General features: G+C 68.6%; 53 protein-coding genes and 1 pseudogene (1 of these 54 only partly in view). 20 read left to right on the forward strand and 34 right to left on the reverse strand.

Translation table 11 applies throughout. The features are described from left to right. Positions 1-32: 32 nt before the first annotated feature. The 5 genes from DIE21_RS08305 to DIE21_RS08325 all read right to left on the reverse strand — a co-directional run bounded on the left by DIE21_RS08305 (position 33) and on the right by DIE21_RS08325 (position 4,081). The gene (locus DIE21_RS08305; protein WP_124497243.1) at positions 33-869 is read right to left on the reverse strand and encodes a bifunctional allantoicase/(S)-ureidoglycine aminohydrolase; all 837 of its coding nucleotides are present in this window, start codon (positions 867-869) and stop codon (positions 33-35) included. 730 nt (positions 870-1,599) lie between these two features. Next, positions 1,600-2,040, reverse strand: coding sequence for a hypothetical protein (locus tag DIE21_RS08315; protein ID WP_124497245.1), 441 nt, complete (start codon positions 2,038-2,040; stop codon positions 1,600-1,602). A gap of 378 nt (positions 2,041-2,418) precedes the next feature. After that, positions 2,419-3,078 (reverse strand): isoprenylcysteine carboxylmethyltransferase family protein, encoded by a 660-nt coding sequence (locus DIE21_RS08320; protein WP_124497246.1) that lies wholly within the window; start codon positions 3,076-3,078, stop codon positions 2,419-2,421. A 163-nt stretch (positions 3,079-3,241) separates the two neighbouring features. After that, the gene (locus DIE21_RS37130; RefSeq protein ID WP_014900893.1) at positions 3,242-3,406 is read right to left on the reverse strand and encodes a hypothetical protein; all 165 of its coding nucleotides are present in this window, start codon (positions 3,404-3,406) and stop codon (positions 3,242-3,244) included. Positions 3,407-3,661: 255 nt separating this feature from the next. Then, the gene (locus DIE21_RS08325; RefSeq protein WP_124497247.1) at positions 3,662-4,081 is read right to left on the reverse strand and encodes an HIT family protein; all 420 of its coding nucleotides are present in this window, start codon (positions 4,079-4,081) and stop codon (positions 3,662-3,664) included. A 288-nt stretch (positions 4,082-4,369) separates the two neighbouring features. Between DIE21_RS08325 and DIE21_RS08330 the strand changes: the two genes are divergently transcribed. Both DIE21_RS08330 and DIE21_RS08335 read left to right on the forward strand, forming a co-directional pair. Further along, positions 4,370-5,548 (forward strand): hypothetical protein, encoded by a 1,179-nt coding sequence (locus tag DIE21_RS08330; protein WP_185640661.1) that lies wholly within the window; start codon positions 4,370-4,372, stop codon positions 5,546-5,548. Positions 5,549-5,742: 194 nt separating this feature from the next. Then, entirely contained in the window at positions 5,743-7,146 is a 1,404-nt protein-coding gene (locus DIE21_RS08335; RefSeq protein WP_124497248.1) for a serine hydrolase, read from the forward strand. A 71-nt stretch (positions 7,147-7,217) separates the two neighbouring features. On the opposite strand, the gene DIE21_RS08340 is transcribed toward DIE21_RS08335, so the two are convergent. The 4 genes from DIE21_RS08340 to DIE21_RS08355 form a co-directional block, all read right to left on the reverse strand. After that, positions 7,218-7,841, reverse strand: coding sequence for a glutathione S-transferase family protein (locus DIE21_RS08340; protein WP_124497249.1), 624 nt, complete (start codon positions 7,839-7,841; stop codon positions 7,218-7,220). Between the two features lie 140 nt (positions 7,842-7,981). Continuing rightward, positions 7,982-8,452 carry a DUF2269 domain-containing protein gene (locus DIE21_RS08345; RefSeq protein WP_124497250.1) on the reverse strand — a complete coding sequence of 157 codons (471 nt, stop codon included), beginning with the start codon at positions 8,450-8,452 and terminating at the stop codon, positions 7,982-7,984. Next, positions 8,449-9,702, reverse strand: coding sequence for an SDR family oxidoreductase (locus DIE21_RS08350; protein WP_124497251.1), 1,254 nt, complete (start codon positions 9,700-9,702; stop codon positions 8,449-8,451). The genes DIE21_RS08345 and DIE21_RS08350 overlap by 4 nt, the downstream gene beginning before the upstream one ends. Before the next feature lie 141 nt (positions 9,703-9,843). Continuing rightward, a complete protein-coding gene (locus tag DIE21_RS08355; protein WP_124497252.1) occupies positions 9,844-10,377 on the reverse strand; it encodes a GbsR/MarR family transcriptional regulator in 534 nt (177 codons plus the stop codon). Positions 10,378-10,585: 208 nt separating this feature from the next. Between DIE21_RS08355 and fabV the strand changes: the two genes are divergently transcribed. Further along, a complete protein-coding gene (gene fabV, locus DIE21_RS08360) occupies positions 10,586-11,788 on the forward strand; it encodes an enoyl-ACP reductase FabV (protein ID WP_124497253.1) in 1,203 nt (400 codons plus the stop codon). Positions 11,789-11,843: 55 nt separating this feature from the next. On the opposite strand, the gene DIE21_RS08365 is transcribed toward fabV, so the two are convergent. Then, positions 11,844-12,548 carry an SDR family oxidoreductase gene (locus tag DIE21_RS08365; RefSeq protein ID WP_124497254.1) on the reverse strand — a complete coding sequence of 235 codons (705 nt, stop codon included), beginning with the start codon at positions 12,546-12,548 and terminating at the stop codon, positions 11,844-11,846. 344 nt (positions 12,549-12,892) lie between these two features. On the opposite strand from DIE21_RS08365, the gene DIE21_RS08370 reads away from it, so the two are divergent. Continuing rightward, positions 12,893-13,477: a TetR/AcrR family transcriptional regulator gene (locus tag DIE21_RS08370; protein ID WP_124497255.1), complete on the forward strand. Its 585-nt coding sequence runs from the start codon at positions 12,893-12,895 to the stop codon at positions 13,475-13,477. Between the two features lie 31 nt (positions 13,478-13,508). Here the strand turns inward: DIE21_RS08370 and DIE21_RS08375 are convergent, their stop codons facing one another. Both DIE21_RS08375 and DIE21_RS08380 read right to left on the reverse strand, forming a co-directional pair. Continuing rightward, positions 13,509-14,087, reverse strand: coding sequence for a hypothetical protein (locus DIE21_RS08375; RefSeq protein ID WP_124497311.1), 579 nt, complete (start codon positions 14,085-14,087; stop codon positions 13,509-13,511). A gap of 188 nt (positions 14,088-14,275) precedes the next feature. Further along, the gene (locus DIE21_RS08380; RefSeq protein ID WP_124497256.1) at positions 14,276-14,806 is read right to left on the reverse strand and encodes a GNAT family N-acetyltransferase; all 531 of its coding nucleotides are present in this window, start codon (positions 14,804-14,806) and stop codon (positions 14,276-14,278) included. Between the two features lie 198 nt (positions 14,807-15,004). Between DIE21_RS08380 and DIE21_RS08385 the strand changes: the two genes are divergently transcribed. From DIE21_RS08385 to DIE21_RS08395, 3 genes are all read left to right on the forward strand, one after another. Beyond that, the gene (locus DIE21_RS08385; protein ID WP_124497312.1) at positions 15,005-15,382 is read left to right on the forward strand and encodes a helix-turn-helix transcriptional regulator; all 378 of its coding nucleotides are present in this window, start codon (positions 15,005-15,007) and stop codon (positions 15,380-15,382) included. Beyond that, on the forward strand, positions 15,345-15,830 hold the full coding sequence (locus DIE21_RS08390) for an SRPBCC family protein (RefSeq protein WP_124497257.1): 486 nt from the start codon (positions 15,345-15,347) through the stop codon (positions 15,828-15,830). Before DIE21_RS08385 ends, DIE21_RS08390 begins: the two co-directional genes overlap by 38 nt. Before the next feature lie 121 nt (positions 15,831-15,951). After that, a complete protein-coding gene (locus DIE21_RS08395) occupies positions 15,952-16,428 on the forward strand; it encodes an SRPBCC family protein (protein WP_124497258.1) in 477 nt (158 codons plus the stop codon). Positions 16,429-16,453: 25 nt separating this feature from the next. Here the strand turns inward: DIE21_RS08395 and DIE21_RS08400 are convergent, their stop codons facing one another. From DIE21_RS08400 to DIE21_RS08415, 4 genes are all read right to left on the reverse strand, one after another. Then, on the reverse strand, positions 16,454-17,578 hold the full coding sequence (locus tag DIE21_RS08400; RefSeq protein WP_124497259.1) for an amidohydrolase: 1,125 nt from the start codon (positions 17,576-17,578) through the stop codon (positions 16,454-16,456). A gap of 1 nt (position 17,579) precedes the next feature. After that, positions 17,580-18,884, reverse strand: a complete 1,305-nt coding sequence (locus DIE21_RS08405) for an MFS transporter (protein ID WP_124497260.1) — start codon at positions 18,882-18,884, stop codon at positions 17,580-17,582. Between the two features lie 81 nt (positions 18,885-18,965). Further along, the gene (locus DIE21_RS08410) at positions 18,966-20,270 is read right to left on the reverse strand and encodes a CaiB/BaiF CoA-transferase family protein (protein WP_124497261.1); all 1,305 of its coding nucleotides are present in this window, start codon (positions 20,268-20,270) and stop codon (positions 18,966-18,968) included. Then, positions 20,267-21,253, reverse strand: a complete 987-nt coding sequence (locus tag DIE21_RS08415) for a hydroxymethylglutaryl-CoA lyase (protein WP_124497262.1) — start codon at positions 21,251-21,253, stop codon at positions 20,267-20,269. The genes DIE21_RS08410 and DIE21_RS08415 overlap by 4 nt, the downstream gene beginning before the upstream one ends. A 174-nt stretch (positions 21,254-21,427) precedes the next feature. Here DIE21_RS08415 and DIE21_RS08420 point away from each other — a divergent pair, with 174 nt between their 5' ends. Both DIE21_RS08420 and DIE21_RS08425 read left to right on the forward strand, forming a co-directional pair. Further along, the gene (locus tag DIE21_RS08420; protein ID WP_124497263.1) at positions 21,428-22,249 is read left to right on the forward strand and encodes an IclR family transcriptional regulator; all 822 of its coding nucleotides are present in this window, start codon (positions 21,428-21,430) and stop codon (positions 22,247-22,249) included. A gap of 131 nt (positions 22,250-22,380) precedes the next feature. Then, the gene (locus DIE21_RS08425) at positions 22,381-23,019 is read left to right on the forward strand and encodes a 2-hydroxychromene-2-carboxylate isomerase (RefSeq protein ID WP_124497264.1); all 639 of its coding nucleotides are present in this window, start codon (positions 22,381-22,383) and stop codon (positions 23,017-23,019) included. A gap of 18 nt (positions 23,020-23,037) precedes the next feature. Here the strand turns inward: DIE21_RS08425 and DIE21_RS08430 are convergent, their stop codons facing one another. Continuing rightward, positions 23,038-24,021, reverse strand: coding sequence for a LysR family transcriptional regulator (locus tag DIE21_RS08430; protein ID WP_124497265.1), 984 nt, complete (start codon positions 24,019-24,021; stop codon positions 23,038-23,040). 100 nt (positions 24,022-24,121) lie between these two features. On the opposite strand from DIE21_RS08430, the gene DIE21_RS08435 reads away from it, so the two are divergent. Beyond that, the gene (locus tag DIE21_RS08435; protein ID WP_124497266.1) at positions 24,122-25,354 is read left to right on the forward strand and encodes an MFS transporter; all 1,233 of its coding nucleotides are present in this window, start codon (positions 24,122-24,124) and stop codon (positions 25,352-25,354) included. Positions 25,355-25,781: 427 nt separating this feature from the next. Beyond that, positions 25,782-26,477 (forward strand): phosphatase PAP2 family protein, encoded by a 696-nt coding sequence (locus tag DIE21_RS08440; protein WP_124497267.1) that lies wholly within the window; start codon positions 25,782-25,784, stop codon positions 26,475-26,477. Between the two features lie 103 nt (positions 26,478-26,580). On the opposite strand, the gene DIE21_RS08445 is transcribed toward DIE21_RS08440, so the two are convergent. The 3 genes from DIE21_RS08445 to DIE21_RS08455 all read right to left on the reverse strand — a co-directional run bounded on the left by DIE21_RS08445 (position 26,581) and on the right by DIE21_RS08455 (position 29,223). Continuing rightward, positions 26,581-27,240: a glutathione S-transferase family protein gene (locus DIE21_RS08445; RefSeq protein WP_124497268.1), complete on the reverse strand. Its 660-nt coding sequence runs from the start codon at positions 27,238-27,240 to the stop codon at positions 26,581-26,583. A 126-nt stretch (positions 27,241-27,366) separates the two neighbouring features. Beyond that, positions 27,367-28,437: an MBL fold metallo-hydrolase gene (locus DIE21_RS08450; protein ID WP_124497313.1), complete on the reverse strand. Its 1,071-nt coding sequence runs from the start codon at positions 28,435-28,437 to the stop codon at positions 27,367-27,369. Positions 28,438-28,569: 132 nt separating this feature from the next. Continuing rightward, a complete protein-coding gene (locus DIE21_RS08455) occupies positions 28,570-29,223 on the reverse strand; it encodes a peroxiredoxin (protein WP_124497269.1) in 654 nt (217 codons plus the stop codon). A 239-nt stretch (positions 29,224-29,462) separates the two neighbouring features. Between DIE21_RS08455 and DIE21_RS08460 the strand changes: the two genes are divergently transcribed. Then, the gene (locus tag DIE21_RS08460) at positions 29,463-30,368 is read left to right on the forward strand and encodes an HTH-type transcriptional regulator ArgP (RefSeq protein WP_124497270.1); all 906 of its coding nucleotides are present in this window, start codon (positions 29,463-29,465) and stop codon (positions 30,366-30,368) included. A gap of 159 nt (positions 30,369-30,527) precedes the next feature. After that, a complete protein-coding gene (locus DIE21_RS08465; RefSeq protein WP_124497271.1) occupies positions 30,528-30,740 on the forward strand; it encodes a DUF1059 domain-containing protein in 213 nt (70 codons plus the stop codon). A 116-nt stretch (positions 30,741-30,856) separates the two neighbouring features. Here DIE21_RS08465 and ltaE read toward each other — a convergent pair whose 3' ends face one another. Next, entirely contained in the window at positions 30,857-31,870 is a 1,014-nt protein-coding gene (gene ltaE / locus DIE21_RS08470) for a low-specificity L-threonine aldolase (protein ID WP_124497272.1), read from the reverse strand. Positions 31,871-31,989: 119 nt separating this feature from the next. On the opposite strand from ltaE, the pseudogene DIE21_RS08475 reads away from it, so the two are divergent. The 4 genes and pseudogenes from DIE21_RS08475 to DIE21_RS08490 all read left to right on the forward strand — a co-directional run bounded on the left by DIE21_RS08475 (position 31,990) and on the right by DIE21_RS08490 (position 35,799). After that, positions 31,990-32,729, forward strand: a pseudogene (locus DIE21_RS08475) (zinc ribbon domain-containing protein). A gap of 460 nt (positions 32,730-33,189) precedes the next feature. Next, the gene (locus tag DIE21_RS08480) at positions 33,190-34,611 is read left to right on the forward strand and encodes a cytochrome ubiquinol oxidase subunit I (protein WP_124497273.1); all 1,422 of its coding nucleotides are present in this window, start codon (positions 33,190-33,192) and stop codon (positions 34,609-34,611) included. 29 nt (positions 34,612-34,640) lie between these two features. Continuing rightward, positions 34,641-35,648, forward strand: coding sequence for a cytochrome d ubiquinol oxidase subunit II (gene cydB, locus DIE21_RS08485; RefSeq protein ID WP_124497274.1), 1,008 nt, complete (start codon positions 34,641-34,643; stop codon positions 35,646-35,648). After that, positions 35,620-35,799, forward strand: a complete 180-nt coding sequence (locus DIE21_RS08490; protein WP_124497275.1) for a hypothetical protein — start codon at positions 35,620-35,622, stop codon at positions 35,797-35,799. Before cydB ends, DIE21_RS08490 begins: the two co-directional genes overlap by 29 nt. A 93-nt stretch (positions 35,800-35,892) precedes the next feature. Here the strand turns inward: DIE21_RS08490 and DIE21_RS08495 are convergent, their stop codons facing one another. The 8 genes from DIE21_RS08495 to DIE21_RS08530 all read right to left on the reverse strand — a co-directional run bounded on the left by DIE21_RS08495 (position 35,893) and on the right by DIE21_RS08530 (position 42,315). Further along, positions 35,893-36,180: a helix-turn-helix domain-containing protein gene (locus tag DIE21_RS08495; protein ID WP_124497276.1), complete on the reverse strand. Its 288-nt coding sequence runs from the start codon at positions 36,178-36,180 to the stop codon at positions 35,893-35,895. A 15-nt stretch (positions 36,181-36,195) separates the two neighbouring features. Further along, positions 36,196-37,503 (reverse strand): type II toxin-antitoxin system HipA family toxin, encoded by a 1,308-nt coding sequence (locus DIE21_RS08500; protein ID WP_124497277.1) that lies wholly within the window; start codon positions 37,501-37,503, stop codon positions 36,196-36,198. A gap of 103 nt (positions 37,504-37,606) precedes the next feature. Beyond that, positions 37,607-37,801, reverse strand: a complete 195-nt coding sequence (locus DIE21_RS08505) for a YqaE/Pmp3 family membrane protein (RefSeq protein ID WP_014900862.1) — start codon at positions 37,799-37,801, stop codon at positions 37,607-37,609. 129 nt (positions 37,802-37,930) lie between these two features. Further along, a complete protein-coding gene (locus DIE21_RS08510; RefSeq protein ID WP_124497314.1) occupies positions 37,931-38,386 on the reverse strand; it encodes a TIGR00725 family protein in 456 nt (151 codons plus the stop codon). Between the two features lie 70 nt (positions 38,387-38,456). Then, complete coding sequence (locus DIE21_RS08515) at positions 38,457-39,287, reverse strand: ABC transporter permease (RefSeq protein ID WP_124497278.1); 831 nt, start codon at positions 39,285-39,287, stop codon at positions 38,457-38,459. A 10-nt stretch (positions 39,288-39,297) separates the two neighbouring features. Further along, a complete protein-coding gene (locus DIE21_RS08520; RefSeq protein WP_124497279.1) occupies positions 39,298-40,386 on the reverse strand; it encodes an extracellular solute-binding protein in 1,089 nt (362 codons plus the stop codon). A gap of 26 nt (positions 40,387-40,412) precedes the next feature. Next, a complete protein-coding gene (locus DIE21_RS08525) occupies positions 40,413-41,456 on the reverse strand; it encodes an ABC transporter ATP-binding protein (protein WP_124497280.1) in 1,044 nt (347 codons plus the stop codon). Positions 41,457-41,463: 7 nt separating this feature from the next. Further along, on the reverse strand, positions 41,464-42,315 hold the full coding sequence (locus DIE21_RS08530) for an ABC transporter permease (protein WP_124497281.1): 852 nt from the start codon (positions 42,313-42,315) through the stop codon (positions 41,464-41,466). 161 nt (positions 42,316-42,476) lie between these two features. On the opposite strand from DIE21_RS08530, the gene DIE21_RS08535 reads away from it, so the two are divergent. Next, on the forward strand, positions 42,477-43,373 hold the full coding sequence (locus DIE21_RS08535) for a LysR substrate-binding domain-containing protein (protein ID WP_124497282.1): 897 nt from the start codon (positions 42,477-42,479) through the stop codon (positions 43,371-43,373). A gap of 91 nt (positions 43,374-43,464) precedes the next feature. On the opposite strand, the gene DIE21_RS08540 is transcribed toward DIE21_RS08535, so the two are convergent. After that, positions 43,465-45,141 (reverse strand): alkaline phosphatase family protein, encoded by a 1,677-nt coding sequence (locus tag DIE21_RS08540; protein ID WP_124497283.1) that lies wholly within the window; start codon positions 45,139-45,141, stop codon positions 43,465-43,467. A 302-nt stretch (positions 45,142-45,443) separates the two neighbouring features. Between DIE21_RS08540 and DIE21_RS08550 the strand changes: the two genes are divergently transcribed. Continuing rightward, positions 45,444-45,665, forward strand: a complete 222-nt coding sequence (locus tag DIE21_RS08550) for a hypothetical protein (RefSeq protein ID WP_124497284.1) — start codon at positions 45,444-45,446, stop codon at positions 45,663-45,665. 59 nt (positions 45,666-45,724) lie between these two features. On the opposite strand, the gene DIE21_RS08555 is transcribed toward DIE21_RS08550, so the two are convergent. Next, positions 45,725-49,543: a DUF748 domain-containing protein gene (locus DIE21_RS08555; protein WP_124497285.1), complete on the reverse strand. Its 3,819-nt coding sequence runs from the start codon at positions 49,541-49,543 to the stop codon at positions 45,725-45,727. 153 nt (positions 49,544-49,696) lie between these two features. Continuing rightward, on the reverse strand, positions 49,697-51,136 hold the full coding sequence (locus DIE21_RS08560; RefSeq protein WP_124497286.1) for a DUF1254 domain-containing protein: 1,440 nt from the start codon (positions 51,134-51,136) through the stop codon (positions 49,697-49,699). Positions 51,137-51,514: 378 nt separating this feature from the next. Between DIE21_RS08560 and DIE21_RS08565 the strand changes: the two genes are divergently transcribed. Continuing rightward, positions 51,515-54,343 (forward strand): heavy metal translocating P-type ATPase, encoded by a 2,829-nt coding sequence (locus tag DIE21_RS08565; RefSeq protein ID WP_124497287.1) that lies wholly within the window; start codon positions 51,515-51,517, stop codon positions 54,341-54,343. 199 nt (positions 54,344-54,542) lie between these two features. Here the strand turns inward: DIE21_RS08565 and DIE21_RS08570 are convergent, their stop codons facing one another. Together DIE21_RS08570 and DIE21_RS37135 are read right to left on the reverse strand one after the other, a co-directional pair. Next, on the reverse strand, positions 54,543-55,022 hold the full coding sequence (locus tag DIE21_RS08570) for an N-acetyltransferase (protein WP_124497288.1): 480 nt from the start codon (positions 55,020-55,022) through the stop codon (positions 54,543-54,545). Between the two features lie 167 nt (positions 55,023-55,189). Further along, positions 55,190-55,299, reverse strand: the 3' portion of a protein-coding gene (locus DIE21_RS37135) for a hypothetical protein (protein ID WP_011548928.1). It continues 46 nt past the right edge of the window; the window shows 110 of its 156 coding nt (coding positions 47-156); its start codon lies beyond the right edge, outside the window — the gene reads right to left on this strand; the stop codon is at positions 55,190-55,192.

A 55,299-nucleotide genomic window follows, 5' to 3' on the forward strand; every position in this document is an offset into this window, starting at 1 on the left:
CGGGCTTTCACATCCGACTGCTTCCTCGACGCTCAGCGCGCGGGATTCAGCGTCAGGTTCATGTGACGGTTCACATCCTTGTACAGCAGGTAGCGGAAGCGGCCAGGGCCGCCCGAATAGCATGCCTGCGGGCAGAACGCGCGCAGCCACATGAAGTCGCCCGCTTCCACCTCGACCCAGTCCTGGTTCAGGCGATAGACGGCCTTGCCTTCGAGCACGTACAGGCCGTGCTCCATCACGTGCGTCTCGGCGAACGGAATCACGCCGCCCGGCTCGAACGTCACGATGTTCACGTGCATGTCGTGACGCATGTCGCTCATGTCGACGAAGCGCGTCGTGACCCATGCGCCGTTGGTGCCCGGCATCGGGATCGGCTCGACGTCCTGCTCGTTGGTCACGAACGCTTCCGGCAGCGGAATGCCGTCGACGGCCTGATAGTGCTTGCGGATCCAGTGGAAACGCACGGCGGCATCGCTGACGTTGTGCAGCGTCCAGTCGGCGCCCGGCGGAATGAACGCGTAACCGCCCGGCTTCAGCGCATGCGTCTTGCCCTGCAGCGTCAGCTCGGCCTCGCCTTCGACGACGAACAGCACGGCTTCCGCGTTCTTGTCCTGCTCGGGCTTGTCGCTGCCGCCACCCGGGCTCACTTCGACGATGTATTGCGAGAAGGTTTCGGCGAAACCCGACAGCGGACGCGCGATCACCCACAGGCGCGTGCTGGTCCAGAACGGCAGCCAGCTCGTGACGATGTCGCGCATCACGCCCTTCGGAATGACCGCGTACGCCTCGGTGAACATCGCGCGATCGGTCAGCAGATCGGTCTGCGGCGGGTGGCCGCCATGCGGCGCGTAATACGTTGTCTTAGACATAAGGCATCCAGGCAATGGGTTGGTCCGGCCCCGGGTCGCAACGGCAGGCGCGGCACGCGCGTGGGGCACGCATGCGGCGGCGGGACATCGTTGCCGGGGTGGCTTGAAGGCGCGGGCGCCTTCATTCGGTCGGCCAGGCTTCGCGACGGGTCCGTCCGGTTCAGCGGGCGGGGCGACCCATGCTTGCGGGTCCGGCGGCCGGGCCGCGGACACTCGGGGTCATGCGGCGGGGCACGGGGGACCGCACGGTTCGATTCCGTACGCGGGCAGCGTTGACGATAGCGAAGTCGATCCTGATCGACCAATTAAATGTTGCGATGACATCCATTCGATTTCGCACTACCCGCCGGCGTCCGCGATGCCCGGTGCACGCGTGCCGCGGACGATCGGCGCATCAGGGAAATCCTGATGGCCGGACGGCATTCAGGGGCGCGGGAACGGTGGCGCGCCCGGTGCGCATCGATCAGCGATATCGAATGGTGTCGGCCAAACCTGCCCGGCTGCGTGTCGGTGCAACGGCGATGTGGTCTACCAGCGGGAAAGGTCAAGCGGGAGGGAGCGTGCCAACCCGTCGAGCGGGGCTGGGCATGAACTGCCGAAGGGGATGAAGGCCGCCGGTCCTGCCGGCGACGGCGGCCCGGCTGAGGCCGCCGGGCCGGCTGTCGGATCGGGTGCCGACGCGTCGGGCGCGCCGGTGCGCATACCGCGCACCGTGCCGCGCCCGCGGCGATCAGTCCCAGTCGCGGTGATGGCGATGCTTGCGGTGACGATAGCCGCGATCGCCACGATAGCCGCCGTCGTACGAGTTGCGCGACAGGTTGCCGCCGAGCGCCGCGCCGGCGCCACCGCCGACTGCCGCGCCCAGCAGGCCGCCCGTGCGGCCGCCCATCGCGTTGCCGGCCGCGGTACCCGCGCCGCCGCCGAGTGCGCCGCCGATGATCGCGCCGGTGCGCTCGTGACGGTTCGCCGTCACCGCGCCGCCCGCGCCGCCGCCGATCGCGCCGCCGATCACGGAGCCCGTGCTGCCGCCGACCGCGCCGCCGACCGCCGCGCCGGCGACCCCGCCGAGCGCGCCGCCAAGCGCGTTGTTCATGTCACCGGCCATCGCCGGCAATGCGGTCGCGCCGGTCAGCACGGCGACGACGAGAGTGGGGGCAATTTTCTTCCACATTCCCGTATTCTTCCTTGTTCGCAATCTGGTTATCGAAGGTCCGCTCGATACGTCGATCTGAACCGATCGGCGTCGATGCCGGCATTGTGCCGAATCCCGGACCAATTCATTTCAATGAGCTTGCGGCGAAGAATAGCACCGGTCGTGCCCCCTTGCCGTCGCCATTCTGGTAACAAGTTGTTTACCGGAAGCGGACTCGGAAAGGCTTGCCGAAACATCGTGCGAAGCCCGCCGGCAAAGGCGCCGGCGAGGATCGACCGACCGGGATGACCCGGCCGGAAGCGTCGGCATCGCGGGTTCGGACACAGGTGGCAACACATCCGCTCGCGTCGTGGGGCGGGAACCAGCCCGCCCCGCCCGTCCGAACGGGAACGAGGGTCAATACACGCCCGGAACCAGCCGCCAGGTGTGCGCGCAGTACGCGTCGTATTCGGCGCCGAATTGCGCGCGCAGCAGCGCTTCCTCGGAGCGGATGCGCGCGACGAGCGGGATCATCGTCAGCGCGACGAGCAGCAGCCCGACGCCCGAGCGGAACGCGAACGCCCAGCCGATCGCATTGACGAGCAGGCCGAGATAGCTCGGGTTGCGTATGCGGTGATAGATGCCGCTCGTCACCAACGTGTGGCCCGGCTGGATCGCGACGAGCCCGCTGAAGCGCTTGCCGAGCACGAACACGGGCCAGATGCGCAGCACGCCGCCGGCGGCATACAGCACGACGCCGATCCAGCGCACCGTGTCGCCGCCGAAGGTCCACACGTCGAGCCGGTCGGTCAGCGCGGGCAGATAGGCGAGCAGGAACCCGCTCACCGCGAAGGCCGCGAGCACCCAGCGGTTGTCGCGGTTCTCGCGTTCGCCGGCGCTCAGGTTGCCTTCGGTGAACAACGCGGCAACGGCCAGCGCGAGCGTCGCGACGGCAATGGCGGTCAGTTGCGGATGTGAGAAAAAGGCAGCGAACCCGCCGATGCCGAGCACGGCGAGCCCGAGATAGACGAGCGTGGAAACGCCCGACACGATTGCGACCTTGCGCGTCACGGCCATGGCTGCCTCGCCGGGGTGGGCTTTCCTGTGAAGTATAGGAGCCCGGGCGAGCGATGCGCAGGCGCGCCGTCATGCGGCGCGCGAATCGTCCTTGCGAGAAGCGGCGGCGCGTCGAACGACGTGGTCGATCGACGTGCGGGCGGCGCCCGCGCCCGCCGCGTGGTCAGCGGATGCGGAAGTTGCCGCCGATCCCGACACTGACGGGCGGTGCGTAATACGCGGGCGCATAGCCGTAGTAGGCCGGTGCGGGTGCGTAGCCGTAAGGCGGTGCGACGTAGCAGCCGGACAGGCCGGCGATCAGCGCAAACGTGATGAGAACTTTGTACATGGCTCGATTCCCGGCGAAGAGGACACATGACACCTTGCGAACGCCGGGCCGTCGCGACTTGCGACGGCCGGCACGAAAGGGGGACGCGCCCTTCCTGTCGCTCGATGAAGCAATGCGCGGAGTCTAGCGCCGGGGCAGCCGGGACGAGTTTCGCGCGCGGTTACACGTGTTACCGAGCGTGACCGCTGAAACAGATGCGAACGGCGTCGCGGTGCGCGCCCGCTGGCACCGACCGAACCACGCGCCGCGCACGCGTTACACGAAATGTGCGCGGATGCGCTGCGCGACCGATTCGAGCGTGCCCGCGTCGGCGATGTCGCGCGCATGCATCCGCAACTCGACGCCTTCCCAGCGCGGGATCACGTGGAAATGCACGTGCGGGACCGTCTGGCCCGCCGCCGCGCCGTTGAACTGGCCGATGAACACGCCGTCCGGCCCGAGCGCCGCGCGCACGGCCGCCGCGACGCGCTGCGTCATGCGGATGCCGGCCGCGGCCGCATCGCCGGACAGCTCGAAGATCTGCGCGGCCGGCTCCTTCGTGATCACGAGCACGTGACCGTCGGCCTGCGGCATGAGATCCATGATCGCGAGGGTCGCGTCGTCTTCGGCGACCTTCACGCACGGCAGTTCGCCGCGCAGGATCCTGGCGAACGGGTTGTTGTTGTCGTAGGACATGGCGTTTTCCGATTTTTCCGATTGCGGTTTGACTGGGAACGATGCCCGACGATTATCGGCCGACGGCGGTTCGGATTTCAACTTGTCAGGCCGTGTCGCCATGGCGGTGAACAATGCACGCCGGCTCGCGTGCGATGTCCGTCGACGAATGGAATATCCGGCCATCACGACGCGTTTACTCCGGGCGCAGGTTCGGGCCGCAAGACCGCGAACTCGCGCCGGACACCCGTCGGCTGCGCAGGCCGGCAGCCGGGATGACTGCTCGTGATCATCAACCGGAGTCATGCCATGGACCCTCTCCCTTCCTGTCGTTCACCCGCCCCGCCCGTCCTTGCCACTCACCTGCCGCTCTTTGCCCACGCCCGTCGCACGATGGCGCGCACGCTATGCCGCGCGGCTTGCGGTGCCGGGCTGGTTGCGTTGTCGTCGGCTTTCGCGTGGGCCGGCGGCAGCGACATCATCCTGCCGGTCGTCTCGTCGGTCACCGCGTCGACCGTGCCCGCCAACGGCGACCTCAACCCGTACGGCATCGCGTTCGTGCCGCGCGGCGTGCCGAACTGGAGCACGCTGAAACCAGGCGACGTCGTCGTGTCCAACTTCAACTCGGCGTCGAACGCGCAAGGCACCGGCACGACAATCGTGAAGCTGTCGCCCGGCAAAACGCCGGCAACGTTCTTCCAGGGCAGCAATCTCGGCCTGACGACCGCGCTCACGGTGCTGCGCAGCGGCTTCGTGCTGGTCGGCAACGTCCCCGCGCCTGACGGCAAGACCGTGGTCGCCCCGGGCTCGCTGCTCGTCATCGGGCCGCAAGGCAATCTGGTCACGCAACTGGTCAGCAACACGCTGCTCGACGGGCCCTGGGACATGACCGTGATCGATCACGGTCCGCGCGTGACCGCGTTCGTGTCGAACGTGCTGAACGGAACGGTCGCACGGATCGAACTGGCGATCGGCACCGACGGCGTCACGATGCTGCCAGGCTCGCGCATCATCGCGTCAGGCTACGTGAACCGGACCGATCCCAACGCCCTCGTCGTCGGCCCGACCGGCCTCGCGTACGACCCGAAAGTCGACGTCCTGTACGTCGCCTCCACCGGCGACAACGCGGTGTTCGCGATCCAGAACGCCGCGTCGACGAATCGCAACGGTGGCGTCGGACGGATGATCTACTTCGACGCGGCGCACCTGCACGGCCCGCTCGCCCTGGCGCTCGCGCCGAACGGCCATCTCGTGACCGCGAACGGCGACGCGGTCAACGCCGACCCGCTGCAACCGAGCGAGATCGTCGAATTCACGGTGGACGGGCGCTTCGTCGCGCAGATGCAGGTCGATACCGTGCCGGGCGCGGCATTCGGCCTCGCGTTCGGGCACGGCAGCAGAGGCCAGCCGCAGTTCGCGGCCGTCGACGACAACACGAATACCGCGACGGTCTGGACACTGCGCGTGGACGGCAACAACGCACCATGACGCACCACATGAACGGGCCGCATGCGGCCCGTTCGAACCTGCGCGAGCGACACATGCGATTCGCACACGCCGGGCACGATACCGCCTGACCGACGCCGCCCGGCGTCGCCCGCCCCCGCGATTGCCACCGCTTGCCCGAACCTGCGACACTGCCGGATCGTTGCCGGCCGGCACGCCTCCGAGGACGCTCGCGCATGACGATTCCCTTCAAATCGCTGATCCTGCGCGGTGCCGCGGTCGCGCTCGTCGCCGCGCTCGGCTACACCGGCTACATGCTGTCGCGGCTCGCGCCGATCGCGACGGGCTATGCCGCGAAGGCGCTGTGTTCCGGCGTGTTCGTATCGGGCCGTCCGGCCGCGTCGGTGATCGACGTCGACATCATGGCCGGCGTGCATCCGCTGCTGAAACTGGTGCGCCCGTCGATCGATCCCGAGCATCATCGCGCCGTCGCGACCTTCGCCGGCTTCGCGCGACGCGAGGCGGACTTCCGTCCCGGGCTCGGCTGCACGCTCGCGCTCGGGCCGTCGCCCGGCGTGCTGCCGGCCGCGCTGCCGCCCGTCGCCGACCCGCCGCCCGCGAAAGAAGCGGCGCCGGCCGTCGCGCCCGCCGGCATCGACTCCCGCAAGCTGCAGGCCGCGCTCGACCGCGCGTTCGACGAACCCGATCCGGCACGGCCGCGGCGCACCCGTGCGGTCGTCGTGATGTGGCGCGGGCAGGTGATCGCCGAACGCTACGCGCCCGGCTTCACGGCCGACACGCCACTGCCCGGCTGGTCGATGACGAAGACCGTGACGGCCGCGCTGGTCGGCGTGCTCGTCGCGCGGCACAAGCTGTCGCCGGAGGCGTCGGCGCTGCTGCCCGAATGGCGCGACCGCGGCGACCCGCGCGCGCCGATCACGCTCGACGAGCTGCTGCGGATGACGAGCGGCCTGCAATTCAACGAAGACTACGACGACCCGCTGTCCGACGTCGCCGTGATGCTGTTCACACAGCCCGACACCGCGCGCTTCGCGTCGGCCAAGCCGCTCGCCGCAAAGCCCGGCACGCAGTGGTACTACTCGAGCGGCACGAGCGCGATCGTCGCACGCGTGATGCGCGACGCGATGGGCGGCACCGAGGACGACTACCTTGCGTTTCCGCGCCGCGCGCTGTTCGCGCCGCTCGGAATGCGCGGCGCGGTGTTCGAGCCCGATGCGGCCGGCACGCTCGGCAGCGCGTCGTTCATGTATGCGAGCGCGCGCGACTGGGCGCGCTTCGGGCAGCTTCTGCTGCAGGACGGGGTGTGGGACGGACAGCGGCTGCTGCCGGAAGGCTGGGTGCGCTACCTGACGCGCGCGACGCCGCTGTCGACGCGCCAGGAATTCGGTGCGCATCTGTGGGTCAAGGTGCCGGAGCCGTTCAACGATCGCGATGCGCACGCGAGCGCGATGCCGGCCGACGCGTTTCACGCGGTCGGCCATGAAGGCCAGTTCGTGAGCGTGGTGCCTAGCCGCGAGCTGGTGGTCGTGCGGCTCGGGTTGTCGCGGCCGGAATCCGCGTGGAATCACGAGGCGTTTCTCGCGCGCGTGCTCGAGGCCGTACCGGCATCCGGCTCGTGACGGCCGCAGCGCGGCGGCGGCAATCAGGCCGCCACGCCGCCACGCCGCCGCACCGCGCGACCTGCGATGCGTTACGGGTTCGCGCTGCCCGCGTACTGCTTGAAGCCTTCGCGCGTCGCCAGACGCTCGATGTAGCGCTTCGCCGCCGGGAAGTCCGGATGCTCGAACGGCGTGCCGAACCAGCGGTTCACCGACAGGCCGATCGGAATGTCGGCGAGCGTGAAATGATCGCCGGCCACGAACGCGCCGGTCGCCTCGAGCTGCGCGTTCAGCACCTTCATATGCGTCGTCCAGCCCGCGATCGACTGCGCGATCGCCGCCGGATCCTGGTGATCGGGCGACTTGCGCACGAGGCCGAGGAACGCGCCGACCCACGAACGGTTCAGGTCCGACGCCTGCCAGTCGATCCACTGATCGACCCGCGCGCGTGCCTGCGGCTCGGCCGGATAGAGCGCGTCGCCGCCATAGCGGTTCGCGAGATAGCGGATGATCGTGTTCGACTCCCACAGCACGAAGTCGTCGTCCTTGATGACGGGCACGAGGCCGTTCGGATTCAGCGCGAGGTAGGTCGGGTCGTTGGTTGTGCGAAAGCCCGCGCCCCAGTCTTCCTGTTCGAACGGCAGGTTCAGCTCGGTGCACAGCCACAGCACCTTGCGGACGTTGATGGACGGGATCTTGCCGAGGATGTGCAGCATGCAGGCTCCTTGTGAGGTCGGATGCGAAGCGATCGGGACGCGCGACACGGCCCGAACGCGCTCCCGTCGAAGTTATACACGAGCGCGCGGGAATCGACAGGGCCGCACACGAAATCGGTGTTTCCGGCCCGCCGCCTCGCTCACATCGGCTTGAGCACCATCAGGAAATAGACGGTCAGCATCGCGAAAAACGCCGGATAGCCGAGCAGTTCCCAGCGCTTCGCATAGCGCCAGTAGCGCGCCGGCAGCGCGGCGTCGCCGTTCGCGTGCGCGAGCTTCGCCATCGCGGCCAGCTCGATCTGCAGCCACACGACCGGCAGCCAGCACGCGCCCGCGATCGCATACAGCACGATCGACGCGACGAGCCACGGTGTCTCCCACGGCCAGCCGGCCGTATGCGCGAGCCACAGTCCGGACGCGGGCTGGAACAGCACGGCCGGCGTCGTGAACCACCAGTCCGCGCGCACCACGAGGCGCGACACGGCGGCGATCGCCGGCACCGAGCGCGTGCGGTTCGCGAAGAACAGGTAGAACGCGGTGCCGAAGCCCGTGCCGACCATCAGCACCGAGGACAGGATATGCAGCGCCTTGACGACGAGATAGGTATTCATACGTGTTCTTCTTCTGAAAAAAGGATCAACAGGATCGCGAGAATCGGCACGTTCTTGAGCACGGGGCCGAACGGTTCGGCAAGCAGGCCGGGCATCGTGACCGCGATGACGGCCGAATACGCGACGATCAGCGCGCCTTGCGCGGCCCACAGGCGACGCGACGGCGCGGCAACGGTCGCCACGCCGAACGCGAAGTCCAGCGCGCAGGCCGCGTAGAGCGCGATCAGCGCGGGCAGCCCGGTCAGGTGCGCGCGGGCGAGCATCGCGAGGCTGTCGCTCAGCGGGTGGACGAAAGCGCTCACGACGGCCGTCCAGATCCAGACGATCGCAAGCGCGCCGAGCAGCAGCGGCCGCCGCCACATCGCGAGCGCGTCGCGGCGCAGCGTGATCGCGTCGGCGCCGATGAAACTGCGCAGGCCGCGCGGCGGCCGGCCGAGCACGGCCGCAAACGCCGCGGGATCGCCGGTGTTGCCGCCGCACAGCATCGTCCACGTGTCGCGGGTCAGCATCGCGCCCGGCATCGTGCCGAACAGCGCGGCCGCCGCGCCGACCAGCGGGCCCGGCAGCGCAATGCGGGCCGCCGCCGGGAAGCCCAGCGCGGCGCGATAGCTGCTCAGCATGTCGCGGTACTCGACTTCATCGCCGCCGACCGCGTCGATGACCGGGTTGCCGGCCGCCGGCGAATCGACGAGCCGTGCGACGAGTTCGGCGAGATCGTCGACGTGCACGGGGCGCAGCCGTTGATGGCCGCCCGCCGGCAACGCGTGCACGGGCAGGCTCGCGAGCATCCGGAAGAATCGTGCCGACGTGCCGGACGTTCCGTAGACGAGCGCGGGCCGCACGATCCGGTAATCGACCGGCAGCGTCTGCAGGAAGGTGTCGGCGGCGGACTTGCTGGCGAAATACGGCGTGTCGCCGCGCTCGACGCCCAGCGCCGAGATCTGGATCACGCGTCGCACGCCGGCGCGGCAGCATGCGGTGAAGAGCGCGCACGGCGCCGCGCGATGCACGGTATCGAGCGTCGCATCGCGCCGGTCGGCGAGGATCCCGACCGCATTGATCACGACGTCGACACCGTCCAGCCGGGCGAGCCACGCGTCGGGATCGAGATCCTTCGCGAAATCGATCGCGACGTCGTGCGGGCCGGCTGCATGCCGCACGCCGCGCAGCACGCGATGGCCGCCGGCTTCGAGCCGCGCGCCCAGCGCCCGCCCGATGAACCCGTTCGCGCCGCAGACGAGGATGTTCATGTCGCACTCCGCGGTGCGGCATGCCGGCGGATCGACAGCATGGCCTTGTTCATTTTCATCCTCTATCTACAGTTATTTCTGTAATGACAGAAATAACGACCTCAAAAAAAGCGGGCTGCGTGCCCGCACGTCCGATCCCGCTTACTTCGACGACTTGCGCCTGACCGCCTGGCTGATCTTCGCGCCGATCCCGAGCGCCTTCATCAGCGTGTCGGGCTTGAGCCGCAGCATCTCGTCCGACCAGGTCGTGAGCGTCTCGACGAACTGCAGCGTGTCGCGGATGCGCTGTTCGGTCTCGCGGCTTTCATCGGCGATCTCGGGGCTCGTCAGGCAATCGCGCAGCACCGTGAGCGTCGGTTCGATCTCGCGCTGCCGCCGCCCTTCGACAATCAGCTTGAACAGTTCCCAGATGTCGGTCGACGTCTCGAAGTGGTCGCGGCGATCGCCCAGCACGTGCACGACCTTCGCGAGCCGCCACGCCTGCAGTTCCTTCAGGCTGGTGCTGACGTTGGAGCGCGCGACGTTGAGCGTCTCGGCAATCTCGTCGGCCGCGACCGGCCGCCCGGCCAGGTACAGCAGCGCGTGAATCTGCGCGACGGTGCGGTTGACGCCCCAGCGCGAGCCCATTTCGCCCCAGTGGAGGATGAATCGTTCGGCGATCGGTGTGAGTTCCATGTCGGGAAATTTAGTTTTTTCAGTTATTTCTGTCAAGAGAGAAATAACTGACGGCGACGTGAATCGCTGCGCCGGCGGTCCGCCGCCGGGCGTTCGCGACGGCCGTCACCGCCCGCCTTTCCCTCCGTGCCCGCCCGCTTCCTTTACAATGCGCGGAATTTTTCCGATTTCAGGCCGTCCCCGCCTTTCTGACTAGACAGAGGTTTCCATGATCATCAAACCGCGCGTGCGTGGCTTCATCTGCGTGACGACTCATCCGGTCGGCTGCGAAGCCAACGTCAAGGAACAGATCGACTACGTGACTTCGCACGGCCCGATCGCCAACGGCCCGAAGAAGGTGCTCGTGATCGGCGCGTCGACCGGCTACGGCCTCGCCGCCCGGATCTCGGCCGCCTTCGGCTCGGGTGCGGACACGCTGGGCGTGTTCTTCGAGCGCGCCGGCAGCGAGACGAAGCCGGGCACCGCCGGCTGGTACAACAGCGCCGCGTTCGAGAAGTTCGCCGCGGAAAAGGGGCGCTATGCGCGCAGCATCAACGGCGACGCCTTCTCCGACAAGGTCAAGCAGGTCACGATCGACACCATCAAGCAGGATCTCGGCAAGGTCGACCTGGTCGTCTACAGCCTCGCGGCACCGCGCCGCACCCATCCGAAGACGGGCGAAACGATCAGCTCGACGCTCAAGCCGGTCGGCAAGTCGGTCACGTTCCGCGGCCTCGACACCGACAAGGAAGTGATCCGCGAAGTCTCGCTCGAGCCGGCGACGCAGGAAGAGATCGACGGCACCGTCGCCGTGATGGGCGGCGAGGACTGGCAGATGTGGATCGACGCGCTCGATGAAGCCGGCGTGCTGGCCGACGGCGCGAAGACGACTGCGTTCACGTATCTCGGCGAGCAGATCACGCACGACATCTACTGGAACGGCTCGATCGGCGAAGCGAAGAAGGATCTCGACAAGAAGGTGCTGTCGATCCGCGACACGCTGGCCGCGCACGGCGGCGATGCGCGCGTGTCGGTGCTGAAGGCCGTCGTCACGCAGGCGAGCTCGGCGATTCCGATGATGCCGCTCTACCTGTCGCTGCTGTTCAAGGTGATGAAGGAGAAAGGCACGCACGAAGGCTGCATCGAGCAGGTGTACGGGCTCCTGAAGGACAGCCTGTACGGCGCGACGCCGCACGTCGACGAAGCAGGCCGTCTGCGTGCGGACTACAAGGAACTCGATCCGCAAGTGCAGGGCAAGGTCGTCGCGATGTGGGACAACGTCACGAACGAGAACCTGTACGAGATGACCGACTTCGCCGGCTACAAGACCGAGTTCCTGCGCCTGTTCGGCTTCGAGATCGCCGGCGTCGACTACGACGCGGACGTGAACCCGGACGTGAAGATCCCGGGCATCATCGACACCACGGTCTGACGACCGGGCCCGCCGCGCGCAGGGGCGGGCGGCGGGCGGTCTTCCACGGGCGGCGTCAGAGCGGCGTCGCCTCGTCCAGATACACACCGGCCGACAGCGTGGCCTTCACCTGTCGCGTGAAGTCGTCGGTGGACACCTCCTCCGCACCGGATTCGATCGCGTCGTACGCCTGGCGCACGACGTCGGCCGGCGTCGCCTTGGGCACGTCGAGACCGCGCGTCAGGTCCGTATCGATGAAGCCGGCATGCAGCCCGACCACCTGCGTGCGCTGCTCGCGCAGCGAATGCCGCAGCCCGTTGGTCAGCGCCCACGCGGCCGACTTCGACACGCCGTAGCCCGACAGGATCGGCCGGTTCATCCAGCTCGCGACGGACAACACGTTCAGGATCGCGCCGCCGCCGTGGCCGGCGAGCGTTCCCGCGAACGCGCGCGACATCGCCAGCATCCCGAACACGTTGGTTTCGAGGTGATCGCGCAATGCGTCGACCGCGCCGTCGTCGGTCAGGCTGCCGAGCCGCGCGATGCCCGCGTTGTTGATCAGCAGCGTGACGTCGCGCGCGGCGTCGGCGGCCGCGGCGACCGCCGCCGGATCGGTCACGTCCAGCTTCACGGGCACCACGCCCGGCAGCGTCACGCTGGCCGGGTCGCGCGCGCCTGCATAGACCTTGCGCGCCCCGCGTGCGAGCGCCTGCTTCGCGAACTCGAGGCCAAGCCCGCGGTTCGCGCCCGTGACGAAAACGACTGCACCTTCGATCTTCATGATCGTTCCTTTCAGCGAGTGAATGAATCCCGTTCGCGCGGGTTCGCCGCGCGAACGGATCCGGTGGAAAACCACGCTGCCATCGCGTACCGAATCGCGGCACCGCCGGCGCCGGGAGCCGGATCGCCCCGCCGCCCGCGCACCGTGGCGCAAAAGACCGGTGCCGGCTTCCACCCGTGCCGCGCCGGTCGCTTCGCTTCGTTCGCGAAGTCGGCTACACTTGATGTCAATGTCGATCACCATTGTCTTTGCGGTTGCATTGTGTCAGCGCAATTCCGGCACGTCAATGGCGATCACCATTGTGTTTTTCAATCGATGCAATTGCCGGAATGAGGGAGAGATCGATGGGCGTCTCGAGACAACAGGCTGCCGAAAACCGCAACGCGATCGTCGCGGCCGCCGAGCGGCTGTTCCGGGTGCGCGGCGTCGACGCGGTGGGGTTGACGGAGCTGATGAAGGAGGCCGGCTTCACGCAGGGCGGCTTCTACAACCACTTCAAATCGAAGGATGCGCTGGTCGCCGCGGTGATGGAGAAGGCCATGCGGGACCGCGCGGATTCGCCGAACGCCGGCAGCGTCGCGAAACAGGTGACGTCGTACCTGTCGACCGCGCATCGCGACAATGTCGAAGCCGGCTGCCCGCTGTCCGGCTTCGCGGGCGACGCGCCGCGCCTGACCGACGCGGCGCGCGCCTGCTACGCGCACGGCGTCGCCGCGTATCTCGACCGGCTGGAACGGATGGTGGCCGCGGAAGGCGCGGCCGCGGCCGACACGCGCCGCGACGCGATCGCGGTCTTCAGCCAGATGGTCGGCGCGCTCGTGCTGTCGCGCGCGCTCGCCGGCACCGATCCGGCGCTGGCCGACGAGATCCTCGACGCGGGGCGGCGCACGCTCGTCGGGCAACCCGACGATCCGGCCGTGCCGGCGTAGCGGCACGGCGGGCGCCAGTCGCGCGCGATCGCTATTCCACGGCCCTCGCCGCATCCCACAGCGGCTGCCGGCCCAACGCGGCATGCCATGTTTCGAATTGCGTGCGCCACGACTCGAACGGTTGCTTCAGCGGATGACGCGGATCGTCGCTGAGCGCATACGCCATCCCTTCGATCAGCCAGCGCGGCTTGGTCGCGACCGCGAGGTTGCCGAGCACTTCGGCCTGGCGGTGATGGATCAGTTCGTGCGCGAGAAAGTAGGCTTGCCAGCCGCGCGGCGCGACGACCACGCCGAAATCCCCGAGCGTCAGTGCCGCGCGATCGCCGAGACCGAACTGGTCGGCACATGCGCGCGTCGAGCAGAACACGACGCGCGGCGCGTCGCGAAACGCGCCCACGGCCGCCGCCGCGCGCGCGTAGCCGTCGCGATAGAGCTGCTGCGCGGCGCCGAGCTTCGCCGCGTCGTCCGTGCAGATGTCCGCGCTCGGGCATGACACGCCGGGAAGCAACGCGGGCGCGACGACACGCAGCGGCTTGACGAGCGCGTACGCGGCAATCGGCAGCGCGACGAGCAGGCCCGTGAGGGCAAAGGCGACATGGGAGCGGTTCATCGAGGCGGCGGTTCGGGTGACGTTGTGGTGGCGTTTTAGTAGTGCTGTGGCGGCGTGTTCCAGCATGAATATATCGGAGCCGCACTGCCGCCGGCCGGCATTTCCTTTCCGCCCGGCCTCGAGCCTGCGGCCCCGCTCCACCGCACGCGTGCCGATCGCGAACCGGATCGCGATCGCATCGCGCCCCGTTACACGAGCTGCTTGTGAAAATACGTGGTCGCGCACAACGCGCCGTCGGGCATCAGCGCATAGTTCGGCACGACGCCGACGCGCTGCCAGCCGGCCCGCTCGTACAGGCGCTCGGCATCGCCGCCCGTCACCGTGTCGAGCACGAGCACGGTCTTGCCGGCGTCGCGCGCGGCGTCATCGGCCGCCGCCATCAGCCGTGCGGCGATCCCCTGCCGGCGCGCATGACGGGACACGAGCATCTTCGCGATGTCCGCGCGGTGCGGCTGGTTCTCCGGCTGCGCGGTCACGACCTGCACGGTGCCGACGATCCGGCCGGCAGCGTTCTCGGCGACCAGCAGGATGCGCTCGCCGCTCGCGACGCCGTCGGCGACGCGCATCCAGAACGCGACGGCCGTCGAACGTTCGATCGGCAACATGAAGCTGACGGACGCGCCGCCTTCGACGCAATCGATCAGTACGTCGGCCAGCGCGTCGATGCACGCACGCGCTTCGCTCGCGTCGACGCGGCGGACGGTAACGGATTCGGTCATATCTTCTCCGGCAATCACGCGGACGGCACGCGTTCGGTGGCATGCGCCTGCCAGGATCCACAAGGAACACCGGCATGCGGTCGAGCATGCGCGCCGGCGGTCGGTGTCCGGCAACACGGCGCCCGGCCCGGTCGACGCGTTACCGCCCCATCATCCTACGCGGTGAAAATTCCCGTTGCATCGCCTATACTTAGCCGCATGGCTAACTTTCAACCCGGTATCAGCGACGTATTCCACGCACTCGCCGATCCGACGCGCTGCGCGATCGTCAGCGCGCTCGGCGACGGCGGGCGGACCGTTTCGGAACTGGCCGCGCCGTTCGACATGGCGTTGCCGTCGTTCATGAAGCATGTTGCGGTGCTCGAGCGCAGCGGCCTCGTCCAGACCCGGAAAGCCGGCCGCTCGCGCACCTGCGAGCTGGTCGGCGGCCGGCTGGCGGAAGCCGAGCAATGGCTCGCCGCGCAGCGCGCGCTGTGGGAAGCGCGCGCCGATCGTCTCGTGGAATTCGTCGAACGCCGCCATCAGGAGGAATACGCGCATGTCAGCAAGCCACGCCGAACCCGCCGAAGCCCATGACCTCGTCATCACGCGCACGCTGCGCGCGCCGCGCCCGGCGCTCTGGCGCGCCTGGACCGATCCCGAACTGCTGAAGGAGTGGTGGTGCCCGAAACCGTGGACCACCGAAGTGCGTGCGTTCGACCTGCGCCCGGGCGGCGCCTTCCACACGTTCATGCGCGGCCCCGACGGCGGCACGAGCGACAACCCCGGCTGCTTCCTCGACATCGTGCCGGAAGCGCGGATCGCGTTCACGTCGATGCTCGCGGGCGGCTGGCGCCCGCAGGTGCCGTGGCTGGGCTTCACGGCCATCATCACGATGGCCGACGACGACGCCGGTTGCCGCTACGAGGCGCGCGTGATGCATCCCGACGCGGCGACGCGCGAGCGCCACGAGGCACTCGGCTTCTTCGAAGGCTGGAACACCTGCATCACGCAACTCGACGAATTCGCGGCCGCGTTGCGCTGAATGCGGGCGAGTGTACGGTCCGATTGCATGCCGCCGCGCGCGCGCCTAGGATTCCTGAAGGAAGCGTGACGACACGCCGGCATCCGGCGTGCACCGTCGCGCGCGCTCCGCGGGAGGCGACATGCTGCACATGCACACGCATTCGACCCGGGTCAGCCGGCACCTGAACGCGCCGCGCGGGCGCGTCTACCGCGCGCTGCTCGACCCGCGCGCGGTCGAACAATGGAAGGTGCCCGACGGCATGACGTGCCGCGTCGACGCCTATGACGCGCGCGAAGGCGGCGCGCTGCGCGTGTCGCTGAGCTACGACGAACCGTCGGACGGCACCGGCAAGACCACCGCGCACACCGACACCTATCACGGCCGCTTCGTGACGCTCGTGCCCGACGAGCGGATCGTCGAAATCGACGTGTTCGAAACCGACGATCCGATGCTGCGCGGCGCCATGACGATCACGATCACGCTGTCCGACGAAGCAGGCGGCACGCGCGTCGATGCAGTGCACGACGGCGTGCCGCCGGGCGTGCCGGCCGCCGACAACGAGACCGGCTGGTGCATGGCGCTCGCCCGGCTCGCGGCGCTGGTGGAGACGGGCTAGAGCCACGCGACGCGCGCGATACGCGTCAGCCGAGCCGGTACACGTGCGAGACGGTCCCGCGGAACAGCGCGTCGCGCTCGTTCGGGCTGGCGTGCGCGGTCAGCCGCTTGAACGCGTTCCAGCCGTTCACGTACGAATACGAGCCCTTGTCGACCGGGAAATTGCTCTCGAACATGCAGCGCTCGGCGCCGAACGCGTCGATGCACGTATGCATCCACGGCTTCCATGCATCGGCGAGCTGTTCGGACGACGGCGGCCGCGCGCCCTTCTCGAAATCGAACCCGTTGATCCGCATGCCGAGGCCACCCACCTTCACGAATACGTTCGGCAGTTGCGCGAGTTCGCGCATCGACGCCGACCAGCGCTGGAACACTTCCGGCCGCTGGTCCGCATAGCTCGCGATCCGCACGACACCGCCGCAGTGATTGACGACGATCCGCGTGTCGGGGTTCGCCTTCGCCAGGTCGAACAGCTCGGGCAATTGAGGGAAGAACAGCCACGCGTCGTACGACAGTCCGAGCGGCGCGAGCTGCGCGACACCGGCCCGGTACGCGGGATCGAGCAGCAACCCGCGCGGCACCGCCGACAGCGGATTCGCGAGCGACGGATCGGCATCCCACGTGCTCAGGTGCCGAACGCCGCGAAAGCGTCCGCGCCCCGCGTCGAGATGCGCTTCGAGCACGTCGCGCACACGCTCGCCGAGCCGCAGGTCCGCATGCCCAACGATGCCTTTCGCGACGGCCGGACCGCTCTGCTGAAGCGGCGCGGTCGCGCCGGCGATGTAAGCCGTCTCGCCGACCGGCTTCAGTTCGGCCGGCCCCGCATCGCGATAGCGCGTCAGCGCCTGCATGTAGACGGAAGCCTGGATGTTGTGGCCCGACCGCGCATCCTGCAGATAGTCGTCGAGCATATAGATCCAGCCCGGCCGCTCGTAGAAGTGGTGATGCGCATCGACGATCGGCAGATCCGGCTCGAGTGCGGGTTCGAGCGCGGAGGCCAGCCAGTCGTTTCGTACCGCGAGATAGTTGCTTTGCGTCGTCATGCGGGAAGCTCCGTTTTCAGCCGGCGGGCGCGTGTCGGCCAATGCCGGGAGCGCGAGCGTGGCGGCGGCCGCGCCGAGCAACCGGCGTCGTTTGATCGAAATCGTCATGTCATTCGCTCCGGTCGAACGCGTACAGCGACAGCGTCAGCAGCGTCGTGATCGCCAGGACGATCGCGAGGCCGAGCATGCCGGCCGTGAAGGTGCCGAAGCTGTCCTTCAGGTAGCCGACGAGATAAGGGCCCGCGAATCCGCCGAGCGCGCCGATCGAATTGATCAGCGCCAGGCCGCCGGCCGCTGCCTGGCCGGACAGGAAGCGCGAAGGCAGCGTGTAGAAGATCGTACGTCCGGCAATCGTGCCGATCAGCGCGAGCGTGATGCCGACGAGCGCGGGCCCGAGCGTCAGGAAATGGGTCGACACGCCGAGCGCCACCGCGCCGATGAACAATCCGATCGCCAGGTTCGCGACCGGGCCGCCGCGCCGGTCCACCCGCTTCGCCCACCACAGCAGCGCGACCGTCGCGAAGAAGTAAGGTACCGCGGACAGCCAGCCGGTCTGCATCGTCGACATCCCGTGCGCCTTCAGCATTTGCGGCAGCCAGATGCCGATGCCGTACGAGCCCATCGTGAAGCCGAACGAGATCAGCGCGAGCAGGTACACGCGCACGTCTCGCAGCGCGACGCCGAAGCGCTTCTTGCGGCCGGCGGCGCCTTCGCGCTCGAACGCACGCTGCAGCGCCGCACGCTCGTCGTCCGACAGCCAGGCAGCCGTGGCCGGGGAGTCGGACAGGAGCTTCAGCACGAAAAAGCCGAGCGCGCACGCGGGCAGCCCTTCGACGATGAACATCCACTTCCAGCCTGCCAGGCCGAGCGCGCCGTCGAGTTGCAGCAGCCAGGTCGACAGCGGACCGCCGATCAGCGACGACAGCGGTGTCGACACCGTGAACCAGGCAAGCACGCGCGTGCGATAGCTCGCCGGAAACCACACCGCGAGGAAAAAGATCACGCCCGGAAAGAAGCCGGCCTCGCCGATGCCGAGCAGCAGCCGGATCGCATAAAAACTGGTCGGCCCCGTCGCGAGCGCGGTCGCCGCCGCCATCAGCCCCCACGTGATCATGATGCGCGCGAGCCAGCGCCGCGCGCCGAAGCGATACAGCGCGAGATTGCTCGGCACTTCGAACACGCAATAGCCCGCGAACATGATCCCCGCGCCCCAGCCGAACTGCGTCGCGGTCAGGCCGAGATCGCGGTTCATCGTCAGCGCCGCGAACCCGACGCTCGTGCGGTCGAGATAATTGAAGAAGTACGCGAGCGCGAGCAGCGGAATGAAGCGCCACGCGGCCTTGCGCACGGCCCGTTGCTCGATCGACGCGTCGGTCTCGCGATCGGCGGCCAGCGCCGGGGAAGCGGATGTCATGGTTGTCTCCGTGGATGCGGCAGTCCGCGCCCGCGCGATCGCGGGCGGGATGCCTTGTTCGTTCGATGGATCGCGGCGGCGCTACGCGCTCGCCACTTCGTTCGGCGACGGCGTATCGCCCGGTAAGCCCGTCACGCCCGGCGGCAGCCCGTCCGCACCGTGTCCGTGCCGCCCCGCGACGACGCCCGCTTCGATCAGCGCCCGCGCGTCGTCCGGCGTATAGCCGAGCTCGCCGAGCAGCGCGCAGGTGTCCTGACCGAGCGCGGGCGGTGCCGAACGCAGCCGCAGGCGCTCGCCCGCGAGCGTGAGCGGCAGCAGCGCGGTACGGGTGTCGACCGGCCGGCCGGCGCTGCTCGCGTCGGCCGGCAGCGTCACGGCTTCGAGGCCGCCGGTGGCGAGCAGGTGCGGATCGTCGAACAGGTCCTGCGGCTTCGTGATCGGCGCATACGGCAAGCCGATCGATTCGAACGTCGCGCCGATCTCCGCCGCCGAATGCGCGGCGAGCCGCGCACGCAGTTCAGGCAGCAGCCAGTCGCGGGCCTGCACGCGCAGGTTGTTCGTGGCGAGGCGCGCGTCGTCCTTCAGCGCGGCGAAGCCGAACGCGTCGCAAAACAGCGCCCACTGCGTGTCCGACACGACCGCGAGAAAGATCTGTTCGCCGTCCTTGACGGAGAACACGTCGTAGACGGCCCACGCGGAGATCCGGCTCGGCATCGGCGACGCGGCCTGCCCCGTCACCGCGAACTGCATCATGTGCTGCGCGACGAGGAACACGTTGTTCTCGAACAGCGAACTCTGCACCTGCTGGCCGCGGCCGGTGCGTTCGCGCTGCGCGAGCGCGGCCATCGCGCCGATCGCGCCGAACATCCCGCCCATGATGTCGTTCACGCTCGAGCCCGCACGCAACGGCCGGCCTTCGGGGCCCGTCATGTACGCGAGGCCGCCCATCATCTGCACCACTTCGTCGAGCGCGGTGCGATGTTCGTACGGCCCGGGCAGGAAGCCCTTGTGCGACACGTACACCAGGCGCGGATTCAGCGCGGACAGCGCCGGATAGCCGAGGCCGAGCCGGTCCATCGTGCCGCTCTTGAAGTTCTCGCTGAAGACGTCCGCGGTCGCGACGAGCCGCCGCACGATCTCGAGCCCGCGCGGATCCTTCACGTCGACCGCGAGGCTCTTCTTGTTGCGGTTGAACATCCCGAAGAAGCCCGCGCCGGAACCGCGCAGCGCGCGCGTGCTGTCGCCCGCGATCGGTTCGATCTTGATGACTTCCGCGCCGAGATCCGCGAGCAGCATCCCGCAGGTCGGACCCATCACCATGTGCGTCATCTCGATCACGCGCACGCCTTCGTACGGCAGCGGCGAAGCCGGTTGGCGATCGTTCATTGCGCGACTCCCGCGAGGCAGCCTTCCGGCTGGGCCGCGGTCGGCACCCGGCCGGCCGCATATCGGAAACCCTTCGGCAGCCCCGCGTCCGGCACATGGCCGTACAGCGCCTCGGCCGGCAGCGCCGCGTGCAGGATCGCGCGCGCGGCGAGCAGCGCGTCCACGTCGACGCCCGTGTCGTACCCCATCGACTCCAGCAGGAATACGAGATCCTCGGTGACGATGTTGCCGGTCGCGCCCGGCGCGTACGGGCAGCCGCCCAGGCCGCCCTGGCTCGCGTCGATCGTCGTCACGCCGGCGTCGAGCGCCGCGACGACATTGGCGAGCCCCTGCCCGCGGGTGTTGTGGAAGTGCGCGCCGCCGGCCTTGTCGCCGACTTCGCGCCGCAGGCGCATGAACAGCCGGCGCACCTGCGCCGGGTTCGCATAGCCGCTCGTATCGGAGAGCCCGATCTCGTCGACGCCGCATTCGGCCATCGCGACCGCCATCGCGATCGTCTCGTCGTCGCTGACGGCGCCCGCGATCGTGCAGCCGAACGCGACCGACACGCCCGCCTCGATCTGCACCGACGGAAACCGTGCATCGCGCAGCGCGACGATCGCGCGCACCTCGTCGATCATCTGCGCCGGCGTCTTGCGGATGTTCGCCAGCGAGTGCGCCTCGGTCACCGACACCGGCAGCGTCAGCTTGTGGACGCCCGCGTCGAACGCGCTTTCGGCGCCGCGCAGGTTCGGCGCCAGCGCGGCGACGTGCAACCCGGGAATCGCCAGCGCATGCGCGACGACTTCGCGCACGTCGGCCATCTGCGGCAACAGCCGCGCGGGCACGAACGACCCGACCTCGATCTCGCGCAAGCCGGCCGCCGCAAGCGCGGCGATCCAGCGCAACTTGCCGGCCGTCGGCATCACGGCCTTGATGCTCTGCAGGCCGTCACGCGGCCCGACTTCGCTGACCAGCACCTTCGGATATTCGGAAACGCTCATTCGACACCTCAAAGTTCTATCTAGAAGAACATCGTTCTGTTTGACGGAACTTTAGAGGCGCATCGAACGTGACGTAAGCGGGGTATACCCGTGAAATTGCGATTTTTTGGAACTTGAGTTCTGTCAGACAGAACGATATAGTCGATCGACCGCCACCCCAAGGAACCGCAAGCCGTGCCCCCGACCTCGACTCCCGCAGATCACACCGACGAAGCGCCCGATTCGTCGGCCGAAACCTCCAGCGGCGTCGCCGTCCTCGATCGCGCGTTCGCGATCCTCCATGCGTTCGGACCCACCGACGACCGGCTGTCGCTCGCGGAACTGTCGCGCCGCACCGGGCTGTACAAGAGCACGATCCTGCGCCTGCTCGCCGCGCTCGAGCACGGCGGCTTCGTGCGCAAGCTCGACGACGGCCAGTACGCGGTCGGACACGAGCCGTTGCGGCTGGCCGCGCTGTATCAACGCTCGTTCCGGGTCGGCCCGGTCGTCGAACCGCTGCTCGAGACGCTGAGCCGAGAACTCGGCGAAACGGCATCGTTCTACGTCCGGCATGGCGACATGCGCTCGGTGCTCTACCGCGTCGAACCCTCGCGCACGGTGCGTGTGTCGATCCGGGTCGGCGAGGAGTTTCCGGTTCGCCAGGGGGCGTCCGGGAAAGTGCTGCTCGCGTTCACCGACCCGCACGATGCACGGTGGGACGACGTCCGCGAACAGTTGTGGGCCGCGTCGTACGGCGAGCGCGACCCGGAGACGGCGTCGGCGTCCGCGCCGGTGTTCGGCGCAGCCGGCGATTGCGTCGGCGCGCTGACGGTGTCCGGCCCGAAATCGCGGCTTGCCGCCGCGCCGGCGATGGCCGCGGCGCTCGCGATGCTGTTGCCGCTCGCGCAGAAGGCGACCGTCGCGCTCGGTGGCGCAGGCGCGCGCTACGACGCGCCGGCCGTGCGCGACAGTCTCGCGCGGTTCGCGGCGGCGGCGGACGATACCGCGCAGCCCTAGCCGGCCACGCGCGTCCGGCGGCGCGACAGCGCAAAAGGCGGCCGCATGCGACACTGCCCACCAACACCTGCACCGCGCCGCCCGGCGCGATACACAACTGCCGTCCGGACACGTGGAAGGGAACCCCCTCGATGAACGCAGCGCGCACCGCCACCTGGTATTTCGATTTCGTTTCGCCGTTCGCCTACCTGCAGCAGGAACGGTTCGATCAACTACCGCCTGCCGCCGCATACGCGCCGAAGCCGATCGTGCTTGGCGCGCTGCTCGCGCACTGGGGCCAGAAAGCGCCGGCCGAGATCGCGGCGAAGCGCATCTTCACCTATCGCCACGCGCAATACCGCGCGGACAAGCTCGGCATTCCATTCCGGATGCCGCCCGCGCACCCGTTCAACCCGATCCGGCCGCTGCGTCTCGCGATCGCGATGGGCAGCTCGCCCGATGCGATCCGGCGGATCTTCCGGCACATCTGGCGCGACGGCCAGGACGTGTCGACGCCGGACGGCTTCGCCGCGCTGTGCGAGGCGGTCGGTTTTCCCGAAGGCGTGACGGCCGTCGAAGCGCAGCCGGTGAAGGATGCACTGCGCGCGAACACCGATCAGGCGATCGCGCACGGCGTGTTCGGCGTGCCGACCTTCGAACTCGACGGCGACCTCTTCTGGGGCGACGATGCGACCGACATGTTCGTCGACTGCGCGACGTCCCGCGCGTGGCTCGACTCGCCTGAAGTGCGTCGCATCAGCGCGCTGCCCGAAGGCATCCGGCGCGGCTGACGCTGCACGCGACGGCGCTCACGTGTCGCGCCCTTCGACGAGCGGCGGCACGGCCTCGCGCATCATCGCGACGAAACGCACGAGCCGCGACGGATAGAACTGCGCGTGCGGGTAGGTCAGGTAGACCGGCAACGGCGCGGCCTGCCAGTCGGGCGCGAGATGCACGAGCTCGCCGCGCGCGAGATGGTCCGCCAGCATCCAGGACGAACCGACGCACGCGCCGACCCCGAGCAGCGCCGCGCTGCGCAGCGCGTAGAGATTCGCGGTCGTGATGCGCGGCCGGATCGCGATGCGTCGCGTGTCGCCCGTGACGGCGTGCGTCAACGTCAACTCGGTCCGGTAATACGTGCGCAGCGCGAGCCACGGCAACGCGGCGAGCGCGTCGGGATCGGCGGGCGCATCCGCGCCGTTCAGCACGGACGGTGCGGCCACCACGAAGCGCGGCACTTTCGACAGCCGGATCGCGACCACGCCCGGATCGGTCGGCTCGCCCACCTGGATCGCGCAGTCGATCCCGCTGCCGACGAAATCGCGCACCTCGTCCTGCAGCAGCCATTCCACCGAGACGCGCGGATACTCGCGCAGGTACTGCGCAAGCGGCGCGACGAAACGCTCCTGCCCGAACGCATGCGGCACCGCGACGCGCAACAGGCCGTCGGGCTCCTCCTGCGCGCCGCGCAGGTCGGCCTCGAACGCCGCCCAGTTCGCGAGCAGTTCCTTCGCGCGCGTGAAGCAGCGCTCGCCGTCGACGGTCAGCCGCATCGCATGGGTCGTCCGCTGCAGCAGCCGCATCCCGAGCGAGCGTTCGAGCGCCTGCAGCCGCCGGCTGATGGTCGGCTGCGTCGTGTGCAGCTGCGCGGCGGCGGCCGACAGGCTGCCTGCCTCGACTATGCGCACGAAGGTTTCCATCAGCTCGAAACGATAGCCGGCGCCGTCGACCGGCACCGCCTGAACGCGCGGAGAGCCGCCAGTAGCGGGCGAAGCGGGGATTTTTTCAGTCATTCGCCAAGCGTATAACAAATCTTCGACGGACGGCACTACCGTGGCCGGCCGCCGGTCGGCACACTCGCGTCCATCCGTTACCCGAACAAGGATGTACGCGATGTCCACTCCGACCCGTCTCGACGCCGCGCCCCGCGCGGCCCATGCACCGGCCCGCGCGGCCGCCTCCTCGATGCCCGATCGCCGGCTCGTGCTGCTGCTCGCCGCGGCAGCCGGTCTCGGCGTCGCGCCGCTCTACTATGCGCAGCCGATGCTCGCCGCGCTCGGGCCCGATCTCGGCGCGTCGGCACGCGCGATCGGCTTCGTGCCGACGCTCACGCAGCTCGGCTATGCGCTCGGCATCCTGCTGCTCGCGCCGCTCGGCGACCGCTTCGACCGGCGCCGGGTGATCGTGACGAAAGCCGCCGCGCTGGTCGTCTCGTTGCTGCTCGCGGCGGTCGCGCCGTCGCTCGGGCTGCTGCTGGCCGCGAGCTTCGCGATCGGCCTGACCGCGACGATGGCGCAGGACGTCGTGCCGGCCGCCGCGACACTCGCGCACGACACGCATCGCGGCCGCATCGTCGGCACGGTGATGACGGGGCTGCTGCTCGGCATCCTGCTGTCGCGCGTCGTCGCAGGCTTCGTGGCGGAAACGGCCGGCTGGCGCGTGATGTTCGCGCTCGCGGCCGCCAGCGTCGCCGCCATCGGCGTCGTGGCCGCACGCGGGCTGCCGCGCTTCGAGCCGACCACGCAGTTGTCGTACCGCGCGCTGATCGGGTCGCTCGGCGAACTGTGGCGCCGCCATCCGGCGCTACGCCGCGCCGCGTTCGCGCAAGGGCTGCTGGCGGTCGGGTTCAGCGCGTTCTGGTCGACGCTCGCGGTGATGCTGCACGGCGCGCCGTTCCACCTCGGCAGCGCAGCCGCCGGCGCATTCGGCCTGGCAGGCGCTGCCGGCGCACTGGCCGCGCCCATTGCCGGACGCCTCGCCGATCACCACGGTCCGGAGCGCGTCACGCAGGTCGGCATCGGGATCGCGACCGTGTCGTTCGCCGCGATGGCCGCCGCGCCGCTGATGACGCCGCATGCGCAACTCGCGCTGCTCGCGGCCGCGACGATCGGCTTCGATCTCGGGGTGCAGGCCACGCTGATCGCGCACCAGGCGATCGTCTACCGGATCGACCCTGCGTCGCGCAGCCGCCTCAACGCGGTGCTGTTCGTCGGCATGTTCATCGGGATGGCGGCCGGTGCCGCGCTCGGCAGTTCATTGCTCGCGCAACTGGGCTGGAATGCGGTGATCGTGCTGGCCGTGGCGACGTCGCTGGCCGCGCTGGCCGTGCGCATGTGGCGCCGGTAAGGCCCGGCATCGCGCATGCGGGGCGGGCAGGCCGCAGGGCTTGCCCGCCTTTTCTTTTATTTTCTTTCGGTGCTGCGCGGCCCGGCGCAGCGCGGCAGATCCGTGCGAGACGCGGGACGCATCCGGTCATCCGGTGCAAGGTGTGCGACGGTTCGACGAATTGCCTAGTTCAACCGATTATTTTTCGCCGGCACGGAAGCATCCTCGCACAACCGTCAGAGGATTCGACATGGCCGCGCCGCACGGTCCTCCCCCATCCGGCCCCACGCGGAAATCGCGTTTTATCAGGGGATTCCCGGTATTTTTTCCCATTTTCTTCGAAATTACCGATGACATACTTGCCCCCCATTGCGCTCCAGTGCGAGCGCGCTTCCTGATCCTTGCCGGCCGCATGTCATGCGCTGCGTGTCCGCCGAGGTCGCAGAACATGAACAATTTCGACACCACGATCCAGATCTTCCTCACCCACATCACGTTCGGACCGCTGATGAACCATGCGATCCGCGTGATCGCCGGCCTCTATACGTTCAAGGGCTTCGTGCTCATCCCCGTGCTGTGCTGGCTATGGTTCCAGCCGGGACCGGAGCGCGAACGGCAACGCGAGCGGGTCATCGCGACGGTCGCGAGCGGGCTTGTCGCACTCGCGGTCGGCCGGTTGCTCGCGAAAGTCCTGCCGTTCCGCGTGCGGCCGATCTACAACCCCGACCTGCACCTGCACTTCCCGTCCGAGGAACTGCGTGCGGCCACGCTGCAGGCCTGGAGTTCGTTTCCAAGCGATCACGCAATGCTGTGGATGGCGATCGCGATGGGTATCTTCATCATCGCGCGCCGCGCCGGCGTGCTCGCGCTACTGTATGCGGTCGTGTTCATCTGCGTGCCGCGCGCGTATCTCGGCTATCACTACCCGACCGACCTGATCGCCGGTGCCGCGATCGGCATCGCCATTGCATGGCTGCTGACGCGCGATGCGATCCGGTCGCGCTTCGCGCCGCAGGTGCTGGCGGCGATCCGGCGCTTCCCCGCGCCGGCCTATACGCTCGCGTTCCTGCTGTGCTTCGAGCTGATCACGCAGTTCGACGAACTGCTGACGCTCGCGCAGTCGGTCAAGCACACGACGATGTAACGGGACGGCGCCGCGATGCATCCGCTGCTGTCGTCACGCCGCCCGGGCACACGCTGCCGGCCCTGCGCGGCGGCATCGCGCCCCGCGCGCGCGGCCGCGCCCGTCAATCGCGATCGGGCGCGCCGAGCGGGAAGAACGAACGATACGGCCGCGCTTCGTCGACCGCCCGCGCGAACGACGGCCGCGCAAGCAGGCGCCGGCGATACGCGATCACGTTCGAGAACGACGGATCGATCCGGTGCGTCCAGTCCGCGTAGAACAGGAACGGCGCCGCGCCGCAGTCGGCGAGGCTGAAGCGGTCGCCGGCCGCCCATTCGCGATCGGCCATCGTCCGGTCCAGCCATGCGTACGACGTCTCGAGCATCGCACGCGCATCGGCGACGCCCCGCGCGTCGCGCTCGTGCTCCGGCCGCAGCGCATCGAACACGACCTTCTGCTGCGGCGTCGACACGTAGTTGTCGAAGAAACGATCCATCGTCCGCACTTCCAGCGCCGCGCGCCGGTCGTCGGGCACCAGTCGCACGGGGCCCGGATGATAGAGGTCGAGGTACTCGACGATGATGGTCGCCTCGATCACGGTGCGGCCCGCGTCGACGAGCACCGGGAAGCGCTTCATCGGCCACAGCGCGGCCAGTTCCTGCATCGGCTTCGGATCGTCGTGCGCGAGCACGCGATATTCGAACGGTGTGCCGTTCTCGTACAGTGCAGTCAGCACCTTCTGGCAATAGGACGAAAAGGGATGGGCGTAAAGCGTCGGCATCATCGCGTGGTCTCTCGGGTGTCGGCGCCGCGTCATGCAGCGCCATGTGATCGGATAACCTGACGACGAACGGCGCCTGGCCGATTCGACACCGGTCCGAACATTTTTTCGTTGCGCGGCGTCGCGCCGCTACGACCGGCCGTCCATCACGACGCGCCCCTCGCCGCGCCAGCGCAGCATCCCGCCGCCGAGATTCGCGACGGCATCGAAACCGGCCTTCAGCAGGATCACCGTCGCCTGCGCGGAGCGGCCGCCGGCGCGGCACACGGTCACGATCGGCCGGTCGCGCGCGAGCTCGCCGGTACGCGCGGCCAGTTCGCCGAGCGGAATCGGCGTCGCGCCGGGCAGGTGGCCGAGCGGGCCTGCGAATTCGTCCGGTTCGCGCACGTCGACGACCTGCACGGCCGGCAGGTGATCCTCGAGCCACTGCGGATCGATTTCCCAGAACCCGGCGAACGTGTAGACGAGCGGCGCCCAGTCGGCCGTCACCTGCGCGCCGGGCGCGTTTTCGGCGACGCCGCACTGCAGGTTCGCGGGCACCGCCACGTCGATCTGGCGCGGATGCGCGAGCCCGAGGTTGCGCATGTAGCCGGCGAAATCGTCTTCGCTGAGATCGCCGCCGAGGCGCGGGTTGAAGCGCCGCTCCTCGCCGACGCTCGTCACCGTCAGCCCGCGGTAGTCGTGCGCGGGATACAGCAGGCATGCGGCCGGCAGCGTGAAGAGCCGGCCGTGCACCGCGCGATACAGCGCGCGCGGGTCGCCCTGCTGGAAGTCGGTGCGGCCGGTGCCGCGAATCAGCAGGCAGTCGCCGGTGAACGCCATCGATTCGTCGTCGAGCACGAGGCTGATGCAGCCGCTCGTATGGCCCGGCGTCGCGCGCACGGTCAGGTAGCGCGTGCCGAACGTGCAGCGATCGCCGTCGTTCAGGTAGCGGTCGGCGCCCTGCGCGCCGCTCGCGGCCGAGATCGCGATCGCGCTGCCGGTGCGCTGCTTCATCAGCCATGCACCCGTCACGTGATCGGCGTGCACGTGCGTGTCGATGGTCGCGACGAGCCGCAGCCCGAGTTCGTCGAGCAGCGCCGCATCGCGGCGCACCTGCTCGAACACGGGATCGATCAGCAGCGCTTCGCGCGATCCGCGGTCGGCGAGCAGATACGTGTAGGTCGACGATTGCGGGTCGAAAAGTTGCCGGAAGATCATCGCGAAGTCGCTCCGTCGCTTATTCACGCCTACTGTCGTTCTGGTTGTCCGGCCCGCGCACCGCGCACCGCGCGTCGCCGGCGCGCGGGCGTGCGGGCGTGCGGGCCGCCCCGTTGCATGCGGGCCGAGCCGTCAGTGCGGCTGCGGCACGAACCGCAGGTACGGCTTCAGCGTCCGGAAGCCTTGCGGATATTTTTGCTTCGCCGCATCGTCCGACACCGAGGTCGGAATGATGACATCGTCGCCGGGCTTCCAGTTGACTGGCGTCGCCACCGTATGCCGCGCGTTGAGCTGCAGCGCGTCGAGCAGGCGCAGCACCTCGTCGAAGTTGCGACCGGCGCTCATCGGATAGACGAGCATCGCCTTGACCTTCTTGTCCGGCCCGATGACGAACACCGAGCGCACGGTCGCGTTGTCGACCGCGGTGCGCGGGCCGCCGCTCGCGTTCGGATGGATCATGTCGTACAGCTTCGCGACCTTCAGTTCATCGTCGCCGATCAGCGGATAGTTGACCGCATGGCCCTGCGTTTCCGCGATGTCCGCCACCCACTTCCGGTGGTCGCTGACGGGATCGATCGACAGCCCGATGATCTTCGTGTCGCGCTTGTCGAATTCCGGCTTGAGCCCGGCCATGTAGCCGAGCTCGGTCGTGCATACCGGCGTGAAGTCCTTCGGATGGGAAAACAGGATCGCCCAGTGATCGCCGATCCATTCATGAAAACGGATCGTGCCCTCGGTGGTCTCCGCGGTGAAATCGGGCGCGTCCTCGCCTAGTCGAATCGACATGTTCGTCCTCCGTCAAATGGGAATCGTCACGACGCCCGCGCCGCGGCATCCGCGCGGCGCACGATCGTCCGCACGCGGCAAGCCGGCCTGGCACCGGCCGGGCGCCGCGCGTTTCTATAGGGTAGGTCAAAATGCGCGCGCCGCCGGTGGACGGCGGGACGATTGGCCGCGTCGGGCCGGCGGCGCGTGCTGCCTTACACTACGGCCTCTCGTCTTACGTTCACAGGAATGCCATCGACATGTCGATGACGATCGATCCGAAGCAAGCCGCCGCGCTGCTGGCCGTCGCCGACACCGGCAGCTTCGAGCAGGCCGCCGCACGCCTGCACGTGACCGCGTCCGCCGTCACGCAGCGGGTCCGCGCGCTGGAGGCGAGCCTCGGCACGCCGCTCGTGCTGCGCACGCGGCCGTGCCGGCCGACGGTGGCCGGACAGCGCGTGCTGCAGCACCTGCGCCGCGTCGCGCTGCTGCAGGCCGACCTGCAAAGCACGCTCGCGACCGAGCGCGAATCGCCGATCTCGGTCACGATCGCGCTGAACTCCGACAGCCTCGGCACCTGGTTCCTGCCCGCGCTGACGTCGGTGCTCGCGGGCGAGCGCATCCTGTTCGAGCTGATCGTCGAGGACCAGGACCACACGTTCGCACTGCTCGAAAGCGGGATGGCCGTCGGCTGCGTGACGACCGAGCCGAAACCGATGCGCGGCTGCGTCGCGACGCCGCTCGGCACGATGCGCTACCGGCTGCTCGCCGCCGCCGCGTTCGCGGGGCGCTGGTTTCCGCGCGGCCTGAACCGCACGAGCGCGCGCAAGGCGCCCGTCGTCGCGTATTCGCGGCGCGACACGCTGCAGTCAACGTTCCTGAAGGAGAAGTTCGGGTTGCCGGAAGGCGCGTATCCGTGCCACTTCGTGCCGGGCACGCATGCGCATTTCGCTGCGGTGCGGCACGGGCTCGGCTACGCGATGGTGCCGGAGCCGCTGATCGGCAGCGCGCCGCTCGACACGCAAGGGCTCGTCGATCTCGCGCCCGTGCATCCGACCGACGTCACGCTGTACTGGCACGCGTGGACCGTGCAGTCGCCGACGATGGCGTCGCTGTCCGCGCGGGTGGTCGAAGCGGCGCGCCGGTTGCTCGCGCCGCTGCCGTGACGCGCGGGTGATCGACATCGCCCACGCGGCACGCGGTGCGGTAAGCGTGGCGGCGAGAAACGCCGCCGCGCCGCCTATACTTTTTCCATCGGCCTCGCGAAGGCGCCGCGCGGCCGATCACGCAAATCCGGCCGTTCCCTTTCCTGTGAGGAGAACATCATGTCCCGCCGCTATATCGATTGCCGCGAGTTTCCCAGCGCGATGAATTGCTCGGTCGCGATTTCCGCCGACTCCGACAACGAACTGCTGGAGGCCGCCGTGCAACATGCGGTCTCGGTGCACCAGCACACCGACAGCGCCGAACTGCGCACGCAGTTGAAGGCGCTATTCCGCGACGGCACGCCGCCCGCCGACATGCCCCGGCAAGCGTAATCCGCCGGCACGGCCAATATCGACGGACGGGTTGCCACGTCGCCCCCGTCGCCTCTCCGCTTCCTGCTTCGCGCCACATCGCGCCGGTGCCCCCCCGCCGGCCGGCGCATTCCGCCTTACGCGCGACGCTGCGCGAAATACGCGCCGACCGCGTCGATGAAGGTGTCGATGTCCGCGCGCGACACGTCGCAGTGCGTGACGAAGCGCGACGCATACAGCATCTGCGTGAGTATTCCGCGCTCCTTCAGCCACGCCTCGAGCGGCGCGCAATCGGCTTCGGGAAATTGCGCGAACACCATGTTCGTCGCGTGCGACAGCACCTTCACCGGCTCGATGCGCGCCAGACCTGCCGCGAGATGCGCGGCGTTCGCGTGATCGTCGGCCAGCCGTTCGACGTTGTGGTCGAGCGCATACAGGCAGGCCGCCGCGAGGATGCCCGACTGTCGCATCCCGCCGCCCAACACCTTGCGCCAGCGCTGCGCGCGCTCGACCAGCGCACGATGGCCGACCAGCACCGAACCGACCGGCGCGCCGAGCCCTTTCGAGAAACAGATCGACACGGTATCGAACGGCGCGCACAGTTCCGCGATCGGACGGCCCGACGCGACGGCCGCATTGCACACGCGCGCGCCGTCGAGGTGCGCGGCCAGCCCGCGGCTGCGCGCGAGCGCGACGGCTTCCTGCACATAGCCGTCCGGCAATACCTGGCCGCCGATCGTGTTTTCGAGCGCGAGCAGCCGCGTGCGGGCGAAGTGGTTGTCGATCGGCTTGATCGCCGCGGCGATCTTCGCGAGCGGCAGCGTGCCGTCGGGCGCGTTCTCGATCGGCTGCGGCTGGATGCTGCCGAGCACGGCCGCGCCGCCGCCTTCGTACTTGTAGGTGTGCGCGAGCTGGCCGACGATGTATTCGTCACCGCGTTCGCAATGGGCCATCAGCGCGGCCAGGTTGCTCTGCGTGCCGCTCGGGAAGAACAGGCCGGCTTCCTTGCCTGCCCGCTCGGCCGCGACCGCCTGCAGGCGCAGCACGGTCGGGTCGTCGCCCCATACGTCGTCGCCGACTTCGGCGGCAGTCATCGCGGCCAGCATCGCCTGGCTCGGACGTGTCACGGTATCGCTGCGTAAATCGATCATCAGAATTTGCTCCGAGAAACCCCGCCATTTCCCCCAAGGGGACTTCCTTCGGGGCGGATGGCGGGAAGGAAAGGAGTGCTGTCGACAGGCAGCTTCTTCCACGGGTTAGGATCACCGGCATGATTCTTGTCTACCGCTACCGGGTGAGGTCGCTCAACGGACTGCTTTGCAAGCAGAGCCGTGCGGTGAACTATGTCTGGAACTTTTGCAACGATACGCAGAAGCACGCGCTCAAGTGGAGCAAGAAGTGGCCGACGGGATTCGATCTGAACATGCTGACGACGGGAGCAGCAAGGCGCTCGGTATCCACTCCGGCACGATCAACGCGACATGCGAGCAATACGCGAAGTCGCGCAGTCAGCACCGTCGGCCTTACCTGCGCTATCGCGGCAGGAAATCGCTGGGCTGGGTGCCGCTGAAGGGCCGAGACCTGAAGCGCGAGGGCGACGCGTTTCGCTTCGCCAGCAACACTTTCCGCGTGTTCAACAGCCGCCCGCTTCCTGAAGGCAAGATCAAGGACGGCACCAACTTTGCGCAGGATGCGCGCGGCCATTGGTTCTTGAACATCGTGATCGAGATACCCGATATTCAGGCCCGACCGATCCGTTCCGGTGTCGGAATCGATCTCGGCGCTGATCACTTTACCCGGCACGACACGAGCAAAACTATCCAGCGCTTGCTGAAGCGCTTGAACGACCTCGGTTGCGAGGTTCAACCCGTTCTCGCTCCATAAGCGTTTCTTGCTAGAGAGTGGGTCTGTAGTGACTGTGGTGTCGTGCATGATCGCGACGTCAATGCTGCTTTGAACATTCTCCGATGCGGACGTGCATCGCCAGGTGTGGGAATCCTCCGCCTTTAGGCGGAGGAGGACGTCAACTTCGTGCCCTGAGTAAACGCGGACCGGAACCGATGTGCCCGGCCCTGACGAAACGAGACTCAGAGTGTACGCAATTCGCGCAGCGCCTGCCGGTGGCCGGATGCGCGCCGCGGCGACCCGACGTCGGCCCGACCGGACGCCGGGCGACACCGCGGCGTGCGCCGACCTCGTTGCGCCGGCCGCATCGTTCGAATGATGCGACGCGCCATATTGCCGCACGTGCGGCAGGCCGCCACGCCGCAGCCGCATGCGGCGCGAGCCGCGTTCTTGATACGAATCAACGATTTATCCCGAAATGGCGCGCGGCGGACTGGACATCTGCGACGAGTTGGCACATTTCGCGGCGCAACATCGCGATCCATACTCCCGCCAACCCCGACGCCCCACCGGCCGGGGTCCGCCGGCACCCGCCGGCGGGTATCGTCAGCCTCGGTCAACTCGTATGAACTCCGCATTTTCGGCCCTCGATCTGGCCCGCCTGCAATTCGCGTTCACCGTCTCCTTTCACATCGTCTTCCCGGCGCTGAGCATCGGCCTCGCCAGCTTCATCGCCGTGCTCGAATATCGCTGGCTGAAGACCGGCAAGCCGTACTACAAGACACTCTGCCTGTTCTGGTCGAAGATCTTCGCGGTCGCGTTCGGGATGGGCGTCGTCTCCGGCGTCGTGATGAGCTATCAGTTCGGCACCAACTGGTCGGGCTTCTCGAGCTTCGCCGGCGCCGTCACCGGCCCGCTGCTGATGTACGAGGTGATGACCGCGTTCTTTCTCGAAGCCGGCTTCCTCGGCATCATGCTGTTCGGCTGGAATCGCGTCAGCCCGCGCGCGCACTTCGGCGCGACGCTGATGGTCGCGATCGGCACGCTGATCTCGACGTTCTGGATCCTCGCGTCGAACAGCTGGATGCAGACGCCGCAGGGCTTCGAGATCGTCGACGGCCGCGTCGTGCCAACCAACTGGTTCGCGATCATCTTCAACCCGTCGTTCCCGTACCGCCTGTTCCACATGGCGATCGCCGCGTTCATCGTCGCCGCGCTGGTCGTCGCCGCGACGGGCGCATGGCACCTGCTGAAGGGCCGCCGCGACAAGGGCGTGAAGAAGATGTTCTCGATGGCGCTGTGGCTGCTGCTGGTGCTCGCGCCGCTGCAGGCCGTGATCGGCGACCAGCACGGCATCAACACGCTGAAGCACCAGCCCGCGAAGATCGCCGCGATCGAAGGGCTGTGGGAAACCGAGAAGGGCGGCACCCCGCTCAACCTGTTCGGCATTCCGGACATGCAGGCCGAAACGACCCGCTACGCGGTGAAGGTGCCGCACCTCGGCAGCCTGATCCTCACGCACAGCTGGGACGGCGAGATCCGCGGGCTGAAGGACTTCCCGCCGGAAGACCGCCCGAACTCGACGGTCGTGTTCTGGAGCTTCCGGATCATGGTCGGCCTCGGCTTCGCGATGATCGGCCTCGCCGCGCTCGCGTGGTTCCTTCGCCGCCGCGGCAGCCTGTATGAATCGAAGTGGTTCCAGCGCTTCGCGCTCGTGATGGGCCCGACCGGCTTCGTGTCGCTGCTCGCGGGCTGGGTGACGACCGAAGCGGGCCGCCAGCCGTGGGTCGTGTATGGCGTGATGCGCACCGCGCAGGCCGTGTCGCCGCTGTCGGTGCAGCAGGTCAGCCTGTCGATGATGACGTTCGTGATCGTGTATTTCCTCGTGTTCGGCACCGGCGTGTACTACATGCTGAAGCTGATGAAGGCCGGCCCCGCGCTGCCCGACGTCAGGCACGACGCGCAACACGACACGCCCGACACACGCCCCGATCACACCGCGCGCCGCCCGATGTCCGCCGTCGACGACCTGATCGAGACCGTCTGAGCCCACCCATTTCGCAAACGAGAAAACCTATGGACGTCACCGTAATCTGGGCCGCGATCATCGCATTGGGGCTCTTCATGTACGTCGTGCTCGACGGCTTCGACCTCGGCATCGGCATCGTCTTCCCGTTCTTCCCGGACGAGAAGGAACGCGACCTGATGATGAACACCGTCGCGCCCGTGTGGGACGGCAACGAGACGTGGCTCGTGCTCGGCGGCGCCGGGCTGTTCGCGGTGTTCCCGATCGTCTATTCGACGGTATTGTCGGCACTGTACCTGCCGCTGATCTTCATGCTGGTGTGCCTGATCTTCCGCGGCGTGTCGTTCGAGATCCGCGCGAAGGCGCGGCGCACGAAGCAGCTGTGGGATCTCGCGTTCATCGGCGGTTCGGCCGGCGCGACGCTGTTCCAGGGGATCGCGCTCGGCGCGTTCCTGCAGGGCATCAACGTGAAGGACGGCGTGTTCGCGGGCGACGCATTCGACTGGCTCACGCCGTTCAGCCTGCTGACGGGCCTCGGCCTGATCGTGACCTATGCGCTGCTCGGCTGCTGCTGGCTCGTCGCGAAGACGGAAGGCGACCTGCAGCGCCGCCTGCATCGCGTCGTGTGGCCGCTGACGGTCGTGCTGCTCGGCTTCATCGCCGTCGTCAGCCTGTGGACGCCGCTGCAGGATCCGGCCATCGCGCAGCGCTGGTTCGATTCGGGGCTGTTCTGGCGCCTGCTGCCGGTGCCGTTCCTGGTGGCCGGGTGCGCGGTGTGGATGCGTCGCGCGGTGCGCGACCGCCACGACATGACGCCGTTCATGCTCGCGCTGGCGCTCGTGCTGCTCGGCTACGTCGGCCTGCTCGTCACGATGTTCCCGTACGCGATCCCGCAGACCATGACGATCTGGGAAGCGGCGGCGCCGCGTTCGAGCCAGACCTTCACGCTGGTCGGCGCAGCGGTTATCCTGCCGATCATCATCGCCTACACGACGATGGGTTACTGGATATTCCGAGGCAAGGTGCGCCATGAAGACCAGCATTACTACCACCACTGATTCCGCCGCTCGCCAGCCCGACGCGCCGCGGCCGCGGATGCGCGGCTGGATGTGGTTCGTCATCCTGTGGGCAGGCGGCGTGCTCGGCGCCGTCACGCTCGGCTATGCGTTCAAGATCTTCATGAACCTGACGCTGTTTGCGGTGAAGTAGGCCGGGCGACTCACCGGCCCCCCCCCTCTCCGGACGCATCGCGCATCTGTCGATCGACCGACGGATGCGCCGCTCCCGCCACCACGGCAGGCGTTATTGCGGCGCGCGCCGCACGACGCCGAGCTTCAATCCCAGCATGCCGAATATGCGGTTCATCGTCTGGACGGTTCCGTCGCTGCGACCCTGTTCGATATCCTGAATCGTCTTCGTCGATACGCCGGCGAGCTTGGCCATTTCGGCGCTCGTCAGCCGCATCGTCTTCTTCAGATGACGCACCGACTCGTGCAACGGCCATTCCGGATGCGCAAGAACGTCGTCGATCGCCTGGCGCCGCAGCGCGAGCTGTTCGGGAAGCGACATCGCGTTGTAGCGTTTGTCCATGGTGTCGCGTCCTCGCTAACGCAGCCTGTCGAGCTCGCGAGCAAGCCGCTCGAGACCGGGTTTCAGAAAGGCATGCACGTCGTGTTCCAGACCGAGATCGACACCGTGATCGGCGATGACCTGCAAATGCGGCGCCATTGCGCGCAGACGCGTCTGCAACGCGTGACGGTCCAGCGCAACGTGCGTCTCCCCCGCCTGCGGTTCGCTTGACCGGACAACAGTGTCGAGCACCCGCGCCCAGTCAGGCCGGCCATCGTCATTTCCTTCCCAGCGAATGCGGCGCGCAATGCCGTCCGGATGAAGATACATCGGCGCGAAATCGTATAGCGGCGTCAAGGCGATGCGTCCGTCGAAGTCTCGTTGCAGTGCCGTGTTTCGCGCATGATTGTCCTTGTTGCCAAGCGCAAGGTTCGCCACATCGCGACACAGATACTCGGCCACCTCGGTCTGGGGATCCGTGCATCGACGCACGAGATGACGACACACCTCGTCGTGACTCGGCACGACGCCGAAGCCTGCGTTGCCGGTCAACGAAGCGATGCTTTCCTGCCCGAACCGAACGACGCTCCCGCCGCTGCGCGCGCGATCGAACCGCGGGATGAACAACGACCGATCCCGCAGCATCAGTGACGCATGCACGCGCAAGCCAAGACGCTGAGCCAATGCCATGTATGGCGCTTCGTGCCGCAGGATCCGGGCAAGACGTTCGTTCGTGCCACGTCCGAACTTGACGATGTAATGCTCGACCGCGCGCTCGTCGGGCAGCGTGTGATCGAGATAGAGCAGCCCGTCGTCGGCGCGCGTCAGCAACAGCTTCGGCCATTCGCCCTGCACCCCTGCGACGAAAAATCCGTGTTCGGCGAGATATTCGCTGAATGCGTCGCCGCGTGCAGCAACATCGTCGTCCGTAAATCCTTGCTGCGGCCCTCCGCGCTCGGCGAGCCACTGCGCGGCTTCCTTGACCCGCAAATTGCCGATCGAGTTTCCGGCACCCGCGAGCAGCAACGTCCAGTCGGCGCGCTCCTCGGCCGTTTCGGGGAGTTCGAGGTGGCGCAACAGTTCCTGGCGCCCGAACCCTTGCGGCAGCAAATCGATCAGGAACACCGGCCAATGAGGCGTGACCAGCGGCTCGAGGTCGACCGGAAAGGTGCACGACATCGCGCGCGCGTCGCGGGCGAACTGATGACGCACGATCCATTCGACGTCGTAGCCCGTAAAGGCGCGACCACGCCATCCTTCGTCCGGTTCGCCGAACAGGGTGACGCCGCCGACGTCATGCCAGATTCCGTCGGCGTGAAGCTGGATCGTGCAGGAAGCCGTCATTTTGGTAGAAATCTATGCAAATTAATCCACTGAGTTTCAGTGAATTATATAAATTTCTGCCGAAATGAAAATCACGCCGTGGAGTCGGCGTGGTGAGCCCCGCCTACCGCCGCTCGCGCAGCGCCGCCTCGATCTTGCGATCGGTCTTGTACTGGCTCAGCGCATACACCGACCAGATCGCGGCAGGCAGCCAGCCGATGATCGTGAGCTGGAGGATCAGGCAGATGATGCCGGCGATCGGGCGGCCGATCGTGAAGAACTGGAACCACGGCAACAGCAGGGCAAGCAAAAGGCGCATCGGGAATCCTCTGGAGGCGTCGTTGAACGGTCGTGCGCAGCCAATATGGCGGGTCGCGCGCTCCGTTTCAAGCCCGGCTCCGCCACGTGCGTGCGGACACGGCCGGCCTTCGATCGCGCGGGACGCGGCCTACGCCGATTCGGCGAGCCACCGCGCGACCCGTGCGACGAGCGGATCCGCTTCGTCGAAGCACTCGACGCCCGCCACCTGCGGCGCGTCGCAAATCGTGAACACCGGCTTGCCCCATTGCAGCCCGAGCGCGATCTCGGACAGCGTGCCGAGCCCGCCGCCCACCGCGATCAGGCACAGCGACGCGCGCGCGATCAGCGCGTTGCGCGTGATGCCGAGCCCGGTCGGCAGCGCGACGCTCAGATACGGATTCGCGTGCGTTGCATCGTCTTCCGGCAACAGCCCGATCACGCACCCGCCGGCCGCCTGCGCGCCGCGCGCGGCCGCCTCCATCACGCCCTGCTTGCCGCCGCCGACGATGGCGACGCCCGTCGCCGCGAGCGCCTGTGCGACCCGCTCCGCGACCCGCATCTGCTCGCCGGTCGCGTCACGCGGGCCGATCAAACCGACCGGCATGCGATGCCGCCGTGCGCCGCGCTGCCGCTGCGCGAGTTGCGCGAGCGCGTCGCGCGCCGCTTCCGACCACTCAATGACGTCGTTGCCGAACAAGGCCTTCCCCCAATGCAAGAACGCAGGTGCAGATCGCCGTCAGCACGATCGACAGCACGGCCGCCTGCGAGAAATCGGTTTGCCCGTCCGACAGCTTCAGATACATCAGCAGCGGCAGGATATTGATCTGCGTGCCGGCCAGCGCGAGCGCCGTGCCGTAGGTGCCGAGCGCGATCGCCGTGACGAGGCACCATGCGGACGCGACCGACGGCCACAGTTCGCGCCACGCGACGTCGAGCCACGCGCGCCACGGCCGCGCGCCGAGCGTCAGCGCCGCCTCGAGCGGCCGCCGGTCGAGATTCGCGAGCGCCGGATAGATCATCAGCGCGACCCGCGGAATCAGGTAATACGCATAGGCGACCGCCAGCCCCGGCATCGTGTAGATCGCGCCGCCGAGCACGTTCGGGTCCGCGCCCAGCGACGCCGCCAGCGTCGTGACGAAGCCGGCGCGGCCGAACGCGAGGATGAAGCCGTACGCGATCACCAGCCCGGAGAACGCGAGCGGCACGCCGAGCAGCGCGAGCGTCCAGTGGCGACGGGCGGGCGACTGCCCGGCCAGCGCGAACGCGACCGGCACGCCCACGCCGACCGACAGCGTGCCGGCGCCGACCGCCAGCGCCAGCGACCGCGCGATCGCATCGGCGACGAGCGGGTCGCGCAGCACCGCGCCGAATGCGCGGCCGCCGTCCGTGAACGCCGAGCCGACGAGCGCGGCGAGCGGCAGCACGAAGCACACCGCCAGCAAACCCGCCGCCGGGGCCGCGCCGAAGCGGCGCAGCGCGCCGCGTTCCGCGAGGGAGGTCTGCATCGCGCGCCCCTTAGTTGCCGAGCGTCGCCTGCGACCAGAGCTGGTCGACCTCGGCCTTGCGCGTCGCCGCCTTCGCCACGTCGAGCGGGCGCACCTGCGGCGCCTTCGGCAGCTTCGCCGCGACGTCCGGCGCGACCGGCGTGCCGGGCACGGCCGGCCGCACGAAGCCCTGCGCGAACAGCGCCTGCCCGACGTCGCTCATCACCAGGTTGAGCCAGAGCTGCGCGGCGGACGGGTTCGGTCCGTTCTTCACGAGGCTCATCGCATACGGCGCCGACACGCTGCCGTCCTGCGGAATCACGACGTCGGCCGCATCGCCCATGCCGTCGACGTATTTCGCCTTCAGGCCGTCGTTCTCATAGCCGATCAGGATCGGAATCTCGCCCTTCACGAACTTCGCATACGGCGTCGTGCCCTCGACGCGCAGCACGTTGCCAGCGCTCTTCAGCTTGCCGAAGAATTCCGCGCCCGGTTTCGGATTCTCGACGCTGCCGCCATTCGCATACGCGGCCGCGAACACGGCGACCTGCCCCTGCCCGGTCGAACGCGGGTCGAGATAGACCACGGTGTTGCGATATTCCGGCTTCAGCAGGTCGGACCAGCGCTGCGGCACGTTCTTCACGAGCTTGCGGTTGACGAGGAACGCGATGTTCAGCGAGTGCACCGCGAACCAGCGGCCGTCCGTCGAGCGGAACACGTTGGGCAGCTTGTCGAAGTTGACCGGCTTGAACGGCGCGACGACGTCCTTGCTCTCGGCATCGAGCGCCGACGCGGCGAAGTAGTACGCGGTATCGGCCTGCGGACGGCGGCGCGACTTGTCGAGCGCGACCACGGTCGCGGCCGAGCCGATGTCGTTGTAGGTGAGCTCGACCTTCGGATAGCGCTTGCGGAACTCGGCGAACAGCGCCTTCCAGTTCGCCCATTCGGGGCCCGTGTCGAACGACACGACGAGCCCTTCGTCGGCGGCCTTCGCATACAGCGCGTCCTCGCCCGGATACAGCGGCGCGGCATGCGCCGGCGCGGCAGCCAGCGCCGCGAGCGCGCACAGCGCCAGCACGCCGGCACGCAGGGTCTTCACAAGGGGTTGGCCTGCAAGCATCGGAAATCTCCGTTGAATGAAAGGGGTCACTGCGCGGCCGGCGAAGCCGGCAGCACGAGCAGATGGCGCGGCTCGATCGCGATGCGGCGCGTAGCCGGCAAGCGGCCTTCGCACAGCAGCGGGTCGGCCGAGCCGGCGGGAATGAAGTCGTAACGTTGCGTCGCGCCGAAGTAGCGCACGTCGCCCGGGCTGCCGTCGATGCGGTTCACACCGTGCTCCGGCGGATCGGCCTCGACGTGCTCGGGCCGCACCAGCACCTCGATCGCGTCGCCCGGCCGGTGCGCGCCGGTCTCCACGCGCAGCGTCGCGAACCGCACGTCGACCGTGTCGTGCGCGATCACGCGACCGCGCAGCAGCGTCGAATGCCCGACGAAGCGCGCGACCTGCGCGGAAGCCGGACGCTCGTACAGGTCGCGCGGGGTGCCCACCTGCAGCACGCGTCCGCCGTCGACGATCGCGACGCGGTCGGCCATGCTCAGCGCCTCGTCCTGGTCGTGCGTGACGAGCAGCGTCGTCGCGCCGCACGCGCGCTGCAGCGCGCGAATCTCGTCGCGCAGCTGATGGCGGATGCCGGCGTCGAGCGCCGCGAGCGGCTCGTCGAGCAGCAGCAGCTTCGGTTCGATCACGAGCGCGCGCGCCAGCGCGACGCGCTGCTGCTGCCCGCCGGACAGCATCGCGATGCCGCGCTCCGCATGCGCCGACAAGCCGACGCGCTCGAGCATCTCGTGCGCGCGCCGCCGCCTGGCATCGGCCGCGACGCCGCGCATCCTCAGCCCGTACGCGACGTTGTCGGCCACCGACAGGTTCGGAAACAGCGCGTAGTGCTGGAACACCATGCCCACCTCGCGCCGCCACACGGGCACGCCCGCCATGTCGTCGCCGCCGATTGCGATGCGGCCGCTGCCGCCGTCGAGCAGGCCGGCCGCGAGCCGCAGCAGCGTGGACTTGCCGGACCCGCTGCGGCCCATCACCGCGAGCAGTTCGCCTTGCGCGGCGGCCAGCGTGACGTCGTCGACGCCGTGACGCGCGCCCGGATACTGGAAACTGACGTGTTCGAATTCGAGACTCATGACGGACTCATTTCATACGTTGCACGGTGCCGACCGACACGAGCGTCGCGAGCACGGCGAGGACGAGCAGCACGACGGTGGCCGCGCACGCCATCCCCGACGCGCCGTAGAACGCCTGCAGCAGCACGATCGGATAGTTGCGGTAGCGAAAGCCGGCGATCAGGTTCGAGATCTGGAATTCGCCGATCGACAGCGCGGCCACCATCACGAGCCCGGAAAACAGGCTGTGCCGCAGGTTCGGCAGCACGATCGTGAAGAACTGGCGCAGCGGCGTCGCGCCGAGCGTCGCCGCGCAGGCCTCGAGGCGCGCGAGGCCCAGGTGGCGCAGATCGCTGAGCAGGGTCTGCAGCAGGTAGGGCAGCGTCAGCACCGCGTGCGCCGCGATCATCAGCGGCAGCGTGCCGAGCCACGGCAGCGTGTCGCCGCTGAAGATCGCGATGTAGCCGAAGCCGAGCGTCAGCGCGGGCACGGCCACCGGCATCAGCATCATGATGCGCGTCGCCATGCCGCGCCCGGCCTGTGCGCGGTGATGCAGCGCATAGGCAAGCGGCAGGCCGATCACCGCGTTGAGCGCGCAGCACGCCAGCGCCACCGTCAGGCTCACGCCGAAGGCGCGGGTGAAGCTGCGGTTCGCGGCCAGGTCGGCGAACCAGTGCCCGGTGAAGCCGGTGGGCAGCAGCGTGTTCGTCCACGACTGGCCCACCGAACCGACCAGCAGCAGCACGATCGGCAGCAGCAGGTAGAGCCCGAATACCGCGACAAGCGCCTGCAGCAACAGCCGGCCGATGCGCGGGCCCGCCGGTTTGTTACGACGAATCGGAACACCATCGGCCAGTGCCGGGGCGGTGGACGCAGGCATGGAAACACTCGCGGGAAAGAGACAAACACACCGCGCAACGCCCGCCGGGCGGGGCTGTCACGCGTTTTCGGAATGGCGGCAGTGTGCGGCGTCGACATGGCATCGTCATGAAAAAAACGTACAAAGCCCGCATCGATCTGTGCGCAGAAGGAATAGCCGCGATGAAGCACCTGTATCCGAACGTCGCGGAACTGCACGCGTTCGCGAGTTCCGCGAAGTACCTGAACTTCTCCTACGCGGCCCGGGAACTGGGGCTGACGCCCAGCGCGGTCAGCCGGCAGATCGCGAATCTCGAGGCACTGTTCGGCGTGAAGCTGTTCGTGCGCGAGGGCCGCAGCCTCGTGCTCACGCGCGCCGGGCAGGTGTACCACGCACGCGTCGTCGGCCCGCTGCGCGAAATCGGCAACGCGTCGATCGAACTGCTGAGCGCACGCGAGAACAGCGACCTGCTGACGATCGCGAGCGTGCCGACGTTTACGACCAAGTGGCTCGTGCCGCGGCTCACACGCTTCCTGGCGGTCGCGCCGAGCGTCACGCTGAGCTTTCGCCGCCATCTCGCGCACGGCGACATCTTCCCGTTCGGGCTCGACGCGGCGATCCGCTACGGCGACGGCACATGGGAAGGCGTGTGCAGCGATTACCTGGACGGTCGGACCTTCGTGCCGGTCTGCTCGCACGAATTCGCGGAGCGGCATGCGCTGCGCACGCCCGCCGACACCGTGAAGGCGCCGCGCCTCGTGCACGAGCAGGCGGAAATCGCGTGGTCCGCGTGGGCGGAACGCCATCGCGCCACGCAGATGAATGCGCTCGCCGGGCCGCGCTTCGAACAGTATTCGGTACTGATCCAGGCCGCGCAGGCGGGGCTCGGGCTCGCGCTCGTGCCGCGCTTCCTGATCGCGGACAATCTCGCGGCCGGCACGCTCGTCGAGCCGTTCGACGCGCCCGTCGACGTCGACGCGCAGGGGCACTACCTGTGCTACGCGCCGGAGCGCCTCGAAACGAGCGAGGCGTTGCGGCACTTCAGGGAATGGATGCTGGACGAATGCGCGCCGGCGTGAGCCGGCCCGCCATCGTCATGAAGCGGGGCGCACCGCCGCGCGTCCCGTGTGTGCCGGACACCGCCCCGGCGGCGGCACCCGGCAGGCGTCGTCAGCGCTCGATACCGAGCCCCGGCAGCACGCGCGTGTTCTCGGCCACCACCGCATGCAGCAGGCGCGGGTTCGCGCCGAGCAGCCCGAGGATCGTCGGTGCGACCTGCTTCGTACCGACCGTGTCGGTCACCGTGCGTGCGCGATGCAGGCCCGGATACGACACGAGCAAGCCGAGGTGGCTGTCGTCCGGCGCGTTGCCGCCGTGCTCCTCGTCCTTCTTCGTGCTCGACGTGTAGATCACGCCCGGATTCGGCTGGACGATGATGTCCGGCGTGCGGCCGTTGGCCGGATCGCCGAAGCGCTCGGCGAGCGCCGCGCCGTACAGGATGTAGGCCTGCGCACCGTCCGCGCAGATCCCCGGCGCGTTGCAGCCCAGGTTCGCCTTCAGCGTCTCCACGACGGCCGTGCGCTGATTGCGGTCGCGCAGCCAGATCAGGCCGACGTCGTCGGTCTGCACGAGGCCCGTGCCGACCAGGCCCGAACCGTCGTTCGGGTTGCCCGTCGTCGTGTTGTTCTGGCCGAAGTTGCCGTTCGGGTCGAGATAGTTGTTCGCTTCGAGCAGCTTGGTCAGCGTGTCGCCGTTCTTCACGAGCTTCGTGTGATCGGTCGGCGATTGACCATGCTTCGCCGTGACGATCACCGCCGTCGACGAATACAGGTTCGCCTGCTTCAGCGCCGCGACGACATGGCCGATCGAGTTGTCGACATACGTGATCGCGTTCGCGACCTGTCCGTTCGGCGTGAAGTTCGCATCCAGGTAGCCGCCGCCCTTCGTTACCAGCGCCTTCTGCGCGACGCTCAGCGTCTGGAAGTTCGCGCCGAACAGCGTCGGCACCGGTGCGCTCTTCGTGCCCGTCGAATCGCGGCCGTTGATCTGGTTGATCAGCGCCTGCACGTGCAGGTTGTCGAATTGCGCGGTATGCGAATACACGTCCGTATAGTTCGTGTTCGTCGCCGGGTCGATCGAGTTGATCTCGGTGCGCATCAGATCGTCGACGCCGGTGCCCGACGGGCCGTTCAGCCAGTCGTAGCCCCACGCGTGCTTGTCGGCCCACGCGGTATGCGCGTTCGGCACGCCGGCCTTGACGGCCTCGAACACCGTGTTGGTCTTCACGTAGTTGTGCGGGTACACCGGCACGCACTGGCCGTCGACCTTCGCGTGCGGAATCGCCTGCGGGTTGAATGCGCCGCCGCCGTCGAGGTGCACGAGCGCGCCGCCGTTCTGCGCATCGATGCCGGTCGTCTCGTCGAACACCACGTTCCAGCCCTGCTTGCCCGTGCAGGTCGTGTCGCCCGGCGCGTACAGGTTGCGGTCGTACGACACGTCGTAGAACAGGCCGGCCGTCTTCGGCGAGCCGCCCGTCACGAGCGCCGCGAGGCCCGGGAACGAGTCCGACAGGCCGGGCGTGTACGCATTCGTGTACGTCACGCCGCTCTTCGCCAGCACCGCGATGTTCGGGCACGTGTTCGCGCCGATGCAGCGCGCGAGATCCTGCTCGTGCAGGCCGTCGACGCTGATCAGCAGCACGTGCTTCACGACGCGGTTCGCGCGGCCGTGATCCTCGCCCTGACTGTTGCCGTTCTGTTGCGCCGCGTGCGCACCCGCGCTTGCGAGCGCCAGCGCGCCCGCCACCATCGCCACCCACTTCCGCTGCTTACCAAGGAAAGACCTCATCACCCCACCTCATCGATTGACGTTGAACTGCGTGACTTGCCATCAGGCGCGCAAAATATCGCCGCGCCGTGGGGCGCTCGCATGAAGCGGGGCTTTCTGTTCTCTATCAAACGTAACCAATCGCAAGTGACATGAAGCGGTCGCAAAGCCAGGCGAACCGGCGCACGAAGCGACGCGTGCGCCCGGCGTCCGCACCGGGCCGGTGCACGGTGCGCGCCCTCGCCCGCCGCGCGATTTTTTTTCGGGTTGGCGCTCGACTATTGGCGTGTGATAAAGGGTTTTCCCTGACCCGGAGCACGAGTATGTCGACCCTGGAAGCTCTCCGGTTCGTGCTGGACGATGCACGCACCCCCGAAATCATTCGCCACCACGTCGTCGACGCGCTGCAGTACGCGGTGCGCAACTACGGGCCGGTATTCACCACGAAGGAAGTCGAATGGCTGACGCAGTGGGACGACGCGCGTCTGCCGCTGGCCGCGAGGAAGGAGCTGGACAAGCGCGAACCGGCGATCGCCGCGCGCTGAAGGAAAAAGCCGCCGCGCCCGGCTGGTGCGGACGCGGCGGCCGAGGATGACGCAACGGCTTACTGCAGGCCGAAGTCGACGCGCGTCGTCGCGCCCTTGTCCTCGATGCCCTTCGCATCGAGCTTCGGCGCCACGACGAACATGCGGCTCGAATCGATCTTGCCGTCGAGATACTGGCGCACGGCCTGCGCGCGCTGCTGCGCGAGCGTGCGCAGCGCGTTGTCGTCGGCCGGCGCGTGATCGGCGAGCGCCTTCTTCATGTCCGCATCGGGCAGCGACTTCTGCAGGCCGATCAGGTTGCGCGGCTTCTTGAAGTCGGCGGCCTTGTACGCACGCGCCAGGTACTTGCCGTACTCGGCCGGATCGACCTTCACCGACATCGGATCGATGCTCTCGCCCTGCCCGACCACGTCCTTCAGCTTCTGCTGGCGAACCAGCCGATCGACGTACGCGTCGCGCAGCCCCGGCGTGTCCTTCGCCGGATCGACGCGGCCGATCAGGTCGAGCCGGATCGACGGCTTCTCGGTCAGCATCTTCACGACGGTGTCGAGCTTCTTCTGCTGCGCATCGTCCAGCTGGTACGAGCCCGGCGCGAACTCGACGTAGCCGAGCTCCTCGCCGCCGCTGCCGCCGAACGCATTCGCGAGCAGCGTGAACGGCGACGTGACGGCCTTCGCGATCAGGTTCAGCACCGCGCGCCAGATCAGCCCGCCGATGCTGAACTCCGGGTTCGACAGCGAGCCCGACACCGGCAGGTTCACGTCGATCTGGCCGCGCGTGTTCTTCAGGAGCGAGATCGCGAGTTTCACCGGCAGCTTGGTCGCCGTGTCGTTGTCGACGTGATCGCCGAACGTGAGCTGGTCGATGAAGATGTGATTGTTGGCCGACAGCTGGTCGTTCGCGAGCTGGTAGTGCAGGTCGACGTTGAGCTTGCCCTTCGTGATCGGGTAGCCGGCGTACTTCGCCGAGTACGGCGTCAGGTTGGTCAGCTCGATGTCGTGCGCGGTCGCCGTCAGGTCCAGCGCCGGCTTCTCGATCAGCGGGTTCACCGAGCCCTTGATCGAGATCGGCCCGTTGCCCGCGAGGTTCGCGGCGACGTCGACCGGCGCGGACGTCGTCGAGTCCGTGCCGAACGCGCCGACCGTCCCCTTGATCGCGACCAGGTTCGCCGTGTAGTTCGGCTTGATGAAGTTGTCGGTGTAGGTCACGCGGCCGTTCTGCAGCACCAGCTGGCCGAAATGCATGCGCACCGGATTCTGCGGCGGCGGCGCGGCCTTCACGACGACCGTCGCCGATGCGGCGGCCGGCGCGGACGCCTGCTGCACCGCCGCGGCCGATGCGGCCGATGCGGCGGCCGGCGGCGTCACGCCCGGCGACAGCGGCACGGGTTCGCTCTTGCTCGCGTCGCGCGTCAGCGACTGCGCGGGGCCCGTCTCCTTCGCGACGACGTCCTTCAGGTTCAGACGCCCTTGCGCGTCGAGCAGCACGCGGCCGTAGAAGTTCGAGAACGTCACGACCGCGGCGTCGACGTCGGTGCCCTTCTCGTCGTAGTTCACCTTCAGGTTCGACAGCGCGAGCGAGCGCCAGCCGGCAAACGGGTCGGACGTCGCCTTGTCGAGCATCCGCACGTCGACCAGCGCGACATCGCCGCGATAGGTCGCACGCGGCGTGTCCTTCACCTGCGCGAACGTCAGGTTGCCTTGCGCGTTGAGCAGTGCGCTCGCGATGGTCGCGTTCAGCGCGCTGCCGAAGTACGGCTCGAACGCGGCCGCGTCGAGGCGGTTGCCGTTGATCTTCAGGCCGAGCTTCAGCGGCTGCGCGGTCACGTCGCCCGACACGTTCAGCGATCCCTTGCGGTTCAGCGTCGCCTTCAGCTGCACCGGCAGCGGCTTCGTCATGTCGTCGCTGATCTTCTGCACCGACAGGTCGAGCGGCTTGATCGCGAGCTTCACCGGGCGCGGCGTCGACAGGTCCGTGAAGTTCGCGGACGAGTCCTTCACGTTCAGCGCGTCGATCCGGTAATGCCACGACGGCGCGGCCGCCTCGGCCTTGCGCGCGACCGTGCGCCTGGGCACCGCCGCCTGCGCGGGTTCGACCAGCGTCGCGAGGTCGACCTTGCCGTCCTTCAGGCGGTTCACGTCGAGCGCGAGCCCGGTCGCGTCGACGCTCGCGATCTCCGCGGTGCGCGCGGCGACGTCGACCTTCGAAATCTTCGCGCTCGCGTCGGGCAGCACGATCGCGGGCGCCTTCGCGTCCGGCGTCGCGAGCTTCAGCGACTTCAGGCTCACCGTGCTGTCGGCGACCTGCGCGTCGAGCGGCGTCTTGCCCCAGTCGGCCTTCGCGTTGACGCTCGCGCCGAGCGTGCCGTCGAGCACGCGCGCACGGGTCGCCTCGCCGAGATACGGCTGCAGCGCCGGCAGCGCGAGCGCGTCGACCGTCAGCTTCGTGTCGGCCTGCTTCGCCGCCAGGCTGAACGCGCCTTCGGCCTTCACGTCGCCGCCGCGCGACAGCGACGTCGACAGCGTGTACTTCGCGGGCGTCCTGCCCTGCAGCGTGAAGCCGTCGAGCGTCGCGGCGAGCTTCGTGAGCGACATCGCGGTCGGCGTCGCCGGCACGCGGTCGTCGACGTTGATCGTGCCGCCGTCGATCGCGAAATGACGGATCGTCAGGTCGAGCGGCGGCGCCTTCTTCGCGGCGGCATCGGCCTTCGCGCCGCTCGCGGCGGCAGCGGCGCTCGCGGCGGTCGCGGCCACGGTCGATGCGGCGGCGCCCGACGCAGCCGGCTCGCCCGCGTCAGCCTTCGGCGCGGCAGCCGGCTGGCCGGCGAGCTTCTCGACGTTCAGCACGCCCTGCTTGTCGCGCGACAGGTCGACGACCGGCTGGTCGAGCCGGATCTCGTCGAAATGCAGCACGTTGCGCAGCGGCTCGAGGCCGGCGGCCGCGACGTGCACGCCGCGCGCGGCGAACAGCGGCTCGGCGGCCCGGCCGGTGACCTTCGCGTCGTTCAGGTCGACGGTGCCCGACACGCGCAGCGCGGGCGTGTCGCCGCTCATCACGAAGTTCAGCGTGAGGTCGCTGCTCAGGAGGCCGCTCGTGACGATCACCGGCAGCTTCGCCGGCGCGTACGAAATCAGCTTCGGCACGTCGAGCCGGTCGAACTTCAGCGCGACTTCCGACTCGCGCGACTGCGCGAACGGCTTCGTCTTGCCGTCGATCGCGACCGGGCTGCCGTCGACCCGCGCGCGCAGCTTCGGCTGCACGAAGATGTCGGTCTTCGACGGCAGCGTCGCGATGAACGGAATGCCGAGCGTCCAGTTGTCGATCACGTGCTTTTCGTTCAGCAGGCGGTCGTCGAAGTCGATCCGGCCGTCGTTGACCTGGATGTTCGATACGGAGAAATGCGTCGGCTTGCTTTCGGGCTTCGACGGTGTCGAGAACTTCTCGATCAGGTCGGTGAAGTTGAAGCGCTGCGCGTCGTAGCGGACGACATGGAAGCGCGGCGAGTCGACGCGCACTTCGTTGACGATCGGCGCGCCACGGAACAGCGACGACCACGACGGCCGCACGACGAGCTTGCCGATGTCGATGAAGTCGCCCTGGCCGCCGCGCTCGCCGACGTGCACGCCGTCGGCCTCGAGGTTCAGCGTGTACGGGTTCAGCGCGATGCGCTGGACCGTGGACGGCCGGCCGAGCTGCTGGCTCAGCTGCTGTTCGGCGACGTGGCGGATCAGCGGCGGCGCCGCGAAGAACCCGAGCAGTCCGAACAAAACGAGGAAGATCAGCACGCCGAGGCCGATACGCCGGGTCCGGCGCGAGCGCGCGATGCCGCCAAGGGCATGGAGGGTCGAGGGTACGGTTTCTTTGTCTGCGCTTGCCATGCTTGAATGCCTCGGGATTGGATGCCGGGCCGCACCGGAAAACCGGCACGGCCGTGCACGCTATCCCGAAAGTATAGGCTCAGGGGGTGACGGAACGGCGTTCGGGCGCGGAGCGCCGCGCCCGCGGATCGGACAGCGGCGGCGCCGGTCCGTTCATTTCCGGACGACGACGGGCGGCATCCACGCGCCGTCGCTCGCTTGCGGCTTCGGGGCGTAGAGCCGCAGCGCGAGCGCGAAATCGGCGCGCGGCGCCGGCAGCCAGTTGGCCGCATGCGTGCCGCCCGGCGACGCCGACACGACCACGTCGATCGAGCCGTCCTGGTTGCGGCGCAGCCGGTCGCGGTCGCCGAGCGAGCGGCGCGTCGAGCCGACGTCGGGCAGCGCGCCGTTCGTCGCATACGGCGTGAGCGTCCAGAACCCGCGCACCGGCGGCAAGGCACCCGGCGCGAAATGCAGCACGTAGCGGTTCGCGCCGTTCAGCGGATGGCCGTCGCTGTCGACGCGTACGAGTGCGAGCGTCTCGTCGTCGCGCGTCGCGGTGCCGAACTGCGTATAGGCCGCGTACGCGCGCAGCGCGTAGTCCTGGCCGTACTTGCCGGCCGTGTCGCCGATCCAGCTCCAGCCGTTCGCGTTCAGCAGGTTCGGCGGCGGCGCCGCGAGCCGCGCGCGCGCTTCGGCGACGCCGGCCGTTGCGGCGCTCAGGCGATCGCCCGTCCACGGCACCGGGTAACCGGCCGACACGCCGATATCGTTCAGCAGTTCCTGCGCATGCGCGTCGTCGGCGGGTGGCGGGTTGTCCTGCAGCGCCTGCGCGAAGCGCGTGAAGAACGCCTTCGGGTCGAGCGCCGCGACCTGCTCGGCCGGCGTGCCGCCGCTCGCGGCTTCCGACGGCGCGCTGCCCGCATGGACCGCGACCGACGCGCCGCGCGCGCTGCCCGTATGGACGGACAACGGCACCACGCGGATCGCCCGCTGCAGTTTCTTCACGTTCGTGAGGTCGCGACCGCCGCTCGTCTGCAGCCGCACTTCGAGCCACGCGTTGGCCGACGGCACGTCGATACGCAACGCGCCCTTCGGCAGCGTGCCCTGCCAGTCCTTCGCGGCAAAGGCAATCGTTTGCGATCGCGCGGCGCCGTGAGCAACGCGCGCCGTCACGCTCGACGACGACCACAGCACGTTCGTCCACATGTCGAGCGCGCGGGCATCCCAGTAGCGCCCGCGGGTGTCCGGCAGCGTGACGATCACCGGCTCCGCGCCGACGTCGAGCCAGCCGGCCGAGTCGAGCGTGTCGACGCCCGGCAGCGGCGGGTTGAGCGCGCCGACGGGCGGCAGCGCCTGCGCATGACGCAGCGTGTTGAGCGGCGCCTGGCCCGGCTGCGCGCCGTCGCCGCCCGTCGCGGCTTCCTTCGCGACGTCCATCAGCACGAGCGGATATGCATACACATAGGAATCGGCCACTTCGGCGCGCATCCAGCCGGTTTTCCGCTGGATCGCGTCCGGTTGCGACGCGCATCCCGCCAGCAGCGCCGCCATGACCAGCGACGCGCCTGCCGCGCGCCGCAGAGAAATTGATTCTCGTTGGTTTTCAATCATTGAGTACTGGCCGAATATCGTTCTTGTCAGTCATCGCCTTGTTCGACTCACGATCGGCGAAAGCAAGGCACCCCAGCCTGCCCAACCGCCGTTCGCTGGGCGGGCGCTGATGTCAGGCCGGTATCATAGCGCCTAAGGGCATCCCCCAATATGCCGAATAACGGGTGGAGCGCTAGCCGGACTGCCGTCAGCCAGGACTTTCCTTGATCCGGCCCCCTATCGAGAGCAGCCCGCCGACTGCACGTACCGGCATGACCGGCGAGAATACGTCGGCCGTCGGCGCGATCCTGCAACGCATCGCCCCCTTGACCTTCCCATGATGGGAATGTTGATACTGGAGTCATTCGCGGCACGAACCGCGCCTTTGGGGAATCCGATATGACTGAATCACTCGCGTCCGCGGGCGTGCAAACGATCGAACTGACCGTCGACGGCATGCATTGCGGCGGCTGCACGGGCCGCGTGCAGCGTGCGCTGGCCGCCGTGCCGGGCGTCGTCGAGGCCGCGGTCGATCTCGACGCGCATGCGGCGACGGTGACCGCGCAGGACACGGTCGAGCCCGTGCAGCTCGTCGACGCAATCGGCGCGGCCGGCTATCGCGCGGCCGTGCGCGAAGCGGCGTTCGAAGCCGTTGCAGCCGCGCATGCGGAGCACGCGCCACGCGCCGAAACGCTGCCCGCAACGCCGGCGGCACTGCCCGCGACCGCGACCACGATCGAACTCGATATCGACGGCATGACCTGCGCGTCGTGCGTGTCGCGCGTCGAAAAGGCACTGGCGAAGGTGCAGGGCGTCACGCGCGCTTCCGTCAACCTCGCGACCGAACGCGCGACGGTCGACGCCGCGGCGGACGTTTCCGCGTCGCAACTGGTGGACGCCGTGCACCAAGCCGGCTATGCCGCGACACCGGTCGCAGCGACGCCACCGGCCGCCTCCGCTGAATCGGCCGCTTCCGCCGATCTCGAATTCGACATCGGCGGGATGACGTGCGCGTCCTGCGCCGGCCGCGTCGAAAAAGCGCTGGCCGCGGTGCCGGGCGTCGCGCGCGCATCGGTCAATCTCGCGACCGAGCGCGCGTCGGTGCATGGCGCCGGCGCGCTCGACGCCGCCACGCTGATCGCGGCGGTCACGACGGCCGGCTACCGCGCATCGCTCGCCGCCGCGCCGGATGCCGGCGCCGCCGGTGCCGCCGAAGCCCGCGCCGCCGACCCGGCGCAAACCCCCGACGCCCGCAAGCGCCGCGAAGCGATCCGCGAGCGCAATCTGGTGATCGGCTCGGCCGTGCTGAGCGCGCCGCTCGTCGTGCCGATGCTCGTCGCGCCGTTCGGCATCGACGCGATGCTGCCCGGGTGGCTGCAGCTCGTGCTCGCATCGATCGTCCAGTTCGGCTTCGGCGCGCGCTTCTACCGCGCCGCCTGGCATGCGGTGAAGGCGCGCACCGGCAACATGGACCTGCTCGTCGCGCTCGGTACGTCGGCCGCGTTTGGCCTGAGCCTGTGGATGCTGCTGCGCGACCCCGCCCATCCGGGCCACCTGTATTTCGAGGCATCGGCCGTCATCATCACGCTGGTGCGCTTCGGCAAATGGCTCGAAGCACGCGCGAAACGCCAGACCACCGAGGCGATCCGCGCGCTGAACGCGCTGCGCCCCGACCGCGCGCGCGTCGTCGAGCACGGCGTCGAACGCGACGTGCCGCTCGCGCAGGTGCGCGTCGGCACGACCGTCAGCATCCGTCCCGGCGAGCGCGTGCCCGTCGACGGGCGGATCGTGTCGGGCCGCTCGCACGTCGACGAATCGCTGATCACCGGCGAAAGCCTGCCGGTACCGAAGGACGACGGCGATCCGGTCACGGCCGGCTCGATCAACGGCGAAGGCGCGCTCGTCGTCGAAACCACCGCGATCGGCGCGGAGACGACGCTCGCGCGCATCATCCGCCTCGTCGAATCCGCGCAGGCGGAAAAGGCGCCGATCCAGCGGCTCGTCGATCGCGTGAGCGAAGTGTTCGTGCCGGCGATCCTCGGCATTGCGATGCTGACGCTGATCGGCTGGCTGATCGCCGGCGCCGGCACCGAAACGGCGATCCTCAACGCGGTCGCGGTGCTCGTCATCGCATGCCCGTGCGCGCTCGGCCTCGCGACGCCCGCCGCGATCATGGCCGGCACCGGCGTCGCGGCGCGCCACGGCGTGCTGATCAAGGACGCGCAGGCACTCGAACTCGCGCAGCGCGCCACCGTGATCGCGTTCGACAAGACCGGCACGCTGACCGAAGGCAAGCCGTCCGTAACGGCGTTCGACGCGGTCGGCATCCCGCGTGAGCAAGCGCTCACGCTCGCGGCCGCGGTCCAGCGGCAAAGCGATCACCCGCTCGCGCGCGCCGTGGTTGCCGCGCACGATGCGGACGTCGTGGCCCGCGGCGGCGCCGCAGGCTCGGCCGAGGCCGTCGCCGCCGACGCGCGCGCGGTGGCCGGACGCGGCGTCGAGGCGCGCGTCGCCGGGCAGTTGCTCGCGCTCGGCAGCACCCGCTGGCGCGACGAGCTCGGCATCGTCGTGCCGCCCGAGCTCGACGCGCGTGCCGCGGAACTCGAACGCGCGGGCAACACGATTTCGTGGCTGATGCGCGCCGATGCACCGCGTGCGCTGCTCGCGCTGATCGCGTTCGGCGACACCGTGAAGCCCGGCGCGCGCGACGCGGTCGCCGCACTGTCGGCGCGCGGCGTCGCGAGCGTACTCGTGACGGGCGACAACCGCGGCAGCGCGGCGGCCGTCGCGGCGTCGCTCGGGATCAGTGAAGTGCATGCGCAGGTGCTGCCCGACGACAAGGCGCGCGTGGTGGCCGAACTGAAGCGCACGCACGGCGGGATCGTCGCGATGGTCGGCGACGGCATCAACGACGCGCCCGCGCTCGCCGCGGCCGACGTCGGCATCGCGATGGCGACCGGCACCGACGTCGCGATGCATACGGCCGGCATCACGCTGATGCGCGGCGATCCGGCGCTCGTCGCGGATGCGATCGACATCTCGAAGCGGACCTACCGGAAGATCCAGCAGAACCTGTTCTGGGCGTTCGTCTACAACCTGATCGGCGTGCCGCTCGCGGCGCTCGGCTGGCTGAACCCGGTGATCGCGGGGGCGGCGATGGCGTTCTCCAGCGTCAGCGTCGTGACGAACGCGTTGCTGCTGCGCAGATGGAAAGGCCGCGCACGCTGATGCGGGCCGCGACGAGCGGGTCGCGACGAGCGCCGGACCGTCCGATGGCCGTCCGGCGCTCGTCGCGCATGGAATGGGGAAAGTGCGGCGCCAGCCGACCTGCGGGCGCGGGTTGCATGCCCTGCGTCGGGACAGGTAACCGGAAAAAAGCCGCGGAAACGGCCATGCACGTCACCGGCACGCACACAAACGGACGGGGTCAGCCCGGGACGACCGGCTTGATCAGCGTCGTCGTGATCGGCGCGAAGCCGCAGGCCCGATACAGCGCACGTGCGGCCGTGTTGTGATTGAACACCGACAATCCGATTTCGGTGACGCCATGACGGCGTGCCTCTGCCTCGAGCGCATCGAGCGTGCGCGTGGCCCAACCCTGGCGGCGCCGGGACGGGACGATCTCGAGGTCGTAGATGAACAGCGTGCGGTTCGGCCCTTCGGGCACGATCGCGTACCAGAGGTCGCCGACCGTGTCGCCGCTGGCGGCGTCGATCAGCTGGACGAGTGTCTGGCCGGAGGTGAGCAGGCCGTCGGGCAGCAGCGTATCGAAGCAGGCGCGGGCGCGGCCCGCCGCGTCGCCGGACTCGTTCTGCCCGGATGACACGAGATCGCGCGCGTAGCCGTCAATGGCGCGCGTGCGGTATGCGTGGAATTCGCCGGCCGTCATCGGCCGCATCTGCAGCATGGCCCGGGTGTCGCGAGGGAAGTCGAACTTCCAGTGTAGCGGGACGGCCGCACCGGCGCGCGATGCGGCGGTGGAAAACGGGCAGGCAGTTGCGGCGAGCGCCGCGCCGAATCAGCGAATCAGCGAATCAGCGAATCAGCGAATCAGCGAATCAGCGAATCAGCGAATCAGCGACGATACAGGACGATCGGCACGAGATTCGCACGACGCACGCGCTCGGCTTCGGCGTGACGCGCGGCGTACGAGTATTCGGCGTCGAGCGGCAGGTGCGGGGAGA

Origin of the sequence: Burkholderia sp. Bp9140 (assembly GCF_003853425.1) — a bacterium.
GTDB lineage: Bacteria > Pseudomonadota > Gammaproteobacteria > Burkholderiales > Burkholderiaceae > Burkholderia.

Bases quoted from the DNA above. Each gene is read 5' to 3' on its own strand.
- DIE21_RS08400 (WP_124497259.1), bottom strand. From the start codon at position 17,578: ATGACGATTTCGATCAAACGACGCCGGTTGCTCGGCGCGGCCGCCGCC.
- DIE21_RS08455 (WP_124497269.1), bottom strand. From the start codon at position 29,223: ATGTCGATTCGACTAGGCGAGGACGCGCCCGATTTCACCGCGGAGACC.
- DIE21_RS08500 (WP_124497277.1), bottom strand. From the start codon at position 37,503: ATGACGGCTTCCTGCACGATCCAGCTTCACGCCGACGGAATCTGGCAT.
- DIE21_RS08465 (WP_124497271.1), top strand. From the start codon at position 30,528: ATGTCCCGCCGCTATATCGATTGCCGCGAGTTTCCCAGCGCGATGAAT.
- DIE21_RS08365 (WP_124497254.1), bottom strand. From the start codon at position 12,548: ATGAAGATCGAAGGTGCAGTCGTTTTCGTCACGGGCGCGAACCGCGGG.
- DIE21_RS08440 (WP_124497267.1), top strand. From the start codon at position 25,782: ATGAACAATTTCGACACCACGATCCAGATCTTCCTCACCCACATCACG.
- fabV (WP_124497253.1), top strand. From the start codon at position 10,586: ATGATCATCAAACCGCGCGTGCGTGGCTTCATCTGCGTGACGACTCAT.
- DIE21_RS08480 (WP_124497273.1), top strand. From the start codon at position 33,190: ATGAACTCCGCATTTTCGGCCCTCGATCTGGCCCGCCTGCAATTCGCG.
- DIE21_RS08430 (WP_124497265.1), bottom strand. From the start codon at position 24,021: ATGACTGAAAAAATCCCCGCTTCGCCCGCTACTGGCGGCTCTCCGCGC.
- DIE21_RS08425 (WP_124497264.1), top strand. From the start codon at position 22,381: ATGAACGCAGCGCGCACCGCCACCTGGTATTTCGATTTCGTTTCGCCG.
- DIE21_RS08305 (WP_124497243.1), bottom strand. From the start codon at position 869: ATGTCTAAGACAACGTATTACGCGCCGCATGGCGGCCACCCGCCGCAG.
- DIE21_RS08530 (WP_124497281.1), bottom strand. From the start codon at position 42,315: ATGCCTGCGTCCACCGCCCCGGCACTGGCCGATGGTGTTCCGATTCGT.
- DIE21_RS08350 (WP_124497251.1), bottom strand. From the start codon at position 9,702: ATGAACATCCTCGTCTGCGGCGCGAACGGGTTCATCGGGCGGGCGCTG.
- DIE21_RS08535 (WP_124497282.1), top strand. From the start codon at position 42,477: ATGAAGCACCTGTATCCGAACGTCGCGGAACTGCACGCGTTCGCGAGT.
- DIE21_RS08345 (WP_124497250.1), bottom strand. From the start codon at position 8,452: ATGAATACCTATCTCGTCGTCAAGGCGCTGCATATCCTGTCCTCGGTG.
- DIE21_RS08550 (WP_124497284.1), top strand. From the start codon at position 45,444: ATGTCGACCCTGGAAGCTCTCCGGTTCGTGCTGGACGATGCACGCACC.
- DIE21_RS08375 (WP_124497311.1), bottom strand. From the start codon at position 14,087: ATGAACCGCTCCCATGTCGCCTTTGCCCTCACGGGCCTGCTCGTCGCG.
- DIE21_RS08320 (WP_124497246.1), bottom strand. From the start codon at position 3,078: ATGGCCGTGACGCGCAAGGTCGCAATCGTGTCGGGCGTTTCCACGCTC.
- DIE21_RS08565 (WP_124497287.1), top strand. From the start codon at position 51,515: ATGACTGAATCACTCGCGTCCGCGGGCGTGCAAACGATCGAACTGACC.
- DIE21_RS08325 (WP_124497247.1), bottom strand. From the start codon at position 4,081: ATGTCCTACGACAACAACAACCCGTTCGCCAGGATCCTGCGCGGCGAA.
- DIE21_RS08445 (WP_124497268.1), bottom strand. From the start codon at position 27,240: ATGATGCCGACGCTTTACGCCCATCCCTTTTCGTCCTATTGCCAGAAG.
- DIE21_RS08495 (WP_124497276.1), bottom strand. From the start codon at position 36,180: ATGGACAAACGCTACAACGCGATGTCGCTTCCCGAACAGCTCGCGCTG.
- DIE21_RS08390 (WP_124497257.1), top strand. From the start codon at position 15,345: ATGTCAGCAAGCCACGCCGAACCCGCCGAAGCCCATGACCTCGTCATC.
- DIE21_RS08370 (WP_124497255.1), top strand. From the start codon at position 12,893: ATGGGCGTCTCGAGACAACAGGCTGCCGAAAACCGCAACGCGATCGTC.
- DIE21_RS08385 (WP_124497312.1), top strand. From the start codon at position 15,005: ATGGCTAACTTTCAACCCGGTATCAGCGACGTATTCCACGCACTCGCC.
- DIE21_RS08435 (WP_124497266.1), top strand. From the start codon at position 24,122: ATGTCCACTCCGACCCGTCTCGACGCCGCGCCCCGCGCGGCCCATGCA.
- DIE21_RS08540 (WP_124497283.1), bottom strand. From the start codon at position 45,141: ATGAGGTCTTTCCTTGGTAAGCAGCGGAAGTGGGTGGCGATGGTGGCG.
- DIE21_RS08330 (WP_185640661.1), top strand. From the start codon at position 4,370: ATGGACCCTCTCCCTTCCTGTCGTTCACCCGCCCCGCCCGTCCTTGCC.
- DIE21_RS08570 (WP_124497288.1), bottom strand. From the start codon at position 55,022: ATGCTGCAGATGCGGCCGATGACGGCCGGCGAATTCCACGCATACCGC.
- DIE21_RS08555 (WP_124497285.1), bottom strand. From the start codon at position 49,543: ATGGCAAGCGCAGACAAAGAAACCGTACCCTCGACCCTCCATGCCCTT.
- DIE21_RS08315 (WP_124497245.1), bottom strand. From the start codon at position 2,040: ATGTGGAAGAAAATTGCCCCCACTCTCGTCGTCGCCGTGCTGACCGGC.
- DIE21_RS08460 (WP_124497270.1), top strand. From the start codon at position 29,463: ATGTCGATGACGATCGATCCGAAGCAAGCCGCCGCGCTGCTGGCCGTC.
- cydB (WP_124497274.1), top strand. From the start codon at position 34,641: ATGGACGTCACCGTAATCTGGGCCGCGATCATCGCATTGGGGCTCTTC.
- DIE21_RS08525 (WP_124497280.1), bottom strand. From the start codon at position 41,456: ATGAGTCTCGAATTCGAACACGTCAGTTTCCAGTATCCGGGCGCGCGT.
- DIE21_RS08380 (WP_124497256.1), bottom strand. From the start codon at position 14,806: ATGACCGAATCCGTTACCGTCCGCCGCGTCGACGCGAGCGAAGCGCGT.
- DIE21_RS08505 (WP_014900862.1), bottom strand. From the start codon at position 37,801: ATGCGCCTTTTGCTTGCCCTGCTGTTGCCGTGGTTCCAGTTCTTCACG.
- DIE21_RS08490 (WP_124497275.1), top strand. From the start codon at position 35,620: ATGAAGACCAGCATTACTACCACCACTGATTCCGCCGCTCGCCAGCCC.
- DIE21_RS08355 (WP_124497252.1), bottom strand. From the start codon at position 10,377: ATGGAACTCACACCGATCGCCGAACGATTCATCCTCCACTGGGGCGAA.
- DIE21_RS08340 (WP_124497249.1), bottom strand. From the start codon at position 7,841: ATGCTGCACATCCTCGGCAAGATCCCGTCCATCAACGTCCGCAAGGTG.
- DIE21_RS08520 (WP_124497279.1), bottom strand. From the start codon at position 40,386: ATGCTTGCAGGCCAACCCCTTGTGAAGACCCTGCGTGCCGGCGTGCTG.
- DIE21_RS08415 (WP_124497262.1), bottom strand. From the start codon at position 21,253: ATGAGCGTTTCCGAATATCCGAAGGTGCTGGTCAGCGAAGTCGGGCCG.
- DIE21_RS08560 (WP_124497286.1), bottom strand. From the start codon at position 51,136: ATGATTGAAAACCAACGAGAATCAATTTCTCTGCGGCGCGCGGCAGGC.
- DIE21_RS08510 (WP_124497314.1), bottom strand. From the start codon at position 38,386: ATGCCGGTCGGTTTGATCGGCCCGCGTGACGCGACCGGCGAGCAGATG.
- DIE21_RS37130 (WP_014900893.1), bottom strand. From the start codon at position 3,406: ATGTACAAAGTTCTCATCACGTTTGCGCTGATCGCCGGCCTGTCCGGC.
- DIE21_RS08335 (WP_124497248.1), top strand. From the start codon at position 5,743: ATGACGATTCCCTTCAAATCGCTGATCCTGCGCGGTGCCGCGGTCGCG.
- DIE21_RS08405 (WP_124497260.1), bottom strand. From the start codon at position 18,884: ATGACATCCGCTTCCCCGGCGCTGGCCGCCGATCGCGAGACCGACGCG.
- DIE21_RS08515 (WP_124497278.1), bottom strand. From the start codon at position 39,287: ATGCAGACCTCCCTCGCGGAACGCGGCGCGCTGCGCCGCTTCGGCGCG.
- DIE21_RS08410 (WP_124497261.1), bottom strand. From the start codon at position 20,270: ATGAACGATCGCCAACCGGCTTCGCCGCTGCCGTACGAAGGCGTGCGC.
- DIE21_RS08395 (WP_124497258.1), top strand. From the start codon at position 15,952: ATGCTGCACATGCACACGCATTCGACCCGGGTCAGCCGGCACCTGAAC.
- ltaE (WP_124497272.1), bottom strand. From the start codon at position 31,870: ATGATCGATTTACGCAGCGATACCGTGACACGTCCGAGCCAGGCGATG.
- DIE21_RS08450 (WP_124497313.1), bottom strand. From the start codon at position 28,437: ATGATCTTCCGGCAACTTTTCGACCCGCAATCGTCGACCTACACGTAT.